The sequence below is a fragment of the Acidobacteriota bacterium genome (assembly GCA_039030395.1).
Lineage (GTDB): Bacteria > Acidobacteriota > Thermoanaerobaculia > Multivoradales > JBCCEF01 > JBCCEF01.
Map to the genome: position 1 here is coordinate 57,672 of JBCCEF010000003.1, position 56,119 is coordinate 113,790.

At 66.1% G+C, this 56,119-nt stretch carries 52 protein-coding genes, 1 tRNA gene and 2 pseudogenes (2 of these 55 only partly in view); 32 read left to right on the forward strand and 23 right to left on the reverse strand.

The features are described from left to right. On the forward strand, positions 1-214 hold the 3' portion of the coding sequence (locus AAF481_04565) for a hypothetical protein (protein MEM7480424.1). The gene continues 47 nt to the left of window position 1, outside the view; only the last 214 of its 261 coding nucleotides appear in the window; the start codon falls outside the window, past its left edge; the stop codon is at positions 212-214. A 266-nt stretch (positions 215-480) separates the two neighbouring features. Then, positions 481-1,758 (forward strand): hypothetical protein, encoded by a 1,278-nt coding sequence (locus tag AAF481_04570; GenBank protein MEM7480425.1) that lies wholly within the window; start codon positions 481-483, stop codon positions 1,756-1,758. Between the two features lie 14 nt (positions 1,759-1,772). On the opposite strand, the gene AAF481_04575 is transcribed toward AAF481_04570, so the two are convergent. Continuing rightward, complete coding sequence (locus AAF481_04575; GenBank protein MEM7480426.1) at positions 1,773-2,930, reverse strand: lysylphosphatidylglycerol synthase transmembrane domain-containing protein; 1,158 nt, start codon at positions 2,928-2,930, stop codon at positions 1,773-1,775. 270 nt (positions 2,931-3,200) lie between these two features. Here AAF481_04575 and AAF481_04580 point away from each other — a divergent pair, with 270 nt between their 5' ends. The 14 genes from AAF481_04580 (at position 3,201) to ftsZ (ending at position 19,373) form a co-directional block, all read left to right on the forward strand. Further along, the gene (locus tag AAF481_04580) at positions 3,201-3,641 is read left to right on the forward strand and encodes a division/cell wall cluster transcriptional repressor MraZ (protein MEM7480427.1); all 441 of its coding nucleotides are present in this window, start codon (positions 3,201-3,203) and stop codon (positions 3,639-3,641) included. A 39-nt stretch (positions 3,642-3,680) separates the two neighbouring features. After that, positions 3,681-4,607 (forward strand): 16S rRNA (cytosine(1402)-N(4))-methyltransferase RsmH, encoded by a 927-nt coding sequence (gene rsmH, locus AAF481_04585; protein ID MEM7480428.1) that lies wholly within the window; start codon positions 3,681-3,683, stop codon positions 4,605-4,607. A gap of 50 nt (positions 4,608-4,657) precedes the next feature. Continuing rightward, the gene (locus AAF481_04590; GenBank protein MEM7480429.1) at positions 4,658-4,954 is read left to right on the forward strand and encodes a hypothetical protein; all 297 of its coding nucleotides are present in this window, start codon (positions 4,658-4,660) and stop codon (positions 4,952-4,954) included. Next, positions 4,951-6,738: a penicillin-binding protein 2 gene (locus tag AAF481_04595; protein ID MEM7480430.1), complete on the forward strand. Its 1,788-nt coding sequence runs from the start codon at positions 4,951-4,953 to the stop codon at positions 6,736-6,738. Before AAF481_04590 ends, AAF481_04595 begins: the two co-directional genes overlap by 4 nt. Beyond that, positions 6,735-8,237, forward strand: coding sequence for a UDP-N-acetylmuramoyl-L-alanyl-D-glutamate--2,6-diaminopimelate ligase (locus AAF481_04600; GenBank protein MEM7480431.1), 1,503 nt, complete (start codon positions 6,735-6,737; stop codon positions 8,235-8,237). Before AAF481_04595 ends, AAF481_04600 begins: the two co-directional genes overlap by 4 nt. Then, a complete protein-coding gene (murF, locus tag AAF481_04605) occupies positions 8,218-9,702 on the forward strand; it encodes a UDP-N-acetylmuramoyl-tripeptide--D-alanyl-D-alanine ligase (protein ID MEM7480432.1) in 1,485 nt (494 codons plus the stop codon). Before AAF481_04600 ends, murF begins: the two co-directional genes overlap by 20 nt. Further along, on the forward strand, positions 9,702-10,787 hold the full coding sequence (gene mraY / locus AAF481_04610) for a phospho-N-acetylmuramoyl-pentapeptide-transferase (protein ID MEM7480433.1): 1,086 nt from the start codon (positions 9,702-9,704) through the stop codon (positions 10,785-10,787). Before murF ends, mraY begins: the two co-directional genes overlap by 1 nt. After that, entirely contained in the window at positions 10,784-12,208 is a 1,425-nt protein-coding gene (murD, locus tag AAF481_04615; GenBank protein ID MEM7480434.1) for a UDP-N-acetylmuramoyl-L-alanine--D-glutamate ligase, read from the forward strand. The genes mraY and murD overlap by 4 nt, the downstream gene beginning before the upstream one ends. Then, positions 12,186-13,271, forward strand: a complete 1,086-nt coding sequence (gene ftsW, locus AAF481_04620; GenBank protein MEM7480435.1) for a putative lipid II flippase FtsW — start codon at positions 12,186-12,188, stop codon at positions 13,269-13,271. The genes murD and ftsW overlap by 23 nt, the downstream gene beginning before the upstream one ends. Further along, positions 13,268-14,395 (forward strand): undecaprenyldiphospho-muramoylpentapeptide beta-N-acetylglucosaminyltransferase, encoded by a 1,128-nt coding sequence (murG, locus tag AAF481_04625; GenBank protein ID MEM7480436.1) that lies wholly within the window; start codon positions 13,268-13,270, stop codon positions 14,393-14,395. The genes ftsW and murG overlap by 4 nt, the downstream gene beginning before the upstream one ends. Further along, on the forward strand, positions 14,392-15,795 hold the full coding sequence (gene murC / locus AAF481_04630; protein MEM7480437.1) for a UDP-N-acetylmuramate--L-alanine ligase: 1,404 nt from the start codon (positions 14,392-14,394) through the stop codon (positions 15,793-15,795). The genes murG and murC overlap by 4 nt, the downstream gene beginning before the upstream one ends. Next, positions 15,792-16,685 carry an FtsQ-type POTRA domain-containing protein gene (locus AAF481_04635; GenBank protein ID MEM7480438.1) on the forward strand — a complete coding sequence of 298 codons (894 nt, stop codon included), beginning with the start codon at positions 15,792-15,794 and terminating at the stop codon, positions 16,683-16,685. Before murC ends, AAF481_04635 begins: the two co-directional genes overlap by 4 nt. Then, complete coding sequence (ftsA, locus tag AAF481_04640; protein ID MEM7480439.1) at positions 16,682-17,917, forward strand: cell division protein FtsA; 1,236 nt, start codon at positions 16,682-16,684, stop codon at positions 17,915-17,917. The genes AAF481_04635 and ftsA overlap by 4 nt, the downstream gene beginning before the upstream one ends. Before the next feature lie 151 nt (positions 17,918-18,068). Next, positions 18,069-19,373, forward strand: coding sequence for a cell division protein FtsZ (gene ftsZ, locus AAF481_04645; GenBank protein ID MEM7480440.1), 1,305 nt, complete (start codon positions 18,069-18,071; stop codon positions 19,371-19,373). Between the two features lie 137 nt (positions 19,374-19,510). On the opposite strand, the gene AAF481_04650 is transcribed toward ftsZ, so the two are convergent. Next, entirely contained in the window at positions 19,511-20,101 is a 591-nt protein-coding gene (locus tag AAF481_04650) for a DUF4760 domain-containing protein (protein ID MEM7480441.1), read from the reverse strand. A gap of 243 nt (positions 20,102-20,344) precedes the next feature. Further along, positions 20,345-20,596, reverse strand: a pseudogene (locus AAF481_04655) (BrnA antitoxin family protein). A 168-nt stretch (positions 20,597-20,764) separates the two neighbouring features. On the opposite strand from AAF481_04655, the gene AAF481_04660 reads away from it, so the two are divergent. Further along, positions 20,765-21,400, forward strand: coding sequence for a hypothetical protein (locus AAF481_04660; GenBank protein ID MEM7480442.1), 636 nt, complete (start codon positions 20,765-20,767; stop codon positions 21,398-21,400). Between the two features lie 144 nt (positions 21,401-21,544). On the opposite strand, the gene AAF481_04665 is transcribed toward AAF481_04660, so the two are convergent. Then, a complete protein-coding gene (locus AAF481_04665; protein ID MEM7480443.1) occupies positions 21,545-21,979 on the reverse strand; it encodes a hypothetical protein in 435 nt (144 codons plus the stop codon). A gap of 203 nt (positions 21,980-22,182) precedes the next feature. On the opposite strand from AAF481_04665, the gene AAF481_04670 reads away from it, so the two are divergent. Further along, positions 22,183-22,743, forward strand: coding sequence for a hypothetical protein (locus AAF481_04670; GenBank protein ID MEM7480444.1), 561 nt, complete (start codon positions 22,183-22,185; stop codon positions 22,741-22,743). 154 nt (positions 22,744-22,897) lie between these two features. Continuing rightward, on the forward strand, positions 22,898-23,455 hold the full coding sequence (locus AAF481_04675; GenBank protein MEM7480445.1) for a VanZ family protein: 558 nt from the start codon (positions 22,898-22,900) through the stop codon (positions 23,453-23,455). Positions 23,456-23,459: 4 nt separating this feature from the next. On the opposite strand, the gene AAF481_04680 is transcribed toward AAF481_04675, so the two are convergent. After that, entirely contained in the window at positions 23,460-25,946 is a 2,487-nt protein-coding gene (locus tag AAF481_04680) for a 2-oxoglutarate dehydrogenase E1 component (GenBank protein MEM7480446.1), read from the reverse strand. Positions 25,947-26,194: 248 nt separating this feature from the next. On the opposite strand from AAF481_04680, the gene AAF481_04685 reads away from it, so the two are divergent. The 6 genes from AAF481_04685 (at position 26,195) to AAF481_04710 (ending at position 36,053) form a co-directional block, all read left to right on the forward strand. Then, positions 26,195-28,828, forward strand: coding sequence for a PIG-L family deacetylase (locus tag AAF481_04685; protein ID MEM7480447.1), 2,634 nt, complete (start codon positions 26,195-26,197; stop codon positions 28,826-28,828). Next, positions 28,825-29,853: an extracellular solute-binding protein gene (locus tag AAF481_04690; GenBank protein MEM7480448.1), complete on the forward strand. Its 1,029-nt coding sequence runs from the start codon at positions 28,825-28,827 to the stop codon at positions 29,851-29,853. The genes AAF481_04685 and AAF481_04690 overlap by 4 nt, the downstream gene beginning before the upstream one ends. A gap of 6 nt (positions 29,854-29,859) precedes the next feature. Continuing rightward, positions 29,860-30,969 (forward strand): ABC transporter ATP-binding protein, encoded by a 1,110-nt coding sequence (locus tag AAF481_04695; protein ID MEM7480449.1) that lies wholly within the window; start codon positions 29,860-29,862, stop codon positions 30,967-30,969. Beyond that, complete coding sequence (locus AAF481_04700; protein MEM7480450.1) at positions 30,966-32,618, forward strand: iron ABC transporter permease; 1,653 nt, start codon at positions 30,966-30,968, stop codon at positions 32,616-32,618. The genes AAF481_04695 and AAF481_04700 overlap by 4 nt, the downstream gene beginning before the upstream one ends. Then, positions 32,618-33,898 carry an MFS transporter gene (locus AAF481_04705; GenBank protein ID MEM7480451.1) on the forward strand — a complete coding sequence of 427 codons (1,281 nt, stop codon included), beginning with the start codon at positions 32,618-32,620 and terminating at the stop codon, positions 33,896-33,898. The genes AAF481_04700 and AAF481_04705 overlap by 1 nt, the downstream gene beginning before the upstream one ends. A gap of 67 nt (positions 33,899-33,965) precedes the next feature. Next, positions 33,966-36,053, forward strand: a complete 2,088-nt coding sequence (locus AAF481_04710; GenBank protein ID MEM7480452.1) for a S46 family peptidase — start codon at positions 33,966-33,968, stop codon at positions 36,051-36,053. Between the two features lie 258 nt (positions 36,054-36,311). On the opposite strand, the pseudogene AAF481_04715 reads toward AAF481_04710, so the two are convergent. The 3 genes and pseudogenes from AAF481_04715 to AAF481_04725 form a co-directional block, all read right to left on the reverse strand. Continuing rightward, positions 36,312-36,749: pseudogene (locus tag AAF481_04715) on the reverse strand (SRPBCC domain-containing protein). Positions 36,750-36,785: 36 nt separating this feature from the next. Beyond that, positions 36,786-37,307 (reverse strand): SRPBCC domain-containing protein, encoded by a 522-nt coding sequence (locus AAF481_04720; GenBank protein ID MEM7480453.1) that lies wholly within the window; start codon positions 37,305-37,307, stop codon positions 36,786-36,788. Then, positions 37,297-37,641: a transcriptional regulator gene (locus AAF481_04725; GenBank protein MEM7480454.1), complete on the reverse strand. Its 345-nt coding sequence runs from the start codon at positions 37,639-37,641 to the stop codon at positions 37,297-37,299. The genes AAF481_04720 and AAF481_04725 overlap by 11 nt, the downstream gene beginning before the upstream one ends. Before the next feature lie 79 nt (positions 37,642-37,720). On the opposite strand from AAF481_04725, the gene miaE reads away from it, so the two are divergent. Continuing rightward, a complete protein-coding gene (gene miaE / locus AAF481_04730; GenBank protein ID MEM7480455.1) occupies positions 37,721-38,332 on the forward strand; it encodes a tRNA isopentenyl-2-thiomethyl-A-37 hydroxylase MiaE in 612 nt (203 codons plus the stop codon). A 65-nt stretch (positions 38,333-38,397) separates the two neighbouring features. Here the strand turns inward: miaE and AAF481_04735 are convergent. The 4 genes from AAF481_04735 to AAF481_04750 all read right to left on the reverse strand — a co-directional run bounded on the left by AAF481_04735 (position 38,398) and on the right by AAF481_04750 (position 39,932). Beyond that, positions 38,398-38,474 (reverse strand) — tRNA-Met (locus AAF481_04735). Between the two features lie 94 nt (positions 38,475-38,568). Further along, positions 38,569-38,982: a type II toxin-antitoxin system VapC family toxin gene (locus AAF481_04740; GenBank protein MEM7480456.1), complete on the reverse strand. Its 414-nt coding sequence runs from the start codon at positions 38,980-38,982 to the stop codon at positions 38,569-38,571. After that, complete coding sequence (locus tag AAF481_04745) at positions 38,979-39,224, reverse strand: Arc family DNA-binding protein (GenBank protein ID MEM7480457.1); 246 nt, start codon at positions 39,222-39,224, stop codon at positions 38,979-38,981. The genes AAF481_04740 and AAF481_04745 overlap by 4 nt, the downstream gene beginning before the upstream one ends. A gap of 63 nt (positions 39,225-39,287) precedes the next feature. Then, positions 39,288-39,932 carry a methyltransferase domain-containing protein gene (locus tag AAF481_04750; protein MEM7480458.1) on the reverse strand — a complete coding sequence of 215 codons (645 nt, stop codon included), beginning with the start codon at positions 39,930-39,932 and terminating at the stop codon, positions 39,288-39,290. A gap of 83 nt (positions 39,933-40,015) precedes the next feature. On the opposite strand from AAF481_04750, the gene AAF481_04755 reads away from it, so the two are divergent. After that, positions 40,016-42,181 carry a sulfatase gene (locus AAF481_04755; protein ID MEM7480459.1) on the forward strand — a complete coding sequence of 722 codons (2,166 nt, stop codon included), beginning with the start codon at positions 40,016-40,018 and terminating at the stop codon, positions 42,179-42,181. A 17-nt stretch (positions 42,182-42,198) separates the two neighbouring features. Here the strand turns inward: AAF481_04755 and AAF481_04760 are convergent, their stop codons facing one another. The 3 genes from AAF481_04760 to AAF481_04770 form a co-directional block, all read right to left on the reverse strand. Next, a complete protein-coding gene (locus AAF481_04760; protein MEM7480460.1) occupies positions 42,199-42,756 on the reverse strand; it encodes a hypothetical protein in 558 nt (185 codons plus the stop codon). Positions 42,757-42,906: 150 nt separating this feature from the next. Then, positions 42,907-43,314, reverse strand: coding sequence for a hypothetical protein (locus tag AAF481_04765; GenBank protein ID MEM7480461.1), 408 nt, complete (start codon positions 43,312-43,314; stop codon positions 42,907-42,909). Continuing rightward, the gene (locus AAF481_04770; protein MEM7480462.1) at positions 43,311-43,835 is read right to left on the reverse strand and encodes a hypothetical protein; all 525 of its coding nucleotides are present in this window, start codon (positions 43,833-43,835) and stop codon (positions 43,311-43,313) included. The genes AAF481_04765 and AAF481_04770 overlap by 4 nt, the downstream gene beginning before the upstream one ends. A gap of 333 nt (positions 43,836-44,168) precedes the next feature. Between AAF481_04770 and AAF481_04775 the strand changes: the two genes are divergently transcribed. The 3 genes from AAF481_04775 (at position 44,169) to AAF481_04785 (ending at position 47,492) form a co-directional block, all read left to right on the forward strand. Beyond that, positions 44,169-45,509 carry a hypothetical protein gene (locus AAF481_04775; protein ID MEM7480463.1) on the forward strand — a complete coding sequence of 447 codons (1,341 nt, stop codon included), beginning with the start codon at positions 44,169-44,171 and terminating at the stop codon, positions 45,507-45,509. Positions 45,510-45,752: 243 nt separating this feature from the next. Continuing rightward, complete coding sequence (locus AAF481_04780; GenBank protein ID MEM7480464.1) at positions 45,753-46,058, forward strand: hypothetical protein; 306 nt, start codon at positions 45,753-45,755, stop codon at positions 46,056-46,058. A 102-nt stretch (positions 46,059-46,160) separates the two neighbouring features. After that, complete coding sequence (locus tag AAF481_04785) at positions 46,161-47,492, forward strand: hypothetical protein (protein ID MEM7480465.1); 1,332 nt, start codon at positions 46,161-46,163, stop codon at positions 47,490-47,492. 106 nt (positions 47,493-47,598) lie between these two features. On the opposite strand, the gene AAF481_04790 is transcribed toward AAF481_04785, so the two are convergent. The 7 genes from AAF481_04790 to AAF481_04820 form a co-directional block, all read right to left on the reverse strand. Beyond that, positions 47,599-48,915, reverse strand: coding sequence for a hypothetical protein (locus tag AAF481_04790; protein MEM7480466.1), 1,317 nt, complete (start codon positions 48,913-48,915; stop codon positions 47,599-47,601). Beyond that, positions 48,915-49,541, reverse strand: coding sequence for a hypothetical protein (locus tag AAF481_04795; GenBank protein MEM7480467.1), 627 nt, complete (start codon positions 49,539-49,541; stop codon positions 48,915-48,917). The genes AAF481_04790 and AAF481_04795 overlap by 1 nt, the downstream gene beginning before the upstream one ends. 548 nt (positions 49,542-50,089) lie before the next feature. After that, positions 50,090-50,494 (reverse strand): LapA family protein, encoded by a 405-nt coding sequence (locus tag AAF481_04800; protein MEM7480468.1) that lies wholly within the window; start codon positions 50,492-50,494, stop codon positions 50,090-50,092. 206 nt (positions 50,495-50,700) lie between these two features. Beyond that, complete coding sequence (locus AAF481_04805) at positions 50,701-51,639, reverse strand: PDZ domain-containing protein (GenBank protein ID MEM7480469.1); 939 nt, start codon at positions 51,637-51,639, stop codon at positions 50,701-50,703. A 22-nt stretch (positions 51,640-51,661) separates the two neighbouring features. Next, positions 51,662-52,165: a hypothetical protein gene (locus tag AAF481_04810; GenBank protein MEM7480470.1), complete on the reverse strand. Its 504-nt coding sequence runs from the start codon at positions 52,163-52,165 to the stop codon at positions 51,662-51,664. Continuing rightward, positions 52,162-52,824 (reverse strand): sigma-70 family RNA polymerase sigma factor, encoded by a 663-nt coding sequence (locus tag AAF481_04815; GenBank protein ID MEM7480471.1) that lies wholly within the window; start codon positions 52,822-52,824, stop codon positions 52,162-52,164. Before AAF481_04815 ends, AAF481_04810 begins: the two co-directional genes overlap by 4 nt. Positions 52,825-52,914: 90 nt before the next feature. Beyond that, complete coding sequence (locus AAF481_04820; protein MEM7480472.1) at positions 52,915-53,463, reverse strand: hypothetical protein; 549 nt, start codon at positions 53,461-53,463, stop codon at positions 52,915-52,917. A 141-nt stretch (positions 53,464-53,604) separates the two neighbouring features. Here AAF481_04820 and AAF481_04825 point away from each other — a divergent pair, with 141 nt between their 5' ends. Then, the gene (locus AAF481_04825; GenBank protein ID MEM7480473.1) at positions 53,605-53,979 is read left to right on the forward strand and encodes a VOC family protein; all 375 of its coding nucleotides are present in this window, start codon (positions 53,605-53,607) and stop codon (positions 53,977-53,979) included. 37 nt (positions 53,980-54,016) lie between these two features. Here AAF481_04825 and AAF481_04830 read toward each other — a convergent pair whose 3' ends face one another. Then, a complete protein-coding gene (locus AAF481_04830; GenBank protein ID MEM7480474.1) occupies positions 54,017-55,126 on the reverse strand; it encodes a zinc metalloprotease in 1,110 nt (369 codons plus the stop codon). 117 nt (positions 55,127-55,243) lie between these two features. On the opposite strand from AAF481_04830, the gene AAF481_04835 reads away from it, so the two are divergent. Then, positions 55,244-56,119, forward strand: partial view of a N(4)-(beta-N-acetylglucosaminyl)-L-asparaginase gene (locus AAF481_04835; GenBank protein MEM7480475.1) — the 5' portion only. It continues 183 nt past the right edge of the window; 876 of the gene's 1,059 nt are visible here — the first part of the coding sequence; the start codon lies at positions 55,244-55,246; its stop codon lies beyond the right edge, outside the window.

Genomic DNA, 56,119 nt, shown 5'->3' on the forward strand with positions numbered 1-56,119 from the left:
GGCGGCCTACGAGACCGAGTCTCCCTTCTTGACGTCTATCCTGGATCGAATCCGAGCGGTGCTCGGAGGCCCAAAGGCCCACGCCGCCGGCAACACCGATCCCGACCCTCGGGAGGACGACCAAGAAGACGAGGGCGACGATTCGGACGACTCCGGGGGCGGCATTCTCTCGCCGGGTCCGACGATGGATCCAGGAGGTGGTCGCCGCTGGTAGGGCTCTTCGTTTTCGATGGATGGCGAGCGGCCCGATCGATGAATGTTTTAGGGGTTTTCTTTACGCGGTAGTGCGGATTGAAGTTCTGTAGATTTTGAGGGGACGCCCGGCGCGATCATCGCCGCGACGGTATGGCGTCCACCACCGGAGGAAACATGAGTCACCACCCCGATCCATCCGACATTGTGGCCTTTGTGAGGTCTGTAGGCGAGGGTTGGCGTGAGCGGGTGCTCGCGCACCTCCCCGATTGTCCGAGCTGTCGTGAGGTGACGGCTCGCGCGGTTCGCGACTTGCGGGCGGCGGAGCAGAGTCTCAAGCTGCTGCGCTTTGCTCAGCCCCGTGCCGTGTCGCGGCCGGAATCTCGGCCCGAGCCCCGGCCGGTGCCGCAACGTACCTGGTGGACCCGGCCGCGGGCGAGCGCCCGTGAGGTGGAGCGAGCCGAGGATCTGCTCTGTGACCTGCTCGCCTTGACGGACGGCGGGCGTGAACTTCGAATCCGCAACGAAGACCGTTTCCACTCTCTGGCCTTGGCGGAAGTTCTACTGGAAGAAGCGAGGGAGACGGGGTTCGATGATCCTCGGGAAGGAGAGCGCCTCGCCCGTCTCGGACTCCTTCTACTCGAATCGCTGGACTCCCACTACCACGGGCGTCGGATCCTTGACGATCTGCGCGGCCGCGCCCACGTTTTTCTCGGCAACAACCTGCGCTTGGCTCGCGACCTTCAGGGTGCGGAGCGTGAACTGACCTTGGCGGCGGAGTTTCTCGCCGATTCGCCGAACGAACTCGAAGAGGTCGCGCGGGTGCACTTTCTCGCGCTGCTGCGCAAAGAGCAGGGTCGCTGCGAGGAGACGGCAGACCTGCTGCACGAGGTTTGCGAGCGCTACGAATCCCTCGGCGAAGACAACCGGGCGGCCCGCGCCTTCGCGTCCCTCGGCGACCTGCTGCTGCGCCAGGGTTTGCCGGAAGAAGCGGCCCAGCCGTTGGCCGAAGCCCTGGTTCGCCTGGATCCGGAAGAGGATCCGCGGACCCTGTTGTGCGTGCGCCACAACCTGGTGGTCTGTCTGCTAGACCTCGGCAAGGCCGCCGACGCCGAAGATCTGTTCCAGCGCTGCGAAGAAGACTATGAGCGCTTTCCGGACACCTACACCAAGCTCCACGCGGACTGGCTCCGCGGTATGCTCGCCGCCGGCCTGGGGCGGGAAGAAGAGGCGGAGGCGTACCTGACTTCGGTGCGCGACCGATTCGTGGAAAACGATCTGTTCTGGGATTCGGCGATCATCTCCCTCGACCTGGCGATGCTCTATTCCCGCCAGGGGCGCACCGCCGAGGTGCGCGAGATCGCTCGCACCATGACCCCCATCATCGCCGCTCAGGACAACCCCCGGGAGACCACCGCCGCCTTGATGTTCTTCGCTACCGTGGCCGAGCAGGAGCGGGCTTCGGTGCAGGCCATTCGCCGGGTGGCTCAGTTCCTGCGCAAGGCGTCCCTCAATCCGCAACTCAAGTTCAGTAGCAGAACTGCTGAAGATCCGCTTCGCGGATGATTTCAGCGGCACTGCTACTTGTTTGTTTTCAGGGGGCTAGGCGCCGCCTCGGCCTGCGGCTTCACCCCTTCCTCGGCGGCTAGCGCCTCCTCCTCGTCCGGGGGCGCCCAGCCCTCTGGGCTCGGTCGCGCGGCCGATCGTTCCAGCCACAGTAGGGAAGTTCCCCCCACCGTGAACACTGTCGCGTAGTGCAGGCCGCGGTAGAGCAGAGCGGCGGCGGCGGCGTCTCCGCCGTCGATGCCCAGCGCGACATAGGTGCCGATCATCGCCGCCTCGGTGGCCCCCACGCCGCCGGGCGTACCCAGCAGGGCGCCCGCGGCGGTGCCCAGGGCGACGGCGGCGAAGGCCACCAGGTAGGCGGTCGGCGCTTCGACGGCGGCGAAGAACATCCACTGGGCGGCGGCGTTGACCGCCGCGTAGGCCAGTCCTAGAGCGAGAGAGGCGAGCATCAGCGATCGCCGACGAAGCAGCTCGCGGAGCGTGTCGAGGACCGGGCGCCCGCGCTCGACCCAGCGTTCGAAGCGGGTCTGCCGCGCCTTGCCGAGGCGCTGCGTCCAGCGCCCCAGCAACTTCCGTTCGAGCCATGATCCGCGCCGGTCGCGCTCCTTCCGGCGGTCCCGGAGGAAGGCGCGAAGGAGACCCAAGCTCAGTCCCGATGCGAGAACGGCCAGGGCGATGGCGAGGGCCGTTCGTCCGGTGGCCCAGACGGCACCGATGATCGCAGCGGTGGTGAGGCCCGTCAGGGCGACTTGGTGAGAGATCTGATCGAACAGCACCGTGCCATAGGCACGGCCGGTGCTCAGGGGCGTCCGGCGACCGAGGTAGCGAGCCCGCAGAAGGCCACCTAACAGCTTCGCTGCCGGCGTGATGTGGTTGACGGCGGCGGCGCCCACCACCATCGCGCAGAGCGCCCCTGGTGCCGCGCGCACGCCGATCGCTCGCACCGCCAGATTCCAGCGCCAGGCCCATAGCCCATAGCGAGCGAGGAGCAGCGCTGTCGCGGCGATCAGAGGGCCGCGCCGGGCGGCGACGATGCGCTGGGCGAGTTCGCTCCAGTCGATGCGCGAGGCGACTCCTGCGGCGAGGGCCACGGCCAGGGCCAGGGCGAGCCAGCGAGCGCTTCGGCGGAGGGAGCGCCGGAGGAGCGGCGGAAAGGGGGGCGAGGTGGCCATGGCGGGATGGTCAGCATAGCCGAGGTGGTGCCCTCATCCCATCCAGGTGAACTCTCGAGGGATGGATCCTCGGAAGACCCACTTCGACTTACGCCCCATTAGCGCCAATGGAGGACTTTTTGATGGGAATTTCGACCGAAAGCAGGCCTCCAGTGGAGTAAACGAAGGCTCGCTGGGGCGCATTGGGGCGTGGGGTGGAAATTTGTGGACAAAAGTGGAGCATGCATGCTACGGTCAGCCGTAACTACCTTTTTACGGTGGGCGATATCTATGTTTCGAGGCAGTGCTCCAGCCAAGATCGACGTCAAAGGGCGGCTCAAGTTGCCGACGGCCTTTCGCCGTGCGATCGACGATCGATACGGCGCCGATCTGTTCGTGACGTCGATCGAGGGGGACTGCGCCAAGGTCTATCCGTTGGCCGTGTGGGAGGAGATCGAAGCCAAGCTCCAGGCGTTGCCTTCGACGAACCGCGCCAAGTCCCGGTTCATGGAGCGAGTGAGCTACTTCGGTCAACAGGGACGGATGGATGCCCAGGGAAGGATCGTCCTTCCCCAGATCCTGCGCGAGAGTGCGGAGATGAACGGTGAAGTGGTGGTGAGTGCCCAGATCGACCATCTGGTGGTGTGGAACCGCGAGCGTTTCGAGACTCGCTTGGCGGACGAACCGTTCACGGAGGACGACTACGGCGCCCTGAGTGAGCTGGGTATCTAGACGTCTGGCGCGGCGCGACGAGCCCGGAGAGGTCTTGAGGTGGATGCCCAGCACGTTCCGGTGTTGCTCGAAGAAAGCCTCGAGTACCTCGCCATCGAGCGGGGTGGACTGTTCGTGGACTGCACCCTGGGGTTGGGGGGGCATGCGGGAGAGATCCTCCGGCGAGCCCCGGAGGCTCGAGTGTTGGGGATCGATCGCGACGGCGAAGCTCTCGCCTTGGCGCGCCGGCGCCTGGCTCCCTTCGGCGAGCGGGTGCGCTTGGTCGAGGGCAACTTTCATGACCTCTGTTCCCTCCTGGAGTCTTCTGGGCTGCGGAACGGGGAGAGGCCGGCGGGCGTGCTGGCCGATCTCGGCGTGTCGTCGATGCAGCTCGACCGTGCCGAGCGAGGTTTCAGTTTCCGCAAGGAGGGGCCGTTGGACATGCGCATGGGAGGGACCGAGATGACCGCCGCGAATGTCGTGAATCAGCGTCCGGAGATGGAACTGGTGCGGATCTTCAAGGAATACGGCGAGGAGAAGCAAGCCAAGCGCATCGCTCGGGCGGTGGTCGAGGCTCGTGGGCGGCAGCCGCTGCGCACCACTTCGGAGCTGGCCGACCTGGTGCGCGAGGTCAAGGGCCGCGGTGCACGCGGCCACGACCCGGCCACGCAGGTGTTTCAGGCCCTGCGTATCGAGGTCAACGAAGAGCTGTCGCGCTTGCGCCGCTTTATCGATGAAGCTGTCCGCCTGGTCGATCAGGACGGCCGGCTAGTGGTGATCTCTTACCACAGCTTGGAGGACCGCATCGTCAAGCACGGCCTGCGCGATCTCGACCGCGGCCAGGTCGACCAGGTGACCGGTCGGCCGTTGGCCGAGACCCGTTTGATCGAGGTCCTCACCAAGAAACCAGTGCGCCCGGGAGGCCAGGAGATCGCGCTCAATCCGCGCTCCCGTTCCGCCCGGCTGCGCGCGGCGCGGAGGATCTGACCCTGGCCAACGCTTACGCCTACCGGCGCCCGGTCGAGAACGAGTACCTCGTGCGTGAGCGCGACCGGAAGCGGGTGCGCGAACTGGCGCTGGTGCTGGCTCTGCTGATTCCGTTCGGTCTCGGTTTGCTCACCTTCACCTGGCTCCACTTGCAGGTGCTGGAAACCGGTTTCCGCATCGACCGGCTGGAAAAGGAGCTGCACGAGAAGGCCCGCCTGCACCGCCAGCTTCAGCTCGAAGCGGCCTACATCGAGAGCCCTGAGCTGATCGAAAGCCGCGCCACCTCCGAGCTGGAAATGGTGCGCGCCAACGCCGACCGGGTGCTGTTCTGGGAGGAGTTGCGGTGAACGCCCGGCTGCGCATCGTCGTCGCCGTGATCGGCCTGTGGTGTGTCGCCCTGACGGCGAAGCTGGTGGGGCTGCAGATCGTCGATCACGACCAGTACAGCGAAAAGGCGCGCCGCCAGCATCAGCGGGTAGTCGATCTCGATCCCTCCCGCGGCACGGTGTTCGACGCCGCCGGGCGGGAGCTGGCGGTGTCCGTGCCGGTGGATTCCGCCTGGGCGGATCCCGCTCGCGTGCCGGAAGAGCGCCGCGGCGAGATCGCCCAGCAGGTCGCCGAAGTGCTCGAGGTCCCGGTGACGGAGATTGCCGCTGAACTCGCCAAGGACAACAAGTCCTTCGTCTACCTGGGGCGTCGTCTCGATCCTCCCAAGGCCGAGGCCCTGCGCGCCCTCGCTCTGCCCGGCGTGTTCTTCGCCGAGGAGAGCAAGCGCTACTACCCGAACCGAACCCTGGCGGCGCCGGTGCTCGGCTATGTGGGCACCGACAACGCCGGCCTGGCGGGGCTCGAGCTGGAGTACAACGCGGCGGTGACCGGTCGCGCCGGCCGCCGCACGGTGCTGCGCGACGCCAAGGCCTCGACCGCGATCTCGCCGGACCTCGCCGCGTCGGCGGCGCAGCCGGGCCACGATCTGGTGCTCACCCTGGATGCCTCGATTCAGCACGTCGTCGAGCGGTCCCTCGCCGAGGCGGTCGAGAAGCACCACGCCCGGCGCGCCATGGCGGTGGTGCTCAACCCCAATACAGGGGCTGTGCTGGCGATGGCCTCGCTACCGTCCTTCGACTCCAATCGCTTCGCCGAGGCTCCGAAGGAGCATCGCCAGAACTTTGCCATCGAGTCCTCCTACGAGCCCGGCTCGACCTTCAAGATGGTCACCGCCTCGGCCGCTCTGGCGGCTAACCTGATCGATCCGGCGGACGTCATCGACTGCGAGATGGGCGGTATCACCTACGGCAGTACCCGCATCAAGGACCACAAGCCCTTCGGTCGCCTCACCTTCCGCGAGGTGATCGCCAAGTCGAGCAACGTGGGAGCCATCAAGGCCGGTATGAAGCTGGGCGACGAACGGCTCTACGACGCCGCCCACGCCTTCGGCTTCGGCCGGCGCACGGGCATTGACCTGCCCGGCGAGAGCTCCGGGATCCTCCATCCGCTCGACAAGTGGTGGTCTCTCTCCCGGGCCTACGTCTCCTTCGGTCACGAGATCTCGATCACCGCTCTGCAGCTCGCCTCGGCCTTCGGCGCGGTGGCCAACGGCGGCAGCCTGATGCGGCCGTACATCGTGGCGGAAGTACGGGCCGAGGGCAAAGCGCCGGTAGTGACCCAGCCGGAAGTGGTCGGTCGGCCGGTGACCTCGAGTACCGCTCGCGAGGTGGAGCGGCTGCTCGAGAGCGTGATCCTGGAAGGCGGCACCGGCAAGGCGGCGGCGATCCCCGGCTACACCGTGGCCGGCAAGACCGGCACCGCCCAGAAGGTCTCTCAGACCGGCCGCTACCTGCCCGGCCGCTACGTGGCGAGCTTCGCCGGCTTCGCGCCGGCCCGCCGGCCGGAGGTGGTGGCGGCGGTAGTGATCGACGAGCCGCGGCCGCCCTGGTACCACGGTGGCGACGTGGCGGCGCCGGTGTTTTCCGCCATGGTCGAGCAAATCCTGCTCTATCGGGGGGTGCGCCCGGAACGCGACAAGCCCGAACGGTGGCCGGGCGAGACGCGTTCACGCACCGCGGCGCTGGAAGCGCCCGCGCCGGATTGGACTTCGCTGGCTGCGGCGACCGCCGGAGGGGCGCCGTGAAGCTGTCTGAACTGATCGCCGAGCTGCCGATCTCCGGATTCTCCGGCGACGATCCGGAGATCACCGGCATCGCCCACGACTCGCGCCGGGTGATGGCCGGCGATCTGTTCGTTGCCTGGCAGGGCGAGCGCCACGACGGTGCTGCGTTTGCTCCCGCGGCGCTGGCCGCCGGGGCCGTCGCGGTCTTGGTGCCGCACGGTAACGCGCCATCCCACGAGGCCGAGAATGCTCTTTGGCTGACGGCGGAGTCTCCGCACCGGCTCCTCGGTGCTCTCGCCGCGCGAATGTGGCGGCGGCCGGATCGGGACCTGCTGATGGCCGGGGTCACCGGCACCAACGGCAAGTCCACGGTGGCGGCGCTGCTCAAGGCGATGCTCGACGCCGCCGCTCGGCCGGCGGGCATCGTCGGCACCCTGGGCTATCGTTTCCAAGGCTTGATGGAACCGGCGGCGCGCACCACGCCGGAGCCGTCCGATCTCTTCCGGCTCCTCCGTCGGATGGCCGACCTCGGCGCCGAATCGCTGGTGATGGAAGCGTCGTCCCACGCCCTGGCTCTCGGCCGCCTCGACGAGGTGACCTTCGATCTGGCGGTATTTACCAACCTGACCCGCGACCACTTCGACCTGCACGGCGATCTGGAGAGCTACTTCGCCGCCAAACGCTCGCTGTTTGATCGCTTGCGATCCGGCGGCTGGGCGGTCACCAACGTCGACGATTCCTTCGGCCGGCGCCTGGTCGACGAGCTGGAAGAAGTGCGCAAAGACGGCCGGCTGTTCAGCTACTCAAGCCAGGGCGCGCCGGCGGACGTGGCGGTGCTCGATGTCGACTTCGATGCCACCGGCACCCGCGCTCGGCTGACCACACCGGCCGGCGATCTGGAGATCGGAACGCCGCTCCTGGGGCGCTTCAATCTGGAGAATCTCACCGCCGCCATCGCCGGTGCCCTGGCGTTGGGACTCGATCCGCGCTCGATCGCCCGGACCTGTGCCGCTTTCGCCCCGTTGCCCGGCCGCCTGGAGCCGGTGGCCGGCGGCGGCGCGGTGCCGGTGTTCATCGACTTTGCTCACACCGAGGAGGCCCTGCGGGCGGCGATCGAGTCGCTCACCGAACTGACCGGCCGCAAGCTGGTGGTGGTTTTTGGCTGCGGCGGCGATCGCGATCCGGGCAAGCGCCGCACCATGGGGCGGATCGCCGGCGAGCTGGCGGAGCTACCCATCGTCACCTCCGACAACCCGCGCAGCGAGGATCCCCTGGCGATCATCAAGGAGGTCGAGAAGGGCCTGGTCGACAGCGGCAACCATCTCTACCGGGTGGTACCCGACCGGCGCGAGGCGATCCGCCGGGCGGTGGCCGTGGCACGCGACGATCAGGCCGTTCTGATCGCCGGCAAAGGACATGAGGAAACCCAAACGCTGGGCGCCGTCGAGCACGCCTTCAGCGATCGCGAGGAGGCCTTGGAGGCCCTCGAGGAGAGGTACGGTGAGGCGGTCGGTGGCTGAGGCGGCAGCGGCCATGGGGGCTACCTCCGTGACCGCTGCCGGCGCCGTCTTCGAGGGGGTCGCCATCGACTCCCGGGCGGTGCGTGGGGGCGAGCTGTTTTTCGCGCTGCCCGGCGAGCGCACCGATGGGCACCGCTACGTGCGCTCCGCCCTCGCCGCCGGCGCGGCGGCGGCGGTGGTCGAACGCTCCACCGAAGCGCCGGCGGAGTCGGTGCTGATCCAGGTGCCGGATACCTTCCAGGCCCTTCACGACCTCACCCGGGCGGTGCGCAAGCAGGTCCCCGAGCGGCTGGTGGCGATCACCGGTTCCGCCGGCAAGACCACCACCAAAGAGCTGCTGGCGGCAATGCTCAAGCGACGCTTCCGGGTCGCCAAGAGTCCGGGCAATCTCAACAACCTGTACGGCTTTCCCCTCGCCCTGTTGAATATCCCGGACGACACCGAGTGGATGGTGGCGGAGATGGGCATGTCCACCCCCGGGGAACTGCGCGAGATCAGCCGCTTGGGGCGCCCGGAAGTGGCGATGCTCCTCAATGTGCGCCCGGCCCACCTGGAGTTCTTCGGCACCCTCGATGCGATCGCCGAAGCCAAGGCGGAGATCCTCGACGGGCTGCAGCCGGGCGGCATTATCGTCGCCAACGCCAACGACCGCCAAGTTTGCCGGGTGGTGCTGCGGCACCTGGAAACGACGGCCAGCCGTGAGGTCCCTTGCCGGGTGGTGTGGTTCGGCTATCCCGCCACGGTGGAGCCGCCGGTGCCGCAGATCGAAACGGAAGCGGACGGCGCGCCGCCCACCCGCCCGACCCTCGACGCTTCGGTTCACGAGGTCGAGCCGCTGCGTGGCAAGCGGCCCGGTAGCCGCTTCCGCATGCGCCTGGGCAGTCGCGACGTGGCCGTGAAGCTGCCGCTGATCGGCTCCCACAACATCGCCAACGCGCTGGCGGCGGCGGCCTGTGCGTTCGCCTTGGGAGTCGATGTCAAGGACATCGCCGCGGTTCTGGGCGACGTGCGCCCGGTCGCCGGCCGGGGCGAAGTCCACAAGTTGAAGCTGGGAGCGACTCTGGTCGACGACTCCTACAACTCCAATCCCGAAGCCGCCATCTCGGCCCTCGAAGGCGTCGCCGCCCTGTCCGGTAAGCGCCGCTGGGCGGTGCTCGGCGAGATGCGGGAACTCGGACCCGAGACGGAGCGCTTCCACCGCGAAGTCGGAGGACAGGCCGCCGAGGCGGGCTATTCGCCGATCGCCGGAGTGGGTGAAGAGGCGAAGGCGCTGGTGGCCGGGGCGAAGGCCGGCGGTGCCGCGGCCAAGTGGTTCAAGGATGCCGCGGCGGCGGCGAAGTGGGCCGTCGGCCAGGTGACCGAGGGCGACGTGGTGCTGGTCAAGGGATCTCGCGGCGTTGCCCTCGAAGAGGTGGTCTCCGCCCTGCGGCAAAAAGATGCCGACGAGGCAGGGGGGAAGGCCTGATGCTCTACCACCTGCTGGTGCCGCTCGCCGATCAGTTCGCCGCTTTCAACGTTTTCCGGTACATCACCTTCCGGGCCGCCGGGGCGATCGTGACGGCGCTGCTCCTGTCGCTGCTCCTCGGCCCGCGCTTCATCCGGACTCTGCGGGCGATGTCCATCGGCCAGAACATTCGCGATGTAGGTCCGGAGAGCCACCAGATCAAAGCCGGAACTCCGACCATGGGCGGTATTCTGATCCTTGCGGCGCTGGTCGTTTCGACGTTGTTGTGGGCGAACCTCACCAACTTCTATGTTTGGATTGCCCTGGCGGTCACCGTCGCCTTCGCCGCCGTCGGCTTCGCCGACGATTTTCTGAAGGTTCGCCGTCACCGCAACCTGGGCCTGACGGCGCGGGCCAAGTTCGCCTTCCAGGTGCTGGCTGCCGTCGGCGCCGCCCTCGCCCTGCGCGGCCTGCCTGACGCTTACGCCTTCAGCGACAGTCTGGCGCTCCCCTTCCTCAAAGAGGTGGTCTTGCCCTTGGGGATTCTCTACATCCCCTTCGTGGTGTTGATTCTGGTGGGTTCGTCGAACGCCGTGAATCTGACCGATGGGCTGGACGGTTTGGCCATCGGGGTCACCCTGATCGCCGCCTCGACCTACGCGGTGTTCACCTATGTGGCCGGCAACCGAGTGGTGGCTTCCTATCTCCAGGTGGAGTACGTCGCCGGCGCCGGTGAGGTGGCGGTGTTCTGCGCCGCCTTGGTGGGGGCCGGGGTCGGATTTCTGTGGTTCAACGCCCACCCGGCGGAAGTCATCATGGGCGATGTCGGATCCCTCTCCATCGGCGCCGCCATCGGGATCGTGGCGATCCTCGCCAAGCAAGAGATCGTCCTGGTGCTGGTCGGCGGCATCTTCGTGCTCGAAGCCCTGTCGGTGATTCTGCAGGTGGCCTCCTTCAAGCTCACCGGCCGTCGGGTGTTCCGCATGGCCCCGCTGCATCACCACTTCGAACTTGCCGGCTGGGCTGAGCCGAAGATCATCGTCCGCTTCTGGATTCTCGCCGCCGTCTTCGCCCTGATCGCTCTCTCGACCCTCAAACTGCGATGAACGAGCACGCTTCCCACTCCGTTCCGTGGCCGCCCTGGCGGCGCGTTCTGGTCTACGGGCTGGGAGTGTCCGGGGTGGCGGCCATGCGCCTGCTGCGGGCGCGTGGCGTGGCGGTGGTGGGCGTCGACCGCCGCGGCGCCGAGGAACTGGCTCTGCGCGAAGGGCCGGACGTCGAGGTGCTCGCTGGTGACGATCCGCGGGAGCTACCGGAGGGCGTGGACGCGGTGATCCTCTCCCCCGGCGTGCCGCCGGACCGGCCGCTCCTCGCCGATGCGCGGCGCCGCGGGGTGCCGGTGCTGGCGGAGGTCGAGCTGGCCTTCCCGCTGGTCGCCGGACCCCTGGTGGCGATCACTGGCTCGAACGGCAAGAGCACCACCACCGCTCTCACCGGAGCCATGCTGCGAGCGGCCGGTCACGAGACGGAAGTGTGCGGCAACATCGGTGAGCCGCTTTCAGCGCGGGTCGAGGGGTCGCCGGGCCGTTCCTTCGTCGTCGAACTGTCGAGCTTCCAACTCGAAGCAACGGACACCTTCCGGCCGCAAGCGGCGGCGCTCCTCAACGTGGCGCCGGATCACCTGGACCGCTACGCTGCCTTCGACGACTACGTCGCCGCTAAGCGGCGGATCTTTCGCCGCCAGGGCGCTGGCGACGTGGCCGTGCTCAACGCCGGGGACGTCCATGCGAAGGCCTCGGCGAGCGAACTCGAAGGCGGACCGCGGGTGCGCTGGTTCTCGACCACCGAGCCGGTGGCCGACGGTTGCTGTCTGGACGACGGCCGGGTGATGGAGATCTCGCCGGACGCCGCACCGGAGTTCTTGTTCGAGCGCTCGGAGGTGCCGCTGGCCGGTGCCCACAACCTGGAGAACGCTATGGCGGCGGCGCTTCTGGCGCGCGCCGCCGAAGTGCCGCCGGCCGCCCTGCGCGAAGGCCTGGCGACCTTCCGCGGGCTGCCGCACCGCATGCAGCGGGTGGCCTTCGCCCGCGGCGTCGCGTGGTATGACGACTCCAAGGGCACCAACGCCTCGGCCACCATCAAGTCCCTGCAGGATCTGCCCGACGGCGCCGTCCATCTCATCCTCGGCGGCCGTGCCAAGGGGGAGGATCCCTCGGCCCTCGCCCTGCCGGTGGCGCGCAAGGCGCGGCGGGTGTACCTGATCGGCGAGGCCGCCGGTGCCTTCGAGCGGGTCCTCGCCGGGGCAGCGCCAATGGAGCGTTCCGGCACCCTCGACGCGGCGGTCGCTTCCGCCGCCGGCAAGGTGCAGCCGGGGGACGTCGTGCTCCTGTCGCCGGCCTGCGCCAGTTTCGATCAGTTTTCGAGCTTCGCCCAGCGGGGCGAGCACTTCCAGCAACTGGTTTCAGCCGTCGTCGGCGGAGCCGCGGCGCGGTTCGGAGGGCCCCATGGCGAAGAAGCTCGCCTTTGACAAATGGCTCTTCACGGTGATCGTCCTGCTCGTCGGCTTCGGATTGGTGATGGTGTATTCGGCGAGCGCGGCGGTGGCTCGCGAACGCGGCCTATCGGTCAACCCGTTCCTCGCCAAACAGGCGGCGGCGGCAGTTTTGGGTTGCCTGTTGATGGCGGCGCTGATGCACCTCGACTACCGCCGGCTGCGCAACGTGCCGGTGGTCTACGGCGCCCTCGGGCTGGCGCTCCTCGCCCTGATCGCGGTGTTGTTCTCGCCGGAGGTCAACGGCACCAGCCGCTGGTTCTTCGTCGGACCGTTCTCGATCCAGCCGTCCGAGGGGGCGAAGATCGCCTTGGTGCTGTTCCTGGCCTACCAGATCGATCGCAAAATCGACCACGTCAATCACAAGACGCTGCTCTTGCCCTGCGCCGTGGTGACCGGTCTGTTTGGCGCCCTGGTGGTGCTCGAACCAGACCTCGGCAGCGCCGTGCTGATGGTGGCCGTCTCCTTCACCATGGTGTTCCTGGCGGGCCTCGCCTGGCGCTACTTGATCGCCGCGGCGGCGGTGGTGATTCCGCTGGTCTACGTGCTGGTGATCGCCGTGCCCTACCGGCGCGAGCGCTTGTTCGCCTTCCTCGATCCGGAGAAGGATCCCCTGAACACCGGCTACCAGGCGCTCCAGTCGCTGATCGCCGTCGGCTCCGGCGGGGTGACCGGCCTGGGCCTCGGCGGCAGTATGCAGAAGCAGTACTTTCTGCCCTATCCCCACTCGGACTTCGTCTTCGCCATCGTCGCCGAGGAACTGGGGATGGTTGGCGCCCTGGCGGTGGTAGGCCTGTTCATGGTGTTCCTGTGGCGTGGCGTGCGGGCCGGCCTTCGGGCGCCGGACCTCTTCGGCCGCTACCTCGCCTGGGGCTTGACCACCAGCATCGTCATGCAGGCGATCATCAACACCAGCGTCGCCGTGGCGCTGCTGCCGACCAAGGGCATTCCGCTGCCCTTCATCTCCTACGGCGGTTCGTCGTTGGTGATGACCCTGGCCGCCTGCGGCCTGCTCTTGAACATCTCGGAGCACGCATGAGCGGTCATCTCGCACTCTTCGCCGGTGGCGGCACCGCCGGCCACGTCTTCCCCGCCCTGGCGGTGGCCGACGAACTCACCATCCGCGGCTGGTCCACCCGATTCACCGGCTCCGCCGACGGCTTGGAAGCGCGCCTGGTGACGGAGCGCGGCGGCACCTTCGATGCCCTGCCGGCACGGCCGCTGGTGGGCCGCGGGATGCTCAGCCAGCTCGGTGCCCTGGTCACCACCGGGCGCTCGGCGCTGGCGGCGCGCCGCCGGATCCGTCGCCTGGGGGTGGACGTGGCGGTGGGCACCGGCGGTTACGTTTCGGCGCCGGCGGTGATCGGCGCGCGCCTCGCCGGTTGCCCCAGCCTGTTGGTCGAGCCCAATGCCGAGGCGGGGGTCGCCAACCGCTGGTTGTCGCGCTGGGCGAGCGGCGCGGCGGTGGCCTACTCGGCGACGGCGGACCGCCTGCACTGCCCGGCCTGGGTCACCGGCGTTCCGGTGCGCCAGGAGTTCCACGCGGTGCCCGAGCGCTCAGCCCCTGGCGAGGCGATCCGGGTGCTGGTCCTCGGCGGCAGCCAGGGTGCGGTGGAGCTCAACGAGGAGGTGCCCCGCGCCCTCGCCGGCCTTGCCGACCGTTTCCCCGGGCTGACGGTGCTGCACCAAGCCGGCCGCGGCAAAGAGGAGGCGACCCTCGCGGCCTATGCGGCAGCCGGTCTCGACGCGTCCGGTGCCGACGCCGCGGAGGACGCTGCCGGGCGCTTCCGGGTGGCGGGCTTCCTGCCGGCGGTGGTGAACGAAGTGGCCGCCGCGGATCTGCTGATCTCCCGCGCCGGAGCGATCACCACGGCGGAGATCTGCGCCGCCGGCCGCCCCTCGGTGCTCGTTCCCCTGGCCCTCGCCGGCGGGCACCAGATCAACAACGCCCGGCATCTCGCCGATGCCGGTGCTGCCGTCGTCGTCCGGACCGGTGAAGGCTCGACCGGCAGCCGGCTGGAGCAAGTGCTCCTCGGACTGCTCGAGGACCCCGAGCGAGTGGCGGCAATGGGGCGAGCGGCTCGCGGCCTGGCGCCGCCGAACGCCGCCGCGGCCATTGCCGACCGCGTCGAGGAGCTGGCAGCGAGAGGGAGGGGGCGATGATCTTTCAACGCTTCGGCCTCCGCCGGCTTCACTTCGTCGGCATTGGCGGCACCGGCATGAGCGGCATCGCCGAGGTCCTGCTCGACAATGGCTTCGAAGTCAGCGGCTCGGACCTGGCTGCCACGGACGTCACCGCCCGCCTCGAGGGGCTCGGCGCGCGGGTGTGTCAGGGGCACTCGGCAGAGAACCTGAACGGCGGAGTGGACCTGCTGGTCATCTCCTCCGCCGTCAATGAAAACAACCCCGAGGTCAAGGCGGCACGCGGCCGAGGCGTCACCGTGGTGCGTCGGGCGGAGATGCTCGCCGAGCTGATGCGCCTCAAATACGGCGTGGCGGTGGCCGGCACCCACGGCAAGACCACCACCACCTCGCTCATCGGCACCGTCCTCACCGACGCCGGGTTGGACCCGACGGTGATCGTCGGCGGGCGGGTACGCGCCCTGGGCACCGGCGCCCGTCTCGGCCAGAGCGACTACCTGGTGGCCGAGGCGGACGAGTACGACCGCAGCTTCCTTCGTCTCCACCCGGTGATCGCGGTGGTCACCAACATCGACCGCGAGCATCTCGACACCTATCCGGATCTCGAGGCCATCCGCGAGGCCTTCAGCGAATTCGCCAACCGGGTGCCGTTCTTCGGCCGGGTGATCCTGTGCCTGGACGATCCCAACATCCAAACCCTGCTGCCGGCCCTGCGCCGCCGCCGGGTGGTCACTTACGGCCTGTCGCCGCAGGCGGAACTCGCCGCCTACGACCTCGAAGCCACCGTCGGCGGCACCCGCTTCAAGGTGCGCAGCTCGCAGAGCGGCATCCTCGGCGAGGTGGAGCTGCCGATGCCCGGCGAGCACAACGTGCGCAACGCCCTGGCGGCGATCGCCGTGGGGCTAGCGATGGAGGTGGACTTCGTTCGCATCAGCGAGGCCCTGGCCTCCTTCAGCGGCGTCCACCGGCGCTTCGAACATCTGGGAACCTGGCGCGGCGCGGCGGTGATCGACGACTACGCCCACCACCCGACGGAGGTGCGGGCTACTCTCCAGGCGGCGCACCAGAGCTACCCCGAGGGCCGCGTCCATGCGGTGTTCCAGCCGCACCTCTACTCGCGCACGCGGGACCACGCGGAGGACTTCGGTCGCGCCCTGCTGGCGGCGGACCGGGCCTACGTGACGGATATCTACGGCTCCCGCGAGGAGCCCATCGCGGGGGTGTCGGCGGAGCAGATCATCGAGGCGGCGGTGGCGAGCGGCCATCGGCACGTCAGCCACTGCCCGCGCTGGCAGGACGCGCCGCCGCTGGTCGCCGAGGACGTGTCACCGGGGGACGTGGTGCTCACCTTGGGAGCCGGCGACATCTACAAGCTCGGGCTGCGCCTGGCCGAAGACGGCGCCGCGGAGGGAGGGGAATGAGCGACGACCCGACCCTGCGGCCGAGCACCGTGCTGGGACCGCTCAAGCCCTCCGGCGGCCAGGTGCTGCCCTTCCGCCGCCGGCCGGTCAAGCCGCGGCGCAAGAAGCGCGGCCTGCTGCGCTCCCTGTGGCGGCCACTGTCCCTGGCGGTTCTCCTGGTCGGCCTGCCGTTGGGCGGTGGCTACTGGGCCGTTTCGACGCCGGGCTTCGCTCTCCAAGAGACGGTGGTGGCCGGTGCCGAAGAGGTGCCCTTGGGTTGGATCGAAGCGGCGCTCCAGCCGCTCGCCGGGCGCAACCTGCTCATCCTGCCGCTCGAAGAAGTGGACGCCCGGCTGGCGGGCCATCCGTGGATCGCCGGGCTGGAAGTATCCAAGGAACTGCCCGGACGGCTGGTGGTGCAGGTGGTCGAGCGCCGGCCGGCGGCGCGGGTGCCGATCGATGGGGCCGCCTGGTTGACGGACGCCACCGGCCGGCCGATCGAGGCGGAGGGCGAGAGGGGAGCGGTCGACCTGCCGCTGGTCACCGGCGGCGAGGAACCGAGAGTCGGGGTGCCCGGAGCGCTCGGACTGTTGGCCGAACTGCGGGCCGCCGAGCCCACCTGGGCGCGGGGCGTGCGGGAAGTGGAAATGCTGGCGCCGGACGAGGCGCGCCTCTTGACGGACGCGTTGCCCTTTCCGCTACTGGTGCGGGCGGGACAGATCGAACCGAAGGCGGGTCGACTGAACTTTCTTCTGGGGGAAATCGAAACGCGCTATCCGGGTCTTGAATCTTTGGATCTGCGCTTCGCCGGTCGCATCGTGTTGCGACCGGGCAAGGCCGGTTGGGGAGCCGGCATGGATGCATCGAATTACGTCCGGCAGGGCGTTTCACGAGCAGAGGATGTGACATGAGCAAACCTCAGGATTACTACGTCGGAATCGATATCGGCTCCTCTAAGGTCGGTGTACTGATCGGTCAAGTGGACGAGCAGGGGGCGATGGAAGTGGTGGGGCGCGGCGAAGCGCCCAACCGCGGCACCCGCAAGGGCAACATCGTCAACGTCGAGGCCACCGTCGACGCCCTCAAAGCGGCGAGCGAAGAAGCCGAGGTGATGGCCGGGGTGGAGATCTCCCGCGCCTATGTCGGTGTCGCCGGCGCGGACATTCGAAGCGTCAACGCCCGCGGCATGGTCTCCGTTTCCCGCCGCGACCGGGAGATCACCCACCAGGACATCCAGCGGGTGCTCGACGCCGCCCAGGCGGCGGCGTTGCCGTCGGACCGGGAAATCCTGCACGCCATCCCGCAGGAGTTCCTGGTCGACGAGCAGGGCGGCATCGGCGATCCCCTCGGGATGCTCGGCAGCCGATTGGAGGTCACGGTCCATCTGGTCACCGGCAACGTCACCCGCTCGAAGACCTTGCTCACCTGTGTCAATCGCGCCGGCATCGAGGTGATCGAAATGGTGTTCGAGCCGCTGGCTTGCGCCGCGGCGGTCCTGACGCCGGACGAGCGCGAGCTGGGCGTTCTGCTCCTGGACATCGGCAGTGGCACCTCCGAGTACGCCCTGTTCTTGGATTCCGAGCCGTACCACAGCGCCGTGCTGCCGATCGGCGCCGGCCACTTCACCAACGACCTGGCGATGGTGCTGCGCACCCCCTTCTCCGAGGCCGAGCGCATCAAGGTCAAGAACGGTTGCTGCGTCGCTGCCATGGTCACCGACCAGCAGGGGGTGGCCGTGCCGAGCGTCGCCGGCGGTGCCGAGCGGGTGGTACCGAAGAAAGAACTCTGCGGCATCCTCCAGCCGCGCGCCGAGGAACTGTTCTCGCTGGTGCGCGAAGACCTCGCCAAGCACGGTTTCGACGAGCGGCTGCGCGGCGGCGTGGTGCTCTCCGGCGGCGGCGCGCAGCTCGACGGCCTGGTGGAAATGGCCGAGCAGATCTTCGACACCGGCGTGCGCTACGGCTTGCCGCGCGGCCTCGGCGGCCTGGTCGACGTGATCAATTCCCCGGCCTGGTGCGCCACCTCCGGCCTGCTCTTGTGGGGCCGCGACATGGACCGTCGGCGGGAGCCCAAGCGCCGCGCGAGCTTCAGCGTCAAGGGCGTGATGGGCAGCCTGCGCGGCATGTTCGAGGACCTGCTCTGATGGTCGCCCGAATGCCCAAACTTCGCCAGCGCCGACTAGCCCGATTCGATTCCATGACTTTCCCGGAAGGTCCGTCGGTCCCTACCGTGACCACGACCCTCCGAATCCAGATTTCCACCATTTCCACTTCCACCCGAACGGGGGTAGCCCAATGATCCTTTTCGAAGACGAAGACACCCTGAGCGATCTCGACCTGGCGGTCAGCCTGGACGAGGGTCCGAGCGAGTCCTTCCCGGCCAAGATCCGCGTCATCGGCGTCGGCGGCGGCGGCGGCAACGCCGTCAACCGCATGATCGACGCCGAGCTGCGCGGCATCGAATTCATCGCTGCCAACACCGACCAGCAGGCGCTCCAGAACTGCCGGGCACCGATGAAGCTGCAGATCGGCAAGCAGCTCACCCGCGGCCTGGGGGCCGGTGCCGATCCGGAGATCGGCCGCAAAGCCGCCCTCGAAGACACCGAGAAGATCTTGGAGTTCCTCGACGGCGCCGACATGGTGTTCCTGACCGCCGGCCTCGGCGGCGGCACCGGCGGTGGCGCGGCACCGATCATCGCCTCCCTGGCGTCCGAAATCGGCGCCCTGACGGTGGCGGTGGTCACCAAGCCCTTCGGCTTCGAAGGCAAGCGCCGCATGCGCTACGCGGAACAGTGCGTCGACGAGCTGCGCTCCGCCGTCGACACCCTGATCACCATCCCCAATGAGCGGCTGCTGTCCTTCGTCGAGCGTGGCACCCCGCTGTCCGAAGCCTTCCGCATCGCCGACGACGTGCTGCGCCAGGCGGTGCAGGGCATCAGCGACCTGATCACCGTGCCCGGCGAGATCAACGTCGACTTCGCCGACGTGCGCACCATCATGACCGGCATGGGCATGGCGCTGATGGGCACCGGCATCGCCAAGGGCGAAAACCGCGCTATCGAATCCGCCCAGCGGGCGATCTCCTCACCGCTCCTGGAGGAAACCTCCATCCAGGGTGCCCGGGGGGTGCTGCTCAACATCTCCGGCGGTCACGACCTCACCCTGCACGAGGTGGCCGAGGCGGCCCGCATCATCCAGGAATCCGTCGACTCCGAGGCCAACATCATCTCCGGCATGGTGATCGACGAATCCCTGGAAGAGGGTATGAAAGTCACCGTCATCGCCACCGGCTTCGACCGCGACCTGGACGACATGGACCGCGAAATGCAGCCCGTCCGCGGCTTCACCGAAACCCCGGTGGCGGCGGCCACGGACGACGACTTCTTCGAGTCCCGCCCGGCCCCCCGCCAAGCGGCTCCGACGCCAGCAGCCCCCAAGCCGGAAGGCGAAGAAGTCGTCGCGGCGGAAGCTCCGGAAGTCCCCTTCTACCGCAAGGCCATCGCCCACAACCGCGGCGACGACAGTGGCGGCTACGGCCCCAACTGGTCGAGCGTAGACGACTACGATATTCCGACGGTGCTGCGGAAACAGATGGATTGAGGAGATCAATCCCCAAGGCAGAAAAATAGACCGGGGGGTTCCAGGCACGTTTAGGGCTTTTCGATATCCTATAGACCATTGATCGCGTTCGAGGGCTCGATCAACGGCAAATTGCTATTCGACAAAGGCGATGGCCCTCAGACCTTTCTCGGAGCCCCTCGGCGTGCTTCAGACTTGACTTGCTCCATTTTGGCCGCACTTTCTTGGTCTTCCTCGTCCATCTTGCAAGCCCACACTTGGCAGAGTCTCTCCAATTCTCCATAGATTCTCTCGTTACCGAGCATTACTCGCCTATCATCGATGAAAGTTCTCAAGAGCTTGACCCATCGCGTCAGAAGTACGCTGATCATATTGTAGGCTGCCTCTTCGTCGATGGCCCCAAGATGAACGGCCGTAGAATAGTCTTCTATGATATTTAGAAAATTCTTTACCTCCTGATATGCATCCTTGTCTTTCTTGAGCGTTAGGAGTTGGGCTTCGGTCAATGCATTGTCGGAGTTAACAAGGTCGAAGTCGCAGATCCCAAGAGCTTCGTTTGCAGCTCGCTCTCTGTCCATGATGACATCGGTACTAAAATATGTGAAGGCTGCATTCAGCTTGTTCCATTGTGAGGCAGATCGCAGTTGTCTCCATAGAATTGCAAGTTGAAGGAGCAGAAGGAACGAAATTCCTGCTGTGGCGACTGATCCCCAGGCTTGCATCCAATCTGCGAGATTCGGAGTCTGCATTCTCTTCCCTCGTAGTACCTACTAGGCATTAATTCATGCAATGATGCTTATGTCGCTCGCTGCGTGCTATGTTTCGACCTTTAGCATTTATATCCAATTGTGCGGGGTGGAGCAAGATGGTTGAAGAGACTGTTTGCGTTTTGGCTGGGCAAGGAGTCGACCGATGGAACTCAATAGCGGGAAAGTAGCCGGACAGGATGTGTATCCACGCCAGTACTCCGGCCGTTTTTCAGATTTGCTGGCGTCTCGATGTGCCTCATAGTAGGCCCGGAGGATGGCATCGATGCGGCTCTGATAGTCCCGGCCCTGGGATTTCAGCCAGCTTAGGACGTCGCGATCCAGGCGGATGGTGAGCTGCTTCTTGCCCGGCGGCACGGCGACTCGTGCAGAGCGGAAGAATTCGTCGTCCAACTCCGGAATGTCGGAGTAATCGATCTCGTCGTCGTTTAGCGCATCAAGGTGCTTCAAGGCGTTCTTCGTAGGTTCATTGTTCACGTCGGTTTGCCTGGAGATGAGTTGATCTCCGATTGTCTGCTGTAGCTTCAGTTGTATTTTCAGATGGGAACTGGTCCCCCTAAGGCTTCACGGAAAAGGCAGTAGCTTGACCCGTGCCAACCTTCGGCTGCCCCATCGCTGCCATATTCCGCAGTCAGAATCAGTGTCATGAAGAAATGGCTGGTCTTCGGGGCGCTGGCGCTGCTCGTAGTCGTCTTCGTGATCGGGGTTCAGAAGGAAGAGTCGGTCGTGGAGAGGTTCTCGGCAACTTCCGGAAGCCCATCCTTCGAAGTGCGCGTGGTGAAGCCGCGATCCGCCTTGCCCATTTTCGGGTTGGTTCCCTCGTCGCTTTTCGGCGTTCCTGCGGAATTGGGTTTTGACGACGCCAGTCCGGGCGCTGAGGTCGGTCGGGTTGGGAAGGACCGGCTCGAACTTCGCGCGGTGGGTTGGGATTTCACTGTCGTAACCGACGGCGAGGGGAGGCCTGCTTCCGGGACGAATCTAGTGTTTTCGTTGGAACTCGGGGGCAGGTATCAGACGCTGCGCTGCCGCCCTTCGGAGCGTCCTCCAACCCCCGCCGAGCACATCAAGGAGAGGTTGGGATTTCAGGTCGATCGGCCGGAGGATGAGGACGGTGCGAAAGGCTATCTCCAGACGCGAAGCGACGCTGATGGCGTCCGCGGCAGCCTCCGGGTGGAACTCTCGACCTGCGAGAACATCGGAACGGGCAAAACCATCAACTGGCCGCCGGCGCCGTTGGTGGTCTCCGGGAGCTTCGAGCGGCTGCCGGCCGAGGGTCGGTAGGTTTTCCGCGTTCCGTCGCTCAGGCTAGGGTGCGCTCTCCGGTTCGAAGCGGACTTGGACAACCGTCCTGGGACCGTTCTCCTCGCCGTCTTTCAAGCCGAACTCCTTGCCGCAAAGGAGCACCTGCACCCCTTCGCCATCCAGTCATCCGGCCTCGTCACAGTTCAGGGCGTCGCCCGTCCAGGTCCAGGCCATTTCGCCGTCCGACGGGCTGACTTCTTCCTGCCCTAACACTTCGTCCCAGCCTTTGTTCATGGTCAGAAGACGCGGTAGGGGCTCCGAACCTTCGATGGTCACCGCCGTCACGGCGCAATCGCCGACGGCTTCTTCGAGGTCTTTCGTCGCGAGGGTGTAGTTGCAGTGGTTGACGAATTCACCGAGTTCCTCGCGCAAGGCCTCGACTTCGACCGGGGCGGAGCCGGTGCCGTCGAGGTATAGGGCGGCGGCCTGGTTCGGGCATCCCTCGGCCTCGGACGCCGCATCGGCCCCGCCCGCGAAGGCGAGGCACAGCATCATGACGACAACGGCTGTCGCTGGACCCCGAATCTGGAGTTTTGAAGGGTCTGAAGCACTTCTCATGGCTGCTCCTCGGTGCCCGACGATAGGCCGGATTCGACACCTCATAGTCTGCCACGAGCTTCCAGCATATTGCACCTCCACGGACCTGCCCGTGGAGTCGCCGAACCCTACGGTCCGGACCTGTGGTTTGACCTCGTTCTGGTCGACTGTCACGCTGGAGTCACCTTTGACCCGTTGAATGGCTTCGGCCTGGAGTTCTGACCATGAAGCTACTTCGCATTTTGGCTTTGGCGGTGGCTTTTGCTGGCATCTGGGTCTTTCTTGCTCCGCCGTCACCCAGCGGCGGCTCCAGCGAAGCAGAGGTTTCGAGGACTTTCTCGTTCGATACGGATCCCCAGACGACCGTGCTGACCGTGACCTACCTCGGCGGCCTTTCAGGAGGTCGGACGGTCTATCTGGTGCATGGCGACGGAAGGCTGCGCAGGGAGCAGCGCAGCAGATCGGGCGAACTCCGCCGGTCGTCGGAAATTCTTCTGAGCTTCAACCAAGTGCAGGCGCTTCTGCGAGTGGCCGTCATCCACGGATTCCTGGATCTCACTCAGGAGGAGCTTCGAGCAGAGATCGTGAGGCCTCTGGCGATCTCGGACGCAGGCACCATGCAGGTCGACCTGGAAGTCACCAGCTATGAGCGCGCTGGAGAGGAGATGGGTGCGCGAAATCGCACACTTCGCTTATCGGCACCGCAAGCTCTGCACCGAGCCAATCCCGAGAGCCTTGCGATCAAGGGTTTCGTTGAGCTGTCCCAGCTATTGGCTTCGTACTGATTCGGTGGGGTCTCCTGACGTCGTGGTTGTTGAAACGAGAGCTCGTACCCGAAAAGCGTCCGGTCGAGGACGAGCGGCTCAGGGTCGGAATCTGATCTTCTGCGCCATGCCTTGCCACCGGACCGCCCCATCCCCTTGTTAGAGTCGCCGGACTTTGGTCGATCTAGTCTCTTCTCTCGCCCGCCGGCAGCGCCGCCTCTTTGGGGCGGCCGCTCTGGTGATGCTCTCGATCTACGCCATGGCGGCCTTTGGGCGGCCGGTGGCGAATGTGTTGCGGGCGCAGGGGATGCTGCGCTTTTTCGTCGCCGCCCTGTTCGTGACGGCGGCGGTGGTGGGGGTGGTGTGGGTGTTGAAGAACGGTCGCCGGCCGAACCGGCGGGAGTTGCTGTTGTTCGGCGCTTTGGGGCTGGTCTATGGCCTGTTTCTGTTCCGCATGACCTATCCGGAGGAGGCCTTTCACTTTCTGGAGTATGGCCTGCTCGGCGCCCTGCTCTTGGCGGGCTTCGCGCTGCGCCGGCCGCTCCGGCCGGCGGCGTGGCTGGCCTTCGGCGCGACGGCGTTTCTCGGCTGGACGGACGAGCTGCTCCAGCACTTTGTGCCGGAGCGCTTTTTCGACTGGCGGGATGTAGCCCTCAACGCCTTCGCCGGTCTGCTGGCGATCGTCGCTTCGGTGCTGTGGGAGCGCTGGGCGCGGCCGGCGGCTGGCTCCTAGAGGTCTAGCCCTCTTCGGTCTTCCGCGGGAAGGCCAGCTCCAACAGCGTTCTCTGTTCGATGGCGTGGGCCTTGGCGGAGCCGGTGGAGGGGCTGGCGCTGGCGGAGCGCTTGATGGAACTCACCGGTAGGCGGTCGCTCACGGAGTGGCGCAGGCGCGGGATGACGAACTCCAGGCCGCCCATGTTGGCGGGTTCTTCCTGGACCCAAATGAGCTGCCGAGCTTCCGGATGTTTTTCCAGCTCAGACTGGAGCTCTATCTTCGGGAAAGGGTAGAACTGGTCGAGGAAGAATACGGCGGTGGTGTCGTCGCCGAGCTTCTGCCGCTGGCGGATCATTTCGTGGCCGATCTTGCCGCTGCAGATGAGGATGCGCTGGGCGTTCTCGATCTTCGGGTCGGCGACCACCGGCCGGAAGCGCGGCGCTTCGAAGACCGCCAGCTCCGAGGCCGAATCTCTGTGCCGCAGCATGGACTTCGGCGTGAACACCACCAGCGGCTTGCGCCAGGAGCGCAGCGCCTGCCGGCGGAGCAGGTGAAAGTACTGGCCCGCTGTCGAAGGCTGGCAAATCTGCATGTTGTCCTCGGCGGCAAGGGCGAGGAAGCGTTCGACGCGAGCGCTCGAGTGCTCCGGCCCCTGGCCCTCGTAGCCGTGGGGTAGCAGCAGCACCAGGCCGGAGAGCAGGCCCCACTTGTCCTCGGCGGCGGAGACGAACTGGTCGATGATGATCTGCGCGCCGTTGACGAAGTCGCCGAACTGCGCTTCCCACAACACCAGGGTCTCCGGGTAGTCGCGGCTGAAGCCGTATTCGAAGCCCATCACCGCCGCTTCCGAGAGCATCGAGTCGTAGACCTCGAAGAAGGCGCCTCCCTGCGCCAGGCCGGCGAGGGGGACGACTTCGCTTTCGTCCTGAACGTCGATCAGCACCGCGTGGCGCTGGTTGAAGGTGCCGCGGCGGCTGTCCTGACCGGAGAGGCGCACCGGTACGCCTTCCTCAAGCAGCGAACCGAAGGCGAGGGCTTCCGCCATGCCGTAGTCCACGGGCTTGTTCCCAGCTCCCATTTCCGCCCGCAATTCGAGCAGCTTTTGGACTTTGGGGTGCACGTCGAAGCCGTCGGGCACCTGCACCAACCCCTGGGCGACGGCGCCCAAGGTCGCTGCGTCGACGCCGGTGTCGACCTCGTAGGCGGGATCGTAAAGCCCTCCCTGGTATTCGTCCCAGTACTCCGGGTGGTGAGCCAGGGCGGGCTTCTTCTCCATGGAACCGGCCTTTTTGTGGGCCTGTTCGAGGTCGTCACGAATGGCCTGGACTTTCGCTTCGCGCTCCTCCGCGGAGAGGCCGATGCGCTCGGCGTAGATCTGCCACAGGGGCGGGTGATCCTTCAACGCGCGGTAGAGCTTGGGCTGGGTGATGGTGGGGTCGTCGATCTCGCTGTGGCCGTGGCGCCGATATCCGATCACGTCCACCACCACTTCGCTGCCGAAGGCGTAGCGATACTCCGCCGCCAGCCGGGCGGTGCGCGCCACCGCGGCGAGGTCCTCGCCGTTGACGTGGAAGATGGGGATCGGCAAGCGCAGCGCCACATCCGTGGCGAAGCGGGTGGAGCCATAGGCATGCGGTTCGGTGGTGAAGCCGATCAGGTTGTTGACGATCACGTGGACGGTGCCGCCGACGGAGAAGCCATCGATTTCCGCCAGGTTCAAGGCCTCCGCCAGCACCCCTTGGCCGGCGAAGGCCGAGTCGCCGTGCAGGATGATCGGCACCACTCGAGTGCGCTCGTTATCGCCGAGGCGCGTCTGCTTGGCGCGCACCCGGCCGATGGCGACCGGATCCACCGCTTCCAGGTGACTGGGGTTCGAGGCCAGATGCATGTGGACCTCGCGGCCGCCGGCGGTCTGGAAGGTGCCGGTGGCGCCCATGTGGTACTTCACGTCGCCGCCGCCCAGCACGCTCTTCGGGTCCACGTCCTCGAATCCGGCGAAGATGTGCTCGAAGGGCACGCCCACGACGTGGGTCATCACGTTGAGGCGGCCGCGGTGGCTCATCGCCATCACCGAGTGGGTGGCTCCCAGGTCGGCGGCGGTGTTCAACACCTCTTCGAGGAACGGGATGATCGCCGTCACTCCCTCGATGGAAAAACGCTTCGAGCCCAGGTAGCGGGACTGGATCATCTGCTCGAAGATCTCGGCCCGCATCAGCCGATCGAGAATGCGCTCGGAGTCCACCTCCGGGGCCTCGCTCTCCATGCGCTCTTGGATCCAGTGCCGGCGCTTCGGATCCGGGATGTGCATGAACTCCACGGCGATCGGGCCGCAGTAGAACCGGCGCCCGCGGTCCGCCGCTTCGCCTTCGAGGTCGAGCTGGCCGAAGGGCGAAGTGGGGATTCGGCCGAGGGGATCGAGCTCGGCTTCGAGGTAGCCCCAGCGCCGGAATGCATCGAGGACTTGCTGTTCGTCTGGCTTGGCCGCGGTCACGACTTGGGAGTCAATCATGGCACTGAAAGGATACCCCTTTCCGCGGCGTTTCGCCCGCCGGCGGGGTGCGGACCGCGTGCTAGACTTTCCTTCTCGCGTGAGTTTCTCTCACCCTCGAAGCGTTCACATTTTGACGATCAGGACGGTTGATTCCTCCGGTGCTCTGCTCAACCCCTTCGCGTGCTGTCCTTCGGACCTTTCCCGGATGGGTCGGTTTCGCTCTGCTCGCCCTTCTTTTCGTTTTCCCCATTTCGGCTCGAGGCGGGGTGCCGGGGCCGGATCCCTACTCCCCGCCCACCACCGGCGGGCTGGAGCGCATCGAGGCGGCCCTCGCCAAGCTCCAGATTCACAAGCGGTTGATGATCATCGCCGCCCATCCGGACGACGAGGACACCACCCTCCTCGCCCTGGTGTCCCGCGGCCTCGGGGGCGAGGCCGCGTACCTGTCGCTTTCCCGCGGCGATGGCGGCCAGAACCTGATCGGGCCGGAACTCGGCGAGGGTCTGGGTCTCTTGCGCAGCCGCGAACTGCAGGCGGCTCGGCGTATCGATGGCGCTCGGCAGTACTTCACCCGCGCCTATGACTTCGGCTATACCCGTTCGCTGGAGGAGACCTTCGAACGCTGGCCGCGGGAGGTGCTGCTGGAAGACTCCGTGCGCATCGTCCGGCGCTTCAAGCCGCAGGTGCTGGTGGCGGTTTTCCCGCCGGATGCGCGGGCCGGCCACGGTCAGCACCAGGCTTCCGGCGTCGTCGCCGAGGAGATTTACGAGCTGGCCGGCGACCCGCAAGCCTTCCCCCACCTGATCGAGGAAGGGCTGCCGCCGTGGAGTCCGCAAGCGTTCTACCGCGCCGCCTGGTGGAATCCCGAGGGGGCGACGGCGCACTTCGAGCTGTCGCGGGTGGAGCCCGTCGGCGGCCGGTCGATCTTCCAGATCGCGATGGAAAGCCGCAGCCAGCACCGCTGTCAGGACATGGGCATGCTGCAGCCGATCGGACCGCAGGAGGGCCGCCTGACGTGGGCCGACGGCGGCGCCGGAGTGGAGGGCGATGAACCCTTCGCGGGCATCGACACCCGCCTCGAAGCGATCGCCGAGACCCTACCGGAAGGGGAGGCGCGACAGGCCGTCGAAGGTCATCTCGCTCGGGCCGCGGAATTCGCCCGGGCGGCCTACGGAGTGTTGACCCCAGCGGATCTCGACCGGGTGCTGCCGATGGCTGTGGAACTGCTCGATGCCCTGCACTCGGCACGCTTCGCGGCCGCCTCAGGCTCTCCCGCGGCGGATCTGATCGACGAGAAGATTGCCGTGGCCTCTGAGCTGGTGGCGGCCTCGGCCGGCATCGCCCGCGACGCCTACACCGACGCCGAGTTGCTGGTGCCGGGCTCCGACTTCCTGCTCGAAACGGCGCTGTGGAAACCGCCGCCAGGAACCGGCGCCGGAACCTGGGTGTCCCTCGATGCGATCGAGCTGGTGAGTCCGACGGAAATTGAGATGATCACGGATCTCGCGGAGCTGCCGGAACGCTCCGGCTGGGCGGCGCGCTTCCAGAGTACGAACCAGCCGGAGAAGGGCTTCCACCTGAGCGCCTTCCGGGCCACGGTGCCGGAGAACGCCCCAGCCAGCGTGCCGTACTTTCTGCGCTCTCCGCGCGACGGTGACCTCTACGACTGGAGCGGTGTCCCGTCCAGGGTGCGGGGCGAGCCCTTTGGCCCTCCTCTGCTGAAAGCGCGCTTCCACCTCACCGTCAACGGGCGACAGATCGTCCTCGACCGCGAGGTGGTCCACCGCCGCCGGGACCAGGCCGAAGGGGAGATCCGGCGGCCCCTGCGGGTGGTGCCGGCGATCGAGGTCGCCGTCGAGCGGGACCTGCGGGTGTGGCCGGTGAACGACGGCGAGACGCGCGCCTTGGAGATTCTGTTGACCTCCCGCGCCGCCGAGGCGATGAACGGCCGGGTCGAGCTGGCGGTGCCGCCGGGTTGGCCGGCGGTCGATCCGGTTCCCTTTGAGCTGCGGCCGGGAACCAGCGAGGCGGTGCGGATGACGGTCTCTCCGCCGGCGGACTTCGCACCGGGTTCCTATTCCCTCCGGCCGGTGGCGGTGGTCGCGACCCGCGCCGGGGAGACGCGCTACGGACTCGGTCTGCCGGTGATCGAGTACCGCCATGTGGTGCCCACCGTCGAGCCGCGACCGGCGGAGGTGAGGATCGCCGCAATGGAACTGACCCTGCCGGATCTGGGGCGCATCGGCTACATCCGCGGCGCGTCGGATCGGGTGCCTGAGGCCCTCGCGGAAGTGGGGCTGCCGGTGGAGCTGCTGGCGCCGGAGACCCTGGCCGGCGGCGATCTGTCGCCCTACGACGCCATCGTTGTCGGCAGCCGGGCCTACGAGACCGACGCGGCTCTGACCAGCGCCAACCCGCGCCTCCTCGACTGGCTGCGCGCCGGCGGCCTGCTGCTGGTGCAGTACCAGCAGTACGACTTCGTGCGCGGCGCCTACGCTCCGCTCGCCCTCGACATCGCCCGCCCCCACGGCCGGGTGACCGACGAAACGGCAGCGGTTGAGCTCTTGCAGCCGGACCATCCGGTGTTCCATCGGCCGAACCGCCTGAACGAAGGCGACTGGCTCGGCTGGGTGCAGGAGCGCTCCCTCTACATGGCCGACACCTGGGACGAGGCCTTTACCCCCCTCCTGGCGATGGCCGATCCTGGCGGTGAGTCGCTGCGCGGCGGCCTGCTGGTAGCGCCGGTGGGCGAAGGCTTGTACATCTACACCGGCCTGGCTTTTTTCCGGCAGCTTCCGGCCGGCGTGCCCGGTGGCTATCGGCTGTTCGCCAACCTCCTCGCGTTGGCTGACGCGAGGCCGGGGGCACCCGCAGTGGCGGCGTCTGGAGGTACCCGATGAGATCTTTGGCGATGTTTTTGCTGGCGGTCACCCTGTTCGGCGGCTGCGGCGGCGGCGACTCCACCGAGCGGTTGCTGATCTACTCCCCTCACGGGCGGGATCTGCTGACCCTCTTCGAGGAGACCTTCGAGGCGCAAAATCCCGGCGTCGACGTGCGCTGGCTCGACATGGGGTCGCAGGAGGTCTACGACCGGGTGCGTTCGGAGACCGCCAATCCGCAGGCGGACGTGTGGTTCGGCGGGCCGTCGACGATTTTCGCCCGGGCGGCCGAGGAGGGCCTCTTCGAGCCTTTCCAGCCGACCTGGGCGGACGCCATTCCGCAGGGCTTCAACGACCCGGAGGACCGTTTCTTTGCCGTTTACCGCACCGCGCCGGTGCTGCTCTACAACTCCGCCGCGATCAGCGAAGAGGACGCGCCGCGCGATTGGGATGACCTGCTGGCGCCGCGTTTCGACGATCAGATTCTGATCCGCGATCCGCTAGCGAGTGGCACCATGCGGATCTTCTTCGGCACGATCCTCGAACGCTCCTTGCGCACCACCGGCGACACCCGCGAGGGCTTCGACTGGTTGCTGCGCCTCGACGCCCAGACCAAGGAGTACGTCCTCAACCCGGTGCTGATGGTCGAGAAGCTGGTGCGCCAGGAAGGCCAGTTGACGGTGTGGGAGTTGACCGACGCCCTGTGGCAGCGGGAGCGGGAGCTTCCCCTGTCCTTCGCCTTTCCGGCCAGCGGCACGCCGATCATCGTCGATTCCATCGGGTTGGTGAAGAACGCTCCCAACCCGGATCTCGGCCGTCGTTTCATCGAGTGGGTGGGCAGCCCCGAGGCGCAGGAATTGGCCGCCCGCGAGGCCTTCCGTCTGCCGGCGCGCAACGACTTGGCGGCGGAGGATCTGCCGGCCTGGGCGCAGGACGTGCTCAACCGCATCGTGCCGGCGGAGATCGATCGCGACATCGTGGAGCGCTACGGCCCGGACTGGATGTCCACCTGGGACCGCACGGTGCGTGGTCGCGGCGACCGCTGACCCGTCATGGCCTCGTCATTTCTCGCCCTCGACCGGCTGAACAAGCGGTTTGGCGACCAGCACGTAATCCGCGATCTTTCGCTCGAGGTGAGCGAAGGGGAGATCCTCGCTCTCCTCGGTCCGAGCGGTAGCGGCAAGACCACCCTGCTGCGCCTCTTGGCCGGCTTCGAAACGCCGGACTCCGGCGAGATCGTGGTGGGCGGCGAGGACGTTGCCGGTCAGTCGCCGGCGCGGCGGCGCTTCGGCATGGTGTTCCAGCACTATGCGCTGTTTCCCCACCTCACCGTCGGCGAAAACGTCGCCTTCGGGCTGGAGGCACGGGACTTTCCGGCGGCGGAGCGCCGGGAGCGCATCGCCCGCATGCTCGATCTAGTGGACCTGGTCGGCTTCGAGGGACGGCGGGTGGGGGAGATCTCCGGCGGCCAGCAGCAGCGGGTGGCTCTGGCGCGGGCCCTGGCGCCGGATCCCAAGCTTCTGCTGCTCGACGAGCCGCTGTCGAACCTCGATCCGATGCTCCGCGAGCGCACCCGCCGGGAATTGGCCGAAGCGATTCGCGAAATCGGCATCACCACCGTGCTGGTGACCCACGAACAGGAAGAGGCCTTCGACCTGGGCGATCGGGTGGCGGTGCTGCACCAGGGGCTGCTCGAACAGGTGGGCCCGCCGGAGGTGCTCTACGGCCGCCCGGCGACTCCCTTCGTCGCCACCTTCGTGGGTCACGCTTCGGTGCTCGCCGGCGAGTGGGCGCCGGGAGGCGTGCGGTTGGCGCCGAACGTCCTGTGGCGCGGCGATCTGGCGGACGGCGAGACCGTCCGGGACGGCGAAACGGTCGATTGGGTCGTTCGGCCGGAGTCTCTCGCGCTTTCCTCCATGCCCTCCTCTTCTGCCGATCCCGCGGAGTCCACCCTTGCCGGCGAGGTGGTCGATCGCAAATTCATGGGTCCGTTGACCTACTACCGGGTCGCTCTGGAACGGGGCGGGTCCGAGGCCGCCCGGCCGGAACTCGAAGTCCTCGCTCCCGCGGATGCCGCAAAGCAAGGCGACGCAGTGCGCGTGGAACTCCGTCCGGACGGCTTGGTACCGCGCGTCTTTCCCCAGCGGCGGATTTCGCCTTGACCCTTCTACGCCGCGGGCTGCCCTGGCTGCTGCTGGCCGGCCTCACTTGGCTGGTCGGCTATCCGTTGTTGATGACCCTCCTCCAGGCCCTCGGCTTGGGGGCGGAGAGCTGGGGCCTTGCCCCCTTCGCCGACCTCTTTCGGCGGCCGGATGAGTGGCAAGCCTTGTGGCGCAGCCTGTGGATCTCCCTGGCGTCCGTCGGCCTGGCGGCGGCGATCGGGATCCCCCTGGGATTCCTCTTCGAGCGCACGGAGTTTCCCGGCCGGCAACTGCTGGGCGCGCTCATCGCCCTGCCGGTGGCCCTGCCGCCGCTGGTCGGGGTGATCGCCTTCTTGTTCCTCTATGGCGAAAGCGGCTTCATCTCCCGCGCCGTCCAGACGGTGCTTTCCCTGGACCATGCGCCCTGGCGCCTGAACGGCCCCGGGGCCATTCTGCTCGTTCATGCGTACTCGATGTACGTGTACTTCTATCTCTTCACCCGTGCCGGTCTCGCCCGCCTCGACGGCGCCCTTTCCGAGGCGGCGGCTTCCCTCGGCGCCGGTTCCTGGAGCACCCTGCGCCGGGTGACCCTGCCGCTCCTGGCGCCGTCCCTCGCCGGTGCCGCGCTGCTGACCTTCATGACCTCCCTGGCTTCGTTCTCGGCGCCCTACATTTTCGGCGGCGGTTTCCGGGTGATGACCACCCAGATCGTCTTCTCCAAGCTCAATGGCGAAGACCGCATGGCCCATGTCGAGACGGTGGCCCTGGCGGCGATGGCCTTGCTCGCCCTGTGGTTGATGCAGAAGCTCAGCCCGCCGGCGGCGGTGGAGGGCGCGGTGCGGGGGATCGCTCCGGCGCGGCGGACCTTTCGGCGGCCGGCAACCCGCATTGCCCTGGCGGTGGCCGGTTACTTCTTCGCCGGCCTGATGCTGTTGCCCCACGCCACCTTGATTTTGATCTCCCTGGTGCCCTCCGGCACCTGGACGACGGAGGCCTGGCCGCCGGTGCTCAACTTCGAGAACTACCAGATCCTGGCGTCCCAGCCGGAGCGTTTGGTGGCGGTGTGGAACTCGTTGTGGATGGCTCTGGCGGCGGCGCTGGTGGCGGTGATCCTGGGGTTCCTGGCGGCGCGCATGGCTCTGGTCAAGAGGGGTGCCCTCGGCAAGCTCCTGGAAGGGGCGATCGCCTTGCCTTGGGCCATCCCCGGCACCGTTTTCGCTGTCGCCCTGGCGACGACCTTCAGCGTCCATCAGCCGGCGGTGGGGCGGTTCGTGCTGATCGGCACGCCGTGGATCCTGCCGCTGGCGTACCTGGTGCGAAACCTGCCGATGACCGGTCGCGCGGCGCTGGCCGGCCTGGGGCAGCTCGACGGCGCCCTGGAAGAGGCCTCGGCTTCCCTCGGTGCCGGCCGCTGGCGCACCCTGCGACGGGTGACCCTGCCCTTGGTGCGGCCGGCGCTGGCCGCCGGCGCCAGCTTGGCCTTCATTACCGGCCTGGGCGATTTCGTCACCTCGATCGTCCTCTACACCTACGAAACGCGGCCCATCTCCATCGAGATCCTCTCCAGCCTGCGGCTGCGTGAACTCGGCGTGGCCGGTGTCTACGGCGTGCTGTTGATGATCGCCGGCACCGCCGCCTTCGTTCTGTGGGGTCGGAAGGAAGTGGCCTGATGGCCGTCTCGCCGTCGGGCAAGGGCGTGATGTTCTCGCAGCTCTGGGTGATCATGGTCACCGGCTTCGTGGACATGATGGGGTTTCTCATCGTCCTGCCGCTCTTGCCCTTCTACGCCAAGCGATTCGGTGCGGATCCGGCGATGGTGGGGTACCTGGTTGGCGCTTATGCCTTCATGCAGTTGGTCACGGCGCCCGGCTGGGGCCGGCTGTCCGACCGCTGGGGCCGGCGGCCGGTGATTCTGCTCGGCCTGGCGGCTTCGGCCGGCGCCTTCATTCTCTTCGCCCTCGCCCAGTCCTGCTGGATGCTGATGGTCTCCCGTCTGGTGCAGGGCGCCGCCGGCGGCACCATTGGGGTGATCCAGGCCTACGTCACCGACTCCGTGTCGCCGGGCCAGCGTTCCAAGGCTCTCGGCTGGGTGACCGCCGCGACCAGTGCCGGCGTGATGATCGGTCCGGCGGTGGCCTCCTTCGCGGTGCGCTTTGGCGAGACCGCGCCGGGTTTCGTGGCGGCCGGCCTTTGCCTGTTGAATCTGGCCTTTGCCGCCCGCTGGCTGCCGGAGCCGCCGCGCGAGTCGGCAGATTCCGACGATGGACCGCAGTCGGTCGAGCCCAAGGCCGCTATTTGGAGCAGCCTGTGGGAGGTGATGCGCCGTCCGACCGGTTCGGTCTCGGCCCTGATCTGGCTCTACGCCATCAGCATGATGGCGTTCATGTCGATGAACGGTGTTTTGGCGCTTTATCTGGAGGCGGTATTCGGCGTCTCCGAAGAGAACATCGGCTGGTTCTACGTCTATGTCGGTGCCCTTTCGCTGATCATGAGGGCGTTGATTCTGGGTCCGGTGATCGATCGCCTGGGGGAAGTGCGCACCATGCGCTTGGGGCTCGTTTCCTTGGCCCTCGGACTGGCGGCCATCCCCCTGCCGGCCAGTTTGTGGGGGCTGGCGATCGCGGTGATCTTCGTGCCGGTGGGCACGGCCTTTCTGTTTCCGGCCACCACCTCGATGGTCTCGAGCCGCGGCAGCCGACGGCAGATCGGACAGATCCTGGGGGTGCAGCAAACCTTTGGCGGCATTGCCCGCTGGCTGGGGCCCTCCTGGGCGGGGCTGCTGTTCCAGCACACCGGCATCCGCAGCCCTTTCTGGGTGGCGGCGAGTCTGGTGGTGCTGGTCGGCATCTTCGCCGGCAAGGTGATCCAGCCGGAGCGCCGAGCCGAGGAGGCCGCCGAAGGGGAGGCGCCGCCCGCCACCTCCGAGCCCGATCCGATCGTCCCGACCTGACTAGAGCAGAGCGAATGACACAATCAACAGGCGACCCCAATTCTTACTAGGAGATGTAGTCATGCAAATGAACCGTGGAAGGAACTTCTGTTTGACCCTCGTCGTCCTGGCGGCGGCACTCGCCAGCGGTTCGGTGACCGCCGACGAGGGTATGTGGACCTTGAACGGATTCCCGGCGGAGCGCTTCGAGGCGGAATACGGCTTCGCGCCGAGCGATGAGTGGCTGGATCACGTGCGCCAGTCGGCGGTGCGATTCAACTCCGGCGGCTCGGCCTCCTTTGTGTCGGCGAACGGCCTGGTGATCACCAACCACCACGTCGGCCTGGACTGCATCCAGAAGCTCTCCTCGGCCGAGAACGACTACGTGGGCAACGGTTTCGTCGCCCGCACCCTGGAAGACGAGACGGTCTGTCCGGACCTTGAACTGAACGTCCTCGACTCCATCGAGCGGGTGACGGAGCGGGTGCGCGGTGCCGTCTCCAGCGAGATGGACGCCGCCGCCAGCGGTGAAGCGCGGCGCCAGGAGTTGACTGAGATCGAGCAGGAGTGCAAGGACGAAACGGGCCTGCGCTGCGATGTGATCACCCTGTACCGCGGAGGCGAATATGACCTTTACCGCTACCGCCGCTACACGGACGTCCGCCTGGCCTTCGCGCCGGAGGCCCAGTTCGGCTTCTACGGTGGCGATCCGGACAACTTCGACTACCCGCGGTTTTCGATGGACTTTGCCCTCTTCCGGGTGTACGAAGACGGCGCGCCGGCCGCGGTGGAGCACTACCTAACGTTCGATCCCACCGGCCCCGACGAAGGCGAGGTGACCTTCGTCGCCGGCAACCCCGGCTCCACCGGCCGACTCAACTCCGTCGCACAGCTCGAGTACCTGCGCGACGAGAGCTATCCCAACACCCTGCTGCGGCTGCTCTACCTGCGTGACGCCATGTACACCTTCGCCGCTCGCGGCGAAGAGCAGCAGCGCATCGTCGAGGACGACCTCCTCAGCATCGAGAACGGCATCAAGGCGATCTCCGGCTATCTTTCCGGTCTGCTCGATGAGGAGCTGATGGCTCGCAAGGTGGCGGACGAGAAACTTCTGAGGGAGAAAGTCGCCGCCGACTCGGAGCTGACGGAGCGCGTCGGGGATCCCTGGGGAGACTTGGAGAAGGCCATCGCCACCAGTCGCACCCTCAATCCTCGCGCCACCGCCCTCGGCGGCTTGGCCGGCCCCACCCTGGCGAGCCTGGCCCGCCGCATCGTGCGTCTGACGGAGGAAATCGGCAAGCCGAACACCGAACGGCTGCGGGAGTTTCGCGAGTCGGCCCTGCCCTCCGTGTACCAGCGCCTCTACTCGTCGGCGCCGATCTATCCGGAGTACGAGCAGTTTCGTTTGGAGATGGCGCTGCGCTACTTCAAGGCACAGTACGGCCCGACCCATCCGCTGGTGCAGGCGGTCTTCGGGGAAGAAACCCCTGATCAGCTCGCGAAGCGGTTGGTGGAAGGCACCCAGCTAGCGGCTGTCGAAGTGCGCAAGACGTTGGTCGAAGGTGGCGTGGAGGCCGTGAAGGCCTCGAAGGATCCGATGATCCAATTCGCCCTGAAGATCGACGACGCGGCGCGGGCGATGCGCAAGAAAACCGAAGACGAGGTGGATGCTATCGGCTCGCGGGCCGGCGAGAAGATCGCCGACACCTACTTCGAAGTCCACGGCAAGGACACCTATCCGGACGCCACCTTCACCCTGCGCATCTCCTACGGCCAGGTGAAGGGGTACGAGGAAAACGGCGAGCAAATCCCCTGGGTGACCACCTTCGGCGGCCTCTTCGAGCGCGCCGAGAAGTTCGACAACGAGCCACCCTACGACCTACCCACGGCGCTGGCGGCGGCCAAGGACAAGGTGGACATGTCCACCCGCCTCAACCTCGTCTCTACCCACGACATCATCGGCGGCAACTCCGGCAGCCCGTTGATTGACCGCGAGGGCCGCTTCGTCGGCATCATCTTCGACGGCAACCTATACTCCCTGCCCAATCGCTTCGTCTACTCCTCCACCCAGGCGCGCTCCACCTCCGTCCACTCGGCGGGCATCCTGGAGACCCTGGAAGAGGTCTACCCGGGCGCTGAGCACTTGGCCGACGAGCTGCTGGCGGGTAAGCGTTAGATCATAGGTAGTTTGTCGCGAAAGACCCGAGCCGGGGAGTTGTCGGCTCGGGTCCTCAAGAAGAGACTCCGCCCAGCCGCCAGGCGATGCGGAAGACGCTACGGTCTCACAGCTGGAGTCCGGGTCGAGATAGTTGGCCAAGCGCCCCAGCCCGATTCTCAGCGCCTCGTCGACCCAGGCGCGGAAGTCTTCCTCCCACAGTTCGCCGAAGGTCGGCCAAGAGCCGAATTGGGTGATCTCTACTCCGCCGGCAGGGAGCTCTCGCAGGCTGTAGGTAGTCCAGGCCACGTTCTTCTGGCGGATCTTTGGAAAGTCGGGGGGAGCGCTGCCCTGGAAGCTGAGGATGTTCTCCGGCACCAAGGACAGGATCGTCGTGCCCTCGATTCCTCGCTGGCCGATCGGGTTCTTCGGCCAGAAATAGATCTCGTAGGCACCGCCGATCGTGGGTTCCACCTTCGCTTCCGCTCCAAACCAAGCTTGCAAACCATCGGTACTGGCGATTGCCGCCCACACCTTGCTTAGCGTGGAGTCGACTTCGACCGAACGTTCGACGCTCTCGACCCCGTCGATCGAATGGTGCAAGACGGGTTTCACACCGCATTCGGCGGCCGCCGCCGAAGCAGCCACGAGGAGCGTCGCCAGGCAGGCGAGGGTTCGGAGGCAGGAACCGCAGCTGGATGTGAAGCAATGGATCATGGAATGACTCCTGACAGTTGTGAATGGATATCGCGACTACGACTCGATGGGCCACAGCTCGCTGCGCGAACGCTTCGGGCTGAAGGGCTCCATGAGACGAAACATAAGGAACAGCAGAAGGGCTCCGAGGGTGGGCCTTCCGGTCTCGATGATCGCTTTCAGATTGCGAGCGATGAAAGCACCGCCCTGCCGGAGGTTCTTCTCGGACTTGGTGCCCAGCGGTAGGTCGTCAACCACCAGACGCAGGCGCACACCTTCGGCCACTTCCGCGAGGCTGTAGCGAATCGTGCATTCGGGGTCGTCGCTCGAGGTGAACCGCATCGTGTGCACCAACAGGTTCGGCTCGTCAACCTCCAGGTAGCGCCCTACCACGCCGGTGTACTTGCCGCTCGGAGTTCGCATCCGCACCTGTCCTCCAACGCCTACGCGATCGGTATGGAGAACCGAGTTGAAGATGGCTCTTTGAGGGCGATCGGTGCGGGTCAGTTCCTTCCATACCTCCTCGATTCGCCCTCGGATGAGGACCTCGAAGATGGCGCGATTTTGATCAGCTGGCATTTGGAAGGTCCTCCTTCTCTTCTACCCGGTGCTTGATATCGGTGAGTGCGGCAGCCCAGAGGGCGCTGTACTTCGACGTCCAGCGCTCGTTGATGAGTTGCAGAGGAACCGCATTGAAGAACAGGCAGCGATCCCGCCAGCGGCGCTCGGAGACGAGAAGCCCCGATCGTTCGAGCACGTTGATGTGGCCCATTACGGCGATACGGCTCATCTCGAAGTGCTCGCACACGCTGTTGACGTTGCATCCCGGACTGGCGAGAACGATGTCCAGAATCCGACGGCGGGCCGCGTGAGCCAGTGCGTGGAAGATCTTGTCTTGGCGTTCGGGCTTCATGTAATAAAAATATTACATGATAGAGGGTGGCGTCAAGACTCCGGGACGGGTGCCACCGGTCCCGGTATCATCGGCGGCGATGATCGATCTTGCAGCCATCCGTGCCGAGTTGCCTTTGCTGGTGGAGACTCCCGGCAGTTGGGCCGAACTGGCCGCTGACCACCTGGATGAGTTCCTCGCCGATCATGCCGTTTGTGAGCAGCAGGCAGCCCTCTTCGGTTTGTCTCTGATCGGTCACTACCCGGAGGACAACGAACTGGTGGAGCGTATGGGTGCCCTGGCTGCCGAAGAGGTTTCGCACCTGCGGCGGGTCCACTCGCTGCTGCGCCAACGAGGTCACAGCATTTCCCATCGCCGAACGAATCCATGGGTCCAGGGTCTGCGCCAGCGAATTGGCACAACGCATCAAGACCTGCTGAAAGTGGATCGCCTGCTGGTCGGCGCTCTGATCGAGGCCCGTAGTTGCGAGCGTTTTTCCACCCTGCTCGCGGCAATCCATGACCGTGAGTTCGCGGTGGCGCGCCTGCTGAAGGATCTCGGCCCAGCGGAGAAGCGCCACTGGCGGATGTTCTTCGACCTTGCGCAGCGCGAAATCGACAGCGGTACGCTGCAAGATCGGTGGCGGGGCTGGCTCGAGTTCGAGGCAGAGCTGTCGAGCCGCGGGGGCAAAGAGCCGAGGGTGCACGGCTAGGGCGCGACTGGAAGCGCCGAACGCAAAAAAGCCCGGCATTTGCCGGGCCTTGGGAACTTCGAAGTTGGTTGCGGGGGCAGGATTTGAACCTGCGACCTTTGGGTTATGAGCCCAACGAGCTACCAGACTGCTCCACCCCGCGTCACCTTACTGCGACTTCGCTGCGACGAGCCTTGCCGCCGCGGAAGAGGGAGGATGCCATAGGCGGAGCAGGGTGTCAACCGCCGCGGGCGAAATCAGATCCCTGGGTCCGCGGCGAATTCCTCCAGCGTAAGAACCCGTTCCGGATGCACTCCTGCGAGGCGGCGGTCAGCCGTGACGAGGGGCAGGTCGAGTTTCTCGGCGAGGGTGACGAATTCGGCGTCGTAGGCGGAGATCTTAAGGGTCTGGGCGAGGAGCAGAACCTGGCGGCTGGGCAAGCCGTGTTCGACCTCTTGCACCATGTCCCGCGCCTCGTCAAACGCATCGGCAGCAGTTTCCAGCGCAAGCCCCTCGACTCGCATCGTGGTTGCCAGAATGTTGCGCACTTCGAAGCGCCATAGGGGCGGCGCAACCCATGCCGGGTCACGTCGCCTAGCTCTCAGGCTTTGGTTTGTGAATTCGCCCGCAATGACGGCATAGCCCAGAATGTTCGAATCGACGACGATCAAGGCCGTCCATCCACCTTGGCGGATTGGATGAACTCACCGGTGATCGGGCCGATCCCTTCCATTCTGGCGTGCAGCCGTTTCAAAGACGCGATGGTTTCCTCGACGCTTCTTCCTCGCGGCGTCAGGCTGTCTTCGAGGCGCTTTAGGGTTTCTTGATTCAGGCTGCGTCGATTGATTTTGGCCTCGACCTTGAGGCTTTTGACCAGGCCTTCCGGAACATTCTTCAGGGTGAGAGTCGCCAAGTGTCACCTCCTTTGAGCGGTATCCATTATGCATCCGTTTTGGATCCGCGTAAAGGCCACCCCTCAATCCGCCATGTGCATCCAAAACTCGTCCTGGAGGGTCTGCCGCAGGGCCTTGAGTTCCGCCTTGCGCACCTTGCCGCGCCGGGCTTCGACCACCAGGACGTGGGGGAGATCCTCGGTGTCGGTGTAGGTTTCGTGGCGCTCCAGGCCCTGGAAGACCTCGCGGCCGCTTGCGCCGTAGCGAAACCAGGCGATCTCGTCGAATCCGCACGCTTCGAGGGCGCGGTGGAGGAACTCGCGGGTCCACAGGAAGCGGTGCCGCCAGCCATAAAAGGCGCGGTTGGCGCGGATGGTGGCGAGCTGCTTTTCTTCGCCCTCCAGGTGGGGCGGTAGGTGGGTGCTCCACACCCAATCGAGGTTGGGGGTGGAAAGGCGCAGCCAGCCGTCGTCGCTGAGCACGCGGCGGCACTCCAGCAGAAAGTCGATCGCGTCGCCGATCTCCAGATGCTCCAGAAAATGCTCGGCGTAGACCGCCTGGACATGCTTGAAGTCCAGGCCATCGGTGACGTCCGCCACCACGTCGACCCCCGGAATGTCCTGGATGTCCACGTTCACCCAGCCCTCCAGGCGGTGTTTTCCACTGCCGATGTGAAGCTTGACGCCGGAGGTGGCGGGCGGGGATTTCTTGCGTTGGAACAGGGCCATGGCCGGCGCGCAGTGTACCAGTCGGAGCGTCCGAGCAGGTCTCATGCTCAACGGCCGGGAAGAGGCGGATAGGATCGACCGCCATGACCTCCCGAGGCCCTCTCTCCGTTCTGCTCGCCGGTGCCGCGATGCTGCTCGTCGGCGCCTGTTCCCCTGTGCTGGAGCCGGATCAGGATTTGACCGGCCGGCCGCTGCTGGACGATCTCCATCAGCCGGACGTTCTGACCGAAGCGCAGCGCCTCGACCAGCCGCCGTCGCTGGAGGGGAACCGCTTCCTCACCGGCTGGTGGCCGTGGCGCGACGGCGCCGGGCAGGTGCGACTCAATCCGAATCCGGACGGTGCGCGCCTCGAGTTCGTCCACCTGGAGGAGAAGCGCCGGCGCTTGGTGCTCGACCTGCTCGGCGTGAGCCCCGGCGGACGGGTGGTGGTGCAGGCGGCGGGACGGGACCTCGGCGCCTTTGCCCTCCGGGAGCGGCTGGAAATCCCACTGCCGGAGGATCTGCCGCGCGGGCGGTTGCCGGTCGATCTGCGGTTCGAGGATGCACCGAAGGTCACCGTGGCCGGCGCCGGTCTGCGGCCATCGGCGCCGGCCGGCGAGGTGACCCTCGAGGAGGGTGCGCTGATCCAGGCCGGATCCTCGATGGTCGAAATGGTGCGGCCAAACGAGTCCTTCGTCGCGCTGACCGGTCGGTTCACGCCGCCGTCGAAGCCAGAGGCCGGGCAGCGTTTTGAGATCCGGGTCGAAGACGGTTCCAAGAAACTTGTGGATCACTGGACCTGGTCGGCGCAGAAGCGATTTGGAAAGGGAGGGCGGTTTCGCCTGGACCTCGCGAGCCCGCGCCCTTGGCTGCGGATCCGGCTGCGGGCGACGGGCGAGGGCCCGCCGGGTCGCTGGGAACACCTGCGGCTGGTCGAGGATTCTGGGCTAGCGGACGATGCCGAGGAGGCGACTGCACCCGGAATGCCGGAGCCCGTCGCTCCGCGGCGGCCGCGGCTGGTCGTTCTCTATGTGCTGGATGCGCTGCGGGCCGATGCGCTGGGCGCCTGGGGAGCGCGGGACGGGGCCACGCCGACTCTCGATCGGCTGGCCGAAGAGGGGCTCGTGTTCCAAGACCACCAAAGCGTCGCGCCCAACACTCTGCCCTCCACCAAGGCGCTTTTGACCGGCATCGCGCCGCGCTTCCGGGGCGGCTGGCAGCTCCCTGCGGACGGTCCCCCGACCCTCGCCGAGGCCTTTGCCGCCGCAGGTTTCCGCACCGGCCTGTTCTCCGGCAACGTCTACGTGTCGGACGCCTACGGCATCGAGCGCGGCTTCGAGGCGCACGAACTGATCGAGACGGATCCCAACGGCGACGTCAACGCCAGCGCCGAAGAGGTCCACGCCCGCGCCCTCGCCTGGCTGGAGTCTCTGCCGGAAGAGGCCTCGGTGTTCCTTTACCTTCACACCCTCCATCCGCACAATCCCTACGCACCGCCAGGACCGTCCCCGCCGTCGGCCGCCTCGTCCATCGACGGTTCCACCCGCACCCTCCTCGACCTTCAGCGCGGGCGACGCACCGCGGACGACGAGGATGAGGAGCGGCTGAAAGAACTCTATGCCGCCGGCTTGGCCTACAACGACGGCCAGATCGCCCGCCTCCTGGCTCGCCTCGGCGAGCGCTTCGCCCCGGATGAAACGCTGGTGGCGGTGACCTCCGACCACGGCGAGGAGCTGTTTGAACACGGCGGCGTTCTCCACGGCTACACCCTGTACGAGGAGATGATCCATATCCCCCTCATCCTGTGGGCGCCGGACCGGTTGTCGCCGGGCAGGGTCGAATGGCCCACCACCACCCTGGACCTGCACGCGGCGCTGTCCAAGCTGGCCCGCAGGGAGCCTCTGACAACGATTTTCGAGGCGGACCTTCCGACCGTCCACTTCGCCGCCGCGGCGAGCGTGCCGGGCGGCATCTTCTCGGCCCGGACAAAGCGCTACAAACTGATCTGGGCACCCCGCCAGGGCTTGGGCTGGGGACTGGGGGAGGGGCTCGGCCGCAGCCGTGAGCCGGAATACCTTTTCAATCTAAGGGCCGACCCCGGGGAACGCACCAACATCGCTGGAGATCGATCCTTCGAGGCGGACTGGCTCCGCGAGCGCCTGCGGGCCTGGATCGATGCGGGTCGTCCCATCGACGACAACGCGCCCCCGCCGGAAGAAGACGCCGAAACCCGTCGGCAGCTCGAAGCGCTGGGGTATTTGGGGGGCTGAGGTAGGGCCAACCGAAACTAGATCCGCCGCCCAGCGACCTGCCGCGCCAGAATCCTGCCCGCCCGCAGCACCGCCTCATGCCCGGCAGCTTCCAACAGGTGGGCCAAGGCATCGGGGTGGGTACAAAGTGCCCGGAACGCATGGAGATGGCCGAGCAGTTCGCCTTCGAAGTTGCGGCAATGCCCCGCAAGTTCCCCCTCCCGGAGAAGCGGGAAGGTGCCCGCGAGCGCGGGATCAGCCGAAGCCACCGCCCGCCCACCCAGCGAATAAGTGTCCCGAATTCCAAGCGCCGGCAAGGCTGCCGCCGCGAGGAGGGCATCTTGACGGTGGTAGAGGAGGAAGCGCGCCTCGTCGCCCCCTGCCAGGCTCTCGGCCTGCCGTAGCACGGCGAATCGTCCTGCCGGCTGATCCATCTCCACCTTCCACGGTCCCCGGCTCCCGGCTTCTCCGCTGGTGGAGGGGAGATCAAACGCGTTGAGCCATTCGAGGAACGCCGGATGGAAGGCGTTAGCCAACCCGGGCTCGGTGCTTTGGTCCGGGCGCGCTTTGGTTGGGGCGGTGCTTTTGCCTGGCATGGGGGATCCTCTTTCTCCGGAAGTATCAAAGGTTTGCACTCCACGAACCGCCTCTCCGCGGAGCGGAATGGGTGATCCGCGGTGCAACGGCCCCCGCGGTCACCGCGCGGGCGGACTTCTCTCGATCGGTCACCATCTTCGCTGGCATCGTTACGTTCCTTCCTTAGACTTGGGGCCCCATAGCGGGGCGGGGCCGTGCTTCGGCCCGTGGGGACCTTCGTCGGTATCGTCCAGCAGGTCGGAAAGTCTTCCAACAACTTGCCGAATGAGGATGGATGCCAGTTGGCCCGCCGCCCGGAGGGCTGGCCCGTGGGCCTCGCCAGTGCGCGCCGGGAGGTTCCGCAAGTTGTCATCCGCCGTCCGAAGATCTTCCACAACGGCCGCCAGAGTCTCTCGGGCCGAGGGCTGGAAGCTCAGGGTTTCCGGGAGTTCAAGTGCGGCTGCGAACAGCCGCTCGGCGGCATCGGCCAGCGCTTCGCGGCCGGCGTCGGTTGCCAGTTGGCACAAGGCCGTTGCCCGCACGGCCGAGCCGCCGATGTGGCTGTTCGGCGTCGTCATGCCGCGCTCTGGGCCAAGCCCTCGTTCAGCCGCTCCGCGGCGACCAAGGTGGCCTCCGTCACGCCTCCGGCCAAGGGATCCCGGAGCACCACCCAAACGGTGTTGAGCGCGAGGGTCAGGGCTGGCGGAATCCCGAAGGCCTGGACGGCTCCGGCGATGAAGGCGGCGGCCTGTACTGCCGCATTCGAATCGGCAAAGACGAACCCCTTCACCACGGCCAGGTTCTCGTTCGCCACGTGCCACCCCGGCAAGTCATCGATCCGGTGAAACAGGGTTTCGAAGGGCAGTGCCTCGGCCACTTCCTGCGTGCCGCCGATACCGCGCTTGGAGGGTGGCACCTCCGCCAGCTCCGCAAGACTCGCCGCAAGGCTCTTTTGGATACGTTCCGGCTTCAGGTAGTCGGGCAGGTCAACGGGGCCGGGAAGGGCGGCGAGGCCGTTCTCCCATACATGCTGAAAGTACTTGGCTGCGGTCATAGCGGTTTCGGCCGGGCTGGAGGACTTGGAGTTCGTGCGGGCCATGGGGTGCTCCTTTCGTTCCGCTGGCAGTCCAGTCTGCGCAACGGGAAAACCCTAGAGGCGGCCGGTTCATCCGGCCAATTTTCGGCCGTAAGTTACCGGATCCGGTAATTCGAGCCTAGGAAAAGCGGGCCTGAATTGCCGTAGAAGGAGTTGGCCGAACCACCGGCACGCAGGCGCGAATAGGCCACACTACGGTGGTGACCCTCGCCTCCGGCCCCGCGATGCGCCGCGGACGGGGTGTTTCAGCACCGGTGTTCCATCGTGCTTCAGCGTGTGATACAAATCGTGAAGAGCGTACAAGGGAGGAAAAGTTTCGCAAGGAAGGAACAGCGTATGCCGAGCGGCCACATCACGGTATTTCAGATTCTCGAAGTGTTGGAGGGCAATCGTTCCCCGGACCACCTGCTCAGATTGGGCCTCGACCATCTGCACGCCCTCTGCCCGGAGTGCGGCGAACAGCACCGCAAAGCGCAGGCCTTGTACCAGCGCCGCCGGGCGAGAGCCGAGCGTGGCCAGTACGCAGCAGCCTTCCGTAGGCTCGAACAAGCCACCCAAGCCAAAGAAGCCAGGCTCCGGGAAGACCAGCGCCGCCTGGCCCGCGAGATGAGCCGCCTCAACGGCCTATCCGACGCCGAGCGCCAGGCCAAAATCCAGAACGCCCGCACTCTGTACCGCAGTCCGCTGGTGGCCGAACGGCTGCTGGAAGAAGCCCGCCAACTCCTTTTTGAAACGCCGGCCCGTGCCCTGGGCCGGCTGGACGAAGCCCAACTCGTGGTGCAGCGCTTGGCGACCGAGGTGTACGGCGCCTCCCTCTGCGAAGAACTCGCCGCCCGGGTGCAAGCCCACCGCGCCAACGCCCTGCGGGTGCTGGGCGAGCTGCGCGGCGCGGAAGCCCTGTGGGCCACCCTCCGCGCCCACCTCGAAGAGCAGCCGTTGACGGACCCCCAACTGTGTGCCGAGCTGGACAGCCTGGAAGCCTCCCTCCAGCAGGACATGCGGCAGTTTCCGGCAGCGGAGCACCTGCTGCGCCGCGCCGAAGCGGCCTACCGCCGGGCGGACGTTACGCCGGGGGTGGGGAAAGTACTGGTGCAGCGGGCGCTTATGCAGCAGTTGCAAGGCCAGCCGGAAAAGGCGCTCGATACGCTTGGCAAGGCAAAGGAATGGAGCCAGTCGGCAAACCAGCCGCGTCTGCACGAGGCGATTGCTCACAATCGGGCGTTGTGCCTTTGCGATACCGGCAGGTTTGTTGAGGCCGAGGCGGAGCTTGCAGCGCTGCCCAAAGGCGCTCAGCAAACATTGAGCGCGGAGCAGCAGCAACTTCGGCTTTGGCTTGCCGGGCGAATCGCATTAGGACGCGGCCGCTTGGAGGAAGCCGAAGGCTGTGTGGGAGAAGCGCGCAACCAATTCATCGGTCAAAGGCGGTTTCATAGCGCGGCGCTCGCCAGCTTAGACCTGGCAGGCGTCTATTTGGCACAGGGGCGCACCTACGAGGTGAAACGCCTAGCTCTACAAACGCTGCGAGCCTTTGAGGAGCAGAGCGTTGCGCCGGAGAGTGCCCGGGCCCTCCGCCTCTTCCTGGAGGCCGCATCCACCGAGTCACTGACGCTCGAATCGCTCACCGAGTTCCGCCGTACTTTGGAACTCGCCCGCCGCCCCACCCCCACCGCCAGCTAGTTTCCAAGGCCCCGCTCCGTAGCGGATTCCGCACCGTATCGGGGAATGGGAAGGCTTTTCCCGTGAAGTGAACCGTTGGGGGCAATTCCGGTCATCACTTACCGGAAGCGGTAAAAAGCGCCAACTTTTTGGGACTTTCGAGGAGTCTCGCCCTTGCCGGAATGCGGTACATACCTTCTTGGGAGGGGGCGCCGCCGGCCTTCTGTTGGCGCACCCGCACCCTTCCCGAAGGAGGATGCGCACATGCGCCGACAGATCATTCACGCCACCCTCACCCTGGCGGTGGTATTCACCCCCGCCGCCACCCTCGCCGCGCCAGCGGCCCCGTTGTGTGAGGAGGGTCTTCTCTTCTCGCCGCGGGCCTGCTGGCTCCAAGCTCTGCACCACGGCCTGACGGGCTGGATTCCCTCCGCACAGCCCCTTGGAGGTGATCGCGGCGCTGCCGGGCCGGATGCGGATCCGGCTGGCAAAAACAGCGAAACAGGGCCCGGCCTGGACCCCAACGGCAGCCGCAGTGCTACCGAGCCGGCTGCTGCTGCGGACCGCTAGAACGGGGGTGCCACCGGTCGGTGGCGGCGGCGCTGCCGGCAGGAGACGTGATCCTTCAATTGCTTGCTTCCGAAAGGGCGCGAGCAGGTACAATACAGGGCAATGGCGCATCAGGATCACACGCCCCACGGGACCGCTGCCCTGCTGGAGGTGCTGGCCCGGCAGGATCTGCCCAGCGCAGATTTGCTCGGCTCCCTGACAGCCGCGCTACGTAGCCACTGCCCGCACTGCGCCCGAAATCTGGAGGCGGCGGCCCGTTTGGCACGCAAGCAATTGCGAGTGGCCGGCGAGCGGCCCAGGATGTTCGCAGCGGTCAGCAAAGGGGTAGTACCGGCAGATACCACCCTGCGTTTCGAACACCGCCGCGCCGCCAAGCAAGTGGCCGCACTGGAGGAACTGCCCTGGGAGGAACGGCTGTCGAAAATCCAGGGCCTCCGCAGCCGCGACTCTTCTCCGGTGCTGGTGGAAGCCCTGTTTGCGGCTAGTCGCAAGGCCCTTGGGACGAGCGTGGCTGAAGCCGGCGAATGGCTGGACCTCGCGGGTGCGCACCTTTCCCGGCTGCGAGGCCTGGCCGGGTACTCACGGGAATTCCTAGCCGCTCTCAGCCTACGCCTGGCGGCCCGGCGGGCCAACCTCCTGCGGGTGGCTTCGGACCTGCCGGCGGCGGACGAAGCTTGGAAGAACCTGCGGGCCGACCCGCGCCTGGCCAGGGTGGGCAACCTCGCCACCCACGCGGACCTGGCGAGCCTCGAAGCCTCCCTCCGGCTAGACCAGCGCCGCCTGGAGCGTGGGGCTCAACTAATCGCACACGCCGGAGCTATTTATTCGTTCGTCGGCGATAGTGGCGGCCAGGTGCGGGTAGCCCTCTTGCAGGCGATTCAGTTGCGGCGGCGCGGCGAGTACAGCCCCGCCCTGGCCCAGCTAGAAGCTGCCGCGCAGATTCCCCTCACTACGGGTGAGGCGGAACATCTATTGGTGATGGTCGGCCACAACCGTGCGCTTTGCCTCGCCTTGTCCGGTCAGTTCGTAGCAGCCCAGGAGGCGCTCGAAGGCAATCAAGCCTTGTACAAGGCTCACCGTACACCAGAGAGCCTCCGGCTGGAGCTTTGGCTTGCGGGCAGGATTCACAGCGGGCTAGGAGATCGCGACAAAGCCACAGCAGCCCTGGATGCAGCGCGCAAAGGGTTTCTTACGAGTGTTCTGTCCCAAGAGGCCGCGCTGGTCACCCTCGATCTCGCCGAACTGCACCTGCACCACGGGCACCTCAATCAGGTGCAGACTCTCGCGCGAGAAACCCTCAGCGTCTTCGAGCAGCAGGAAGTCCCCGCCGAAGCGGCCCGCGCAATCCGCCTCCTCGCTCAAGCTGCCGTCACCGATCGCCTCACCCAGGCCCTCGTGGCACGCCTCCGCCGGGGGCTGCGGAGCTATGCGTAGAGCGGTGCCCGCGCCATGGAGTTCCTACGCACGTTGCTTACGGACTCTTCAGGGTAAGGAGATCGGGAGCTGGAGAAAGGCTGGTAACCGGAAGGGCAAGCGTCCGCTAAGGACCCTGGCTGCTGTTGCTCCACTCGGATAGGTCACCGGTCTCGAAATGACCTCGAAAGATCAGGGGGACGGAAAAGTCCCAGGTGTTGGAGGGGTTCAATTCGATGAAAATCTTGCTTTGGCCGGTGATGGGTGTCTGAGAGTAGTGCACACTGTTGGAAAACGACTTTCGAACCGTCGCTGCGCAAATCCCGTTCTGCTCAGGGAGAGTGATAAATCTGTCGGTAAGGCTGACCTCGATAGTTGCACCAAGACACTCTGTCTCAAAAACGAGAGCGATGGTGTAGTCATCCTCGTTTCCGGCCTCACGATCAACTCCGGTCATCCCCATCTTGACCATATTGACATCGTCGGCTGCAAGCGCTTTGCGCTTGGCCCCTGGATCGAGGAGCGAATACATCACACTCTGCGTGTTGGGTACGCCGAGTGAGTCGGCAAGCCCACGATTGGCGTTGGCTGCGTAGCTGTGGCCTGTGGGCAGGAGATCTCGACGTCGGGAGAAGGTAGTTCGATCAATCACGGTGCTATCGATTACAAATGGATCGTTGTCGGCCAGTCGATACCAAGAGAAGTCGATGGTCTCCAAAGGTATCGCAGGACAGTCCGGGCCAGGACATGCGGGACAACAGTTGGGTGGGACTGGACAGGCTGCAAGCCGTGCGCAGGCAGCTTCCCGAATTGCCAGATCGTCCCCTGAAAGCGGCAAGCTGTTCTTGATTGCTTCCTTCGGGGGGTCGCCGAGCACAGGGCACGAATTCTGATGATCATTGTCTGAACTACCGCGAATGCCACTCACCGTGACAATCTGAGTGGCATTGCCCGAGTTGGTGAAGCTCGTAGATTCTCCACACACGGAATCCTCATCAACATCACATGTGCCGGTTGCCGTTTCTATCGGTGCGCGGGTAGCCTCTCGAAGGTCGGGATGTCCAAGTCCCATTGCGCAGTGGCCCATCTCGTGCAGAACGGTCGAGAAGGCGTTGAGGGTGGTGCCTGGACTGATGGGTTCCTCCCATAGCGTGCAGTTCTCGCAGTTGCCCGTCATGGGCTCGAGTCGGTTCCACGTCTCAATCGCCATCTGTACAGCGGGAACGAGTTGGGGGTCTTCGGGGCGAACACAAATCATTATCGGAACAACTCCGGGAAATCCTCCGGAGTAGTTGGGAGGGTGAACGATCGCAAAAGGCTGCATGAAGTCTGGATCCGAAGGAGGAATCGCCGAACGGGCGTCAACCCTGGCATACGTACCAGCGAACGAAGCGGTTGAAAACATCACCAAAACAGCCAGTGAGGTAAGCGTTACGCGGAGCATCAGTTGCTGCCTCCTTCGAGCAGTTGTTTGCGAATCGGCAGAAGTCGCTCCGAGAGCTTCACAAAGCCCGTGACCTCGTCAATGGAAGGAGCGATCAGGTGGAGAATCTTGGGTTCGCCGAGTGCAACTTGAGTCGAGAATGGACTCGTCCGCTCACTGCCGTGGACATATTCTTCAAGTTCGAGGGCAATGATCACCGTGCCAGCATCGTCTGGAAGTGAAGCGCCACCTTCTCCAGCAGGAAGCGTTTCCTTGACCTTCGCCATGATCTCTGCGCTGGTGCTGTCGGCTAACCCATGTGAGAGCGCAAGGTCTACGAGGGCTCGCGTCTCACCAAAGGAGAAATTCGTTGATGCTTGTTCCAGCACATTCCCCTTCCGGTCGGTAGTCTCCACCAAGAACCGGCCATCGCCGAATAGCGAGAGATGGGTTTCTCGGCGGGAAGTGACGGGAATATAGGCGATGTGAAGAACTTTGACTGTGGGATCAGCAGAAAGCGTGAATTCCCGACTGGTGACCCCCTGGTCCGATTGCTGGGCCACCTCTTGTTCGGCGTGCCCTCGCTGCTGAGCAGCGAGTATCCCGATGACGCTGACAAGTGCAAGGCCGAGAGCTGCTGTGCGCATCGAGGCTCCTTCCGGTATTTTCGCGAGGTCTTCGATGCTAGCACGGCCCGGCACTTTGGAGCTGTCGGCTAGACCATGTGCGAGGGCAAAGTCAACGATGGCTCGCATCTCCGCCGGGGGCTGCGCAGCCATGCGTAGGCGGTGCTCGCGCCCTGGAGTGCATACGCACTTTGCTTACGGTGGTGAGTAGAAAAGTCCTCACAGCCTCCGGCGAGGTCTGATGGAGTTTTGGAACGGCAGTAGGTAGCAAAGAGCCACGCCGCTGGTAGGAGGTGGTGACATGCGGGCTGTGAAGCTCGCGAGGCCTGATAAGGATTTAGAACGGAAACAGGTGACAAAAAGCTGCGTCCACTGGTTGGGAGGCTATGAGCTTTGCTCGTCCTGCTTGAAAGCGATAGCTGTGAGGGTTGGTCGCTCCACTGAAACAGCTCCTCGGAAAGGTGAGCGAAAAGCGGTGTAAAGAGAATACAGGGCAAGAATCTCACCGCTGCGAGGAAGGTGAAACAGGGCGAACGAACGACATCGATCTAGATGTCGAACCGGTTCCCCTACTCGACGGCCACCGGCGGTGGTGGGTCGACCGGTGGTATGCCGCGGTCGGCGACCAGGGCGTCGAGTTTGGTCTGGATCTGGTCGAGTTCGATGTCGAGCTGGTCGCGCAGTTCGCGGAGGCGAGAGGCTTCTTCTTCGTCGGCGAGCTTGCGGGCCCGCTCGAGATCCTTGGCGTGCCGCCGGGCCTCGAGGAGCGCCGCCGTCTCACTCTTCGACAGGAGCAGCAGGTAGACCAGGGTCAGCGCTCCGAGGGCGCCGAGCATCAGCAGGCCGAGGGGGGCATCCACCCGCCCGATGAGAATGTTGAGGCTCGCCGGTTCGGAGAACTGCTGCCAGTTGAGGGCGGCGAAGATCAGTCCGATGAGAAAAACCAGAATCAGCAAGAACGTCCGTACCTTCATCGCGCCTCCGCAAGGGTTCAGGGTTTCGGAGGCATTCTCTCATCTCCGGCAATACTCAGCGACCGAGCCCGAGAGGGCTCGGCGGCAGCTTGGCTGCCGAGGACGGGGTGAGCCCGTTTTCGGGCGAGGGGCGGACCGCGTGCGGGCGCCTAGCCCCCTGGAAACGGAAAGCTGGAAGGCGACTGAAATGATGTGCGAAGCGCTTTTCAGTCGCTTTCCAGCTGCTGGGATAGCAACTCGATCTTTCTCTCCATCTCTTGCAGGCGCTTTTCGAGATCGGCGCAGGGGTTGGCCGGCAGGCTGCGGTGCAGTTCGAGAATGGCGTCCTCGACCTGTGGGCGGTTGACCTGGTAGGCGAAGGCGCTGCCTTCGCCTTCGTGCCACAGCAGGCGACGGACGTCTACTTCCGGCACGGCTTTCTCGACGAAGGTGACGGAAGGGCGCAGCAGCTTGCGGTTGCGCCAGAGGTCGAGCACCGCCGTGTCTCCTGCCTGGAGGGCGCGAACGTGACGGCGCACCGCGGCGCTGTTGCGCATGGCCTCACCGTCGATCGCCGTCAACACATCTCCCACCCGCAGGCCGGCCTCGGCGGCGGGACTTTCCGGCTCGATTCTGGCGAGGAGAACTCCTCGGTTCCCCGGCGCCCCGAAGTGCTCGCGCAATTCGGGCGTCAGATCGGTGAGCTGGGCGCCCAGATAGCCCCGCGGTTTGCCGGCGTCGCCGAAGCCGATCACCTGGACGTCCGTGCCGCTCTTCCGAACCCCTGCATCACCGATAAAGAAGGCGTTCATGCGAGCGTCCTTGAGGCCGTGCTCGTTCTCGAGTTCGATTTCGTTGCCGTCCGCATCGAAGAACACGGCGCGCGGCGGGCCGCTGCCCTCGGTGCGCATCTCGCAGCGAAACTCCTGCTCTTCGCCGTCGGTAAGCACCAGGGCGCGGCACCGGCGGATGCCCTCGCCATCGGCATCGGCGGACACCTCCACCCGTTGGTTGACGACAATGACCTCCTGGCTCTCGTCGTCCGGTACCGCGGCGGTCGATGAATTCTGGGCGGCAACGGGCGCCGCCCACGGCAGCAGACTGAGCACAAGCCCGAGTCCAAGCATGGGCAGGCCGAGCCGTCTAGTGGGGCGATCAATGGTCATGGAAGGTTTCTCCTTGCCGGGCTCAGTACACCCGGTTCGGGCGTGGGTTGGTTTGGCTTGCCGGGCGGTACGAGCCACGGGTCGGCATGAGGTCGGTGCGGCCGAGGTCGAGCACCAGATCTAGGCCTTCATCGCCCCCCAGGTAGAGCACTGGCTCTTCCCGGCGCTGGCGCAGGTCGTGGGTGAGCTGGCGGTGCTCGGCCTTCAGCTCGGCCAGCAGGGCGCGGGCGGCGTCCTCTTCGAGGCTGGTGGAAGTGGCGAGGGTTGCCGAACCCGTCTCGGGTCCTTCCGAATTCAGGGATCCCGCGGTTCGCCAAAGGGTTCCGCCCACCACCAGAATCGCCAGGCAGGCCGCCGCCCAGCTCCAACGGAGCGCATGCGGCCGAGAGGCCCGCCAGCCGGGGGGGCGCAGCGCCGTGCCGCCGGTTCGCTCCTCCGCGCGACGCAGTACCGTCGCCGTGAAGCGATCCGAAGCCTGCTCCCGCGGCAGCGAGGACAGGGCCTGGTCCAGGTGTTCGTCATTCATCGTTCTCTACCCTTCGGTAAGGTGCCCGCCACCTGGGTGGCGAAGGATTCGGCGGTGCGTGTGCCTGGTTGCTGGGCTCCCTGCTGGCGTGCATCCGACTCTCCGTTCCAGTACGGCGCCAAACTCTCTTTGAGGCGGCCGCGGGCCCGGGCGATGCGCGATTTGACGGTGCCGATGCGGCTGTCCGTTGAGGTGGCGATGTCGCCGTAGGACCAGCCCTCGATCTCGTGCAGCACCAGCGGCACCCGGAACCTCAAGGGGAGTTCGGCGATCGCTTCGGCCAGTCGCCGCTGGGCTTCGGTTCGCAACAGGTCGTCCCGCGGCTGAGTCGGCGGGGCGCCGGTGCCGTCGTGTCCCGGGCCGAGGAGCGGTTCCATGATCCGCCAGCGCCGTCGCCGTCGGTTCTCGGACCGCAGCCGGTTGACCGCGATGCGGTAGAGCAGGGCCTTCAAGCAGCCACGATCCTGGTACCGCTCAGCGGTCTCGAGGAGGCGCAAAAATCCCTCCTGCGCCAAGTCCTCCGCGCGCTGCCGGCAACCGCTCAAGCGGGTCAGGTAGTTGACCAGCCCGTCTTTGTAGCGATCGACGATCACCCCGAAGGCATCGAGGTCTCCGGCGCGGGTGGCGGCCATCAGATCGGCATCCTTCGGCTCCCCCATTCAATCCCCTCGCACCCCAAGTCAACGCACGAATCGGCGGAGGGTTCCCGCCAGGGTCAGGTATTTTCTACCGCCACTCCCTCGCGAGAGTCAGGAGGAGTGAGTGGCGGCGGGTGGTTCCGCCGCGGCCGGCGGCGGTGCCGGAGTGGGTTTGAACAGGGTCACCAGACAGCCGCCGACGGCGGCCATCAGGATACCCACCACGAAGGGCCATCGCAGGCCGCGCAAACCACCGGTGGGCGGGTGGAGCACGAGGGCGACCACCGCGTTCACGATCGGCGCGCCGGCGAAGATGATGGACATCACCACCGCCGGGCTGCCCTTGGCGCCGAAGGCCAGGAGCACGCAGAAGGCGCCGATGGCCCCCACCACACCGGCCAGCAGCGACCAGAGCGCCCCCTTGACCGGAAAAGTCCAGGTCGCGCCGCCCAGCTTGAGCAGCAGCAGGGGCGCCAGCACAGCGGTGATGAAGTAGGCGATGCCGACAAAAAGGAAAGCCTTGTAGCGGCCGTTGACGGGATCGGACATGCCGAGCTGGCCGGTGTGGAGAAAGATTCCGTAGAGCCCCCAGGCACCCACCGTCATCAGTGCCCACAGCAGCCAAGTGAGTCCCGCACCCTGCGCTCCCGCTATCGCCATCGAAAATCTCCTCGTTCCTGGACATTCACTGCGACGGCGAGCTTAGCAGTCGCCATGGGAGGCCCCGGCGGGGTCTCGCCGCCGCCCGCTCCAACGCCCTATACTGACCGCTCTCAACGACCTCCCAGGAGAAGGAAAAAGATGAGCGACAGCGCTGTGGGTACCGTGGGTTGGATGGACCTGACCGTCGATAACGCCGAGGAGGTGCGGGACTTCTATCAGGCGGTGGTGGGCTGGGAGCCGAGCCCGGTGGACATGGGCGGCTACTCGGACTTCACCATGAATGTCGAGGGCGCACCGGTCGGCGGCGTGTGTCACGCCCGCGGCGGCAACACCGGCCTGCCACCGGTGTGGTTGTTCTATGTCAACGTGGCGGACCTCGACGAGAGCATCGCCGCCTGCACGGCGAACGGCGGCGTCATCGTTGCCGGGCCCAAGGACATGGGCGAGCACGGCCGGTACTGTGTCGTGAAAGATCCGGCCGGCGCGCCCTTCGCCTTGTTTCAGACGGTCTAGCCGTCGGGGTCCATATCGGGGCCAGTCTCGAAGACGATCAAATACCGCCCACCGATGCCGACCAGCGGGTGGTGTCGCCGGTCTCGAAGTCGTCGCCGAAGATGGCGATGAACTGTCCGATCAGCGGCCGGTAGTTGACGAAGGAGCACCGCATGCGGTTGGTCTGCTCGGCGGTGAAGCGGTTCATACAGGTGTCCTGGGTGTAGTTCATATAGTTTTCGATGTCGTCCAGGGTGCCGCAGGTGTTCGACCCGCCGGGGCAGTTGAAGAGCGGGAATTCCTGCGACGCGGTGTCCGCCAGGCGGTCGCCGGTGGTGTACGGGAAGCTGGGATCTCCGCACCCGCCGGAGAAGGTGTGGAAGATCCCCAGCCAGTGGCCGATCTCGTGGGTGCCAGTGCGTCCCTTGTCGTAGATGCCGCCGTTCGGAGCGTCCCGCCCGACGGATGACCACAAGAGCACCACGCCATCGTTCGTTGTGCCCGCCCCGTCCTGCGGGAAGGTCGCGTAGCCCAAGGCGCCGGCGCTGTCATTCGAGTAGATGTTCAGGTAGCGGTCGGTGTCCCAGTGGAGGGCGTCCTTCATGCTGTTGAAGAAGCCTGGACCGGGATCTGAGAACCAGTCGTCGTTCTGGTAGAAATTGATGCCGGTGGTCGGCAGGCCGTCAGGATCGACGTTCGCCAGGAAGAATTCGAAGCCGGTGTCGATCCCCGGCGCGCCGAGGCTGCCCGGCAGGGCGCGGAAATCCTCGTTCAGGATGTCGAGTTGACTCCTCACCAGCGCCTCCGATACGGCACCGACGCCGTTGGTGCGGCTCACGATGTGGAACACTACCGGAACGCGGTAAACGGTGCCTCCCTTGGGATCGAAATCGTACTCTGGCTGGATGGTGGTGGAAGCAAAGGTGCAGTCCGCCGGATCGGCGAAGGGTGAACCTGCCACCGGCAAGTTGAACTCTGGGGCTTTCGTGGCACAGCGATGGCCTCCTGCGCGGAAGCGCTCGGAAGCGTGAAACGCCTCAATGCTTTCGTAGACACTGTCGCCCACGGTGACGCGACCATCCTCCAGGAATTGGATAGATTCCCGCTCCGCTGCCGCCGGCAGGGCAATCAACACGATGAGAAGGCACATTCCGAGTATCGTTCGCATGGATATTTCCTTTCCTCAGGCCAGGAGTGACGGGCTCCGGGAAGTTGACGTCGAAAGGGTATTCTTGCACTTTCCGACGCATACTTCAGCTCCTATCGATCGAATCGAGGAAAGATCATGCCGAAACCCCTGAGTCGCCGTACTTTCATCGCCGCCAGCGGAGGTGCCGCTCTCGCCTTGGGTCTGAATCGTCGCGCATCCGGCGGGCCGCCGCCGGCCGGCGGCAGCTATCCGGTCAAAGTGGTGTCTTCGGCGAACGGCCTGGAGGCGACCCGCCTCGCCTATCAACGGATCGTCGCCGGCGCCGACACCCTCGACGCGGTGGTCGCCGGGGTCAACCTGGTGGAGGACGACCCGCAAGATCTCACCGTCGGCCTGGGCGGCTTGCCGAACGAGGACGGGGTGGTGGAACTGGATGCCGCTGCCATGCACGGCCCGACCCACCGGGCCGGTGCCGTTGCCTCGCTCCGGGGGATCCGCAATCCCTCGAAGGTGGCCGTCGAAGTACTGCGCGAGACGGACCACGTTTTGTTGGTCGGCGAAGGGGCTCTGCGTTTTGCCCGCGCCCAGGGCTTCGAGGAGGAGAATCTCCTCAGCGACAAAGCGCGCCGCATCTGGCTCTACTGGAAGCAGTCCTTGTCCGAGAAGGACGATTGGATTCCGCCGGCTGAGGACGATCTCGATCCGGCGGTGCGCAAGTTCTTCCGACTCGACGAGCGCCCCACGGGGACCATTCACTGCGGCGCCTTGGACGCCGCCGGCAACCGCTCCTGTGTCACCACCACTAGCGGTCTGGCGTTCAAGATTCCCGGCCGGGTGGGCGATTCGCCGATCATCGGCGCCGGCCTCTACGTGGACAACGGCGTCGGCTCTTGCGGCAGCACCGGCCGCGGCGAGGCCAACCTGCAGAACCTCTGCAGCTTCGCGGCGGTGGAGCTGATGCGCGGCGGCATGGCGCCGGTGGACGCCGGACTGGAGATCCTGCGTCGCGTC

What these genes read in the sequence shown, in the direction of transcription:
- AAF481_04575 (MEM7480426.1), bottom strand. Translation starts at nt 2,930, where the DNA reads ATGGCCACCTCGCCCCCCTTTCCGCCGCTCCTCCGGCGCTCCCTCCGC.
- AAF481_04580 (MEM7480427.1), top strand. Translation starts at nt 3,201, where the DNA reads ATGTTTCGAGGCAGTGCTCCAGCCAAGATCGACGTCAAAGGGCGGCTC.
- mraY (MEM7480433.1), top strand. Translation starts at nt 9,702, where the DNA reads ATGCTCTACCACCTGCTGGTGCCGCTCGCCGATCAGTTCGCCGCTTTC.
- murD (MEM7480434.1), top strand. Translation starts at nt 10,784, where the DNA reads ATGAACGAGCACGCTTCCCACTCCGTTCCGTGGCCGCCCTGGCGGCGC.
- ftsW (MEM7480435.1), top strand. Translation starts at nt 12,186, where the DNA reads ATGGCGAAGAAGCTCGCCTTTGACAAATGGCTCTTCACGGTGATCGTC.
- murG (MEM7480436.1), top strand. Translation starts at nt 13,268, where the DNA reads ATGAGCGGTCATCTCGCACTCTTCGCCGGTGGCGGCACCGCCGGCCAC.
- murC (MEM7480437.1), top strand. Translation starts at nt 14,392, where the DNA reads ATGATCTTTCAACGCTTCGGCCTCCGCCGGCTTCACTTCGTCGGCATT.
- AAF481_04635 (MEM7480438.1), top strand. Translation starts at nt 15,792, where the DNA reads ATGAGCGACGACCCGACCCTGCGGCCGAGCACCGTGCTGGGACCGCTC.
- ftsA (MEM7480439.1), top strand. Translation starts at nt 16,682, where the DNA reads ATGAGCAAACCTCAGGATTACTACGTCGGAATCGATATCGGCTCCTCT.
- ftsZ (MEM7480440.1), top strand. Translation starts at nt 18,069, where the DNA reads ATGATCCTTTTCGAAGACGAAGACACCCTGAGCGATCTCGACCTGGCG.
- AAF481_04650 (MEM7480441.1), bottom strand. Translation starts at nt 20,101, where the DNA reads ATGCAGACTCCGAATCTCGCAGATTGGATGCAAGCCTGGGGATCAGTC.
- AAF481_04660 (MEM7480442.1), top strand. Translation starts at nt 20,765, where the DNA reads ATGAAGAAATGGCTGGTCTTCGGGGCGCTGGCGCTGCTCGTAGTCGTC.
- AAF481_04665 (MEM7480443.1), bottom strand. Translation starts at nt 21,979, where the DNA reads ATGAGAAGTGCTTCAGACCCTTCAAAACTCCAGATTCGGGGTCCAGCG.
- AAF481_04670 (MEM7480444.1), top strand. Translation starts at nt 22,183, where the DNA reads ATGAAGCTACTTCGCATTTTGGCTTTGGCGGTGGCTTTTGCTGGCATC.
- AAF481_04680 (MEM7480446.1), bottom strand. Translation starts at nt 25,946, where the DNA reads ATGATTGACTCCCAAGTCGTGACCGCGGCCAAGCCAGACGAACAGCAA.
- AAF481_04690 (MEM7480448.1), top strand. Translation starts at nt 28,825, where the DNA reads ATGAGATCTTTGGCGATGTTTTTGCTGGCGGTCACCCTGTTCGGCGGC.
- AAF481_04695 (MEM7480449.1), top strand. Translation starts at nt 29,860, where the DNA reads ATGGCCTCGTCATTTCTCGCCCTCGACCGGCTGAACAAGCGGTTTGGC.
- AAF481_04705 (MEM7480451.1), top strand. Translation starts at nt 32,618, where the DNA reads ATGGCCGTCTCGCCGTCGGGCAAGGGCGTGATGTTCTCGCAGCTCTGG.
- AAF481_04710 (MEM7480452.1), top strand. Translation starts at nt 33,966, where the DNA reads ATGAACCGTGGAAGGAACTTCTGTTTGACCCTCGTCGTCCTGGCGGCG.
- AAF481_04720 (MEM7480453.1), bottom strand. Translation starts at nt 37,307, where the DNA reads ATGCCAGCTGATCAAAATCGCGCCATCTTCGAGGTCCTCATCCGAGGG.
- AAF481_04725 (MEM7480454.1), bottom strand. Translation starts at nt 37,641, where the DNA reads ATGAAGCCCGAACGCCAAGACAAGATCTTCCACGCACTGGCTCACGCG.
- miaE (MEM7480455.1), top strand. Translation starts at nt 37,721, where the DNA reads ATGATCGATCTTGCAGCCATCCGTGCCGAGTTGCCTTTGCTGGTGGAG.
- AAF481_04750 (MEM7480458.1), bottom strand. Translation starts at nt 39,932, where the DNA reads ATGGCCCTGTTCCAACGCAAGAAATCCCCGCCCGCCACCTCCGGCGTC.
- AAF481_04755 (MEM7480459.1), top strand. Translation starts at nt 40,016, where the DNA reads ATGACCTCCCGAGGCCCTCTCTCCGTTCTGCTCGCCGGTGCCGCGATG.
- AAF481_04760 (MEM7480460.1), bottom strand. Translation starts at nt 42,756, where the DNA reads ATGCCAGGCAAAAGCACCGCCCCAACCAAAGCGCGCCCGGACCAAAGC.
- AAF481_04765 (MEM7480461.1), bottom strand. Translation starts at nt 43,314, where the DNA reads ATGACGACGCCGAACAGCCACATCGGCGGCTCGGCCGTGCGGGCAACG.
- AAF481_04770 (MEM7480462.1), bottom strand. Translation starts at nt 43,835, where the DNA reads ATGGCCCGCACGAACTCCAAGTCCTCCAGCCCGGCCGAAACCGCTATG.
- AAF481_04775 (MEM7480463.1), top strand. Translation starts at nt 44,169, where the DNA reads ATGCCGAGCGGCCACATCACGGTATTTCAGATTCTCGAAGTGTTGGAG.
- AAF481_04780 (MEM7480464.1), top strand. Translation starts at nt 45,753, where the DNA reads ATGCGCCGACAGATCATTCACGCCACCCTCACCCTGGCGGTGGTATTC.
- AAF481_04785 (MEM7480465.1), top strand. Translation starts at nt 46,161, where the DNA reads ATGGCGCATCAGGATCACACGCCCCACGGGACCGCTGCCCTGCTGGAG.
- AAF481_04790 (MEM7480466.1), bottom strand. Translation starts at nt 48,915, where the DNA reads ATGCTCCGCGTAACGCTTACCTCACTGGCTGTTTTGGTGATGTTTTCA.
- AAF481_04795 (MEM7480467.1), bottom strand. Translation starts at nt 49,541, where the DNA reads ATGCGCACAGCAGCTCTCGGCCTTGCACTTGTCAGCGTCATCGGGATA.
- AAF481_04800 (MEM7480468.1), bottom strand. Translation starts at nt 50,494, where the DNA reads ATGAAGGTACGGACGTTCTTGCTGATTCTGGTTTTTCTCATCGGACTG.
- AAF481_04805 (MEM7480469.1), bottom strand. Translation starts at nt 51,639, where the DNA reads ATGACCATTGATCGCCCCACTAGACGGCTCGGCCTGCCCATGCTTGGA.
- AAF481_04810 (MEM7480470.1), bottom strand. Translation starts at nt 52,165, where the DNA reads ATGAATGACGAACACCTGGACCAGGCCCTGTCCTCGCTGCCGCGGGAG.
- AAF481_04815 (MEM7480471.1), bottom strand. Translation starts at nt 52,824, where the DNA reads ATGGGGGAGCCGAAGGATGCCGATCTGATGGCCGCCACCCGCGCCGGA.
- AAF481_04820 (MEM7480472.1), bottom strand. Translation starts at nt 53,463, where the DNA reads ATGGCGATAGCGGGAGCGCAGGGTGCGGGACTCACTTGGCTGCTGTGG.
- AAF481_04825 (MEM7480473.1), top strand. Translation starts at nt 53,605, where the DNA reads ATGAGCGACAGCGCTGTGGGTACCGTGGGTTGGATGGACCTGACCGTC.
- AAF481_04830 (MEM7480474.1), bottom strand. Translation starts at nt 55,126, where the DNA reads ATGCGAACGATACTCGGAATGTGCCTTCTCATCGTGTTGATTGCCCTG.